This is a genomic window from Chryseobacterium sp. FH1, from assembly GCF_000735135.1.
GTDB lineage: Bacteria > Bacteroidota > Bacteroidia > Flavobacteriales > Weeksellaceae > Epilithonimonas.
Genome location: NZ_JPLZ01000006.1, coordinates 922,745 through 980,415 on the forward strand (window position 1 = coordinate 922,745; position 57,671 = coordinate 980,415).

Annotated in this window: 47 protein-coding genes (2 of these 47 running past the window's edge); 23 read left to right on the forward strand and 24 right to left on the reverse strand. The window is 37.0% G+C overall.

What is annotated here, in order from left to right:
- A protein-coding gene (gene nusG, locus IO90_RS11155; RefSeq protein WP_034966470.1) for a transcription termination/antitermination protein NusG crosses the window boundary here: on the forward strand, positions 1–318 show its 3' portion. 228 nt of this gene lie to the left of the window's left edge; the window shows 318 of its 546 coding nt (coding positions 229–546); the start codon falls outside the window, past its left edge; its stop codon occupies positions 316–318.
- Positions 319–591: 273 nt separating this feature from the next.
- On the opposite strand, the gene IO90_RS11160 is transcribed toward nusG, so the two are convergent.
- The 3 genes from IO90_RS11160 to IO90_RS11170 all read right to left on the reverse strand — a co-directional run bounded on the left by IO90_RS11160 (position 592) and on the right by IO90_RS11170 (position 4,075).
- Positions 592–1,752 carry a hypothetical protein gene (locus IO90_RS11160; protein WP_034966471.1) on the reverse strand — a complete coding sequence of 387 codons (1,161 nt, stop codon included), beginning with the start codon at positions 1,750–1,752 and terminating at the stop codon, positions 592–594.
- A 178-nt stretch (positions 1,753–1,930) separates the two neighbouring features.
- Entirely contained in the window at positions 1,931–2,737 is an 807-nt protein-coding gene (locus tag IO90_RS11165) for a DUF7003 family protein (protein WP_131450868.1), read from the reverse strand.
- Positions 2,738–2,803: 66 nt separating this feature from the next.
- Positions 2,804–4,075, reverse strand: a complete 1,272-nt coding sequence (locus IO90_RS11170; protein WP_228374677.1) for a serine hydrolase — start codon at positions 4,073–4,075, stop codon at positions 2,804–2,806.
- A 1,318-nt stretch (positions 4,076–5,393) separates the two neighbouring features.
- Here IO90_RS11170 and rplK point away from each other — a divergent pair.
- From rplK to IO90_RS11210, 8 genes are all read left to right on the forward strand, one after another.
- Positions 5,394–5,837 (forward strand): 50S ribosomal protein L11, encoded by a 444-nt coding sequence (rplK, locus tag IO90_RS11175; RefSeq protein ID WP_034966475.1) that lies wholly within the window; start codon positions 5,394–5,396, stop codon positions 5,835–5,837.
- An 11-nt stretch (positions 5,838–5,848) separates the two neighbouring features.
- Complete coding sequence (gene rplA / locus IO90_RS11180; RefSeq protein ID WP_034966476.1) at positions 5,849–6,541, forward strand: 50S ribosomal protein L1; 693 nt, start codon at positions 5,849–5,851, stop codon at positions 6,539–6,541.
- A 17-nt stretch (positions 6,542–6,558) separates the two neighbouring features.
- Positions 6,559–7,152, forward strand: coding sequence for a 50S ribosomal protein L10 (rplJ, locus tag IO90_RS11185; RefSeq protein WP_034966478.1), 594 nt, complete (start codon positions 6,559–6,561; stop codon positions 7,150–7,152).
- 48 nt (positions 7,153–7,200) lie between these two features.
- Entirely contained in the window at positions 7,201–7,566 is a 366-nt protein-coding gene (gene rplL, locus IO90_RS11190; protein WP_034966480.1) for a 50S ribosomal protein L7/L12, read from the forward strand.
- A gap of 412 nt (positions 7,567–7,978) precedes the next feature.
- Complete coding sequence (gene rpoB / locus IO90_RS11195) at positions 7,979–11,806, forward strand: DNA-directed RNA polymerase subunit beta (RefSeq protein ID WP_034966484.1); 3,828 nt, start codon at positions 7,979–7,981, stop codon at positions 11,804–11,806.
- Between the two features lie 123 nt (positions 11,807–11,929).
- The gene (rpoC, locus tag IO90_RS11200) at positions 11,930–16,195 is read left to right on the forward strand and encodes a DNA-directed RNA polymerase subunit beta' (protein ID WP_034966486.1); all 4,266 of its coding nucleotides are present in this window, start codon (positions 11,930–11,932) and stop codon (positions 16,193–16,195) included.
- A gap of 86 nt (positions 16,196–16,281) precedes the next feature.
- Positions 16,282–16,587: a DUF3467 domain-containing protein gene (locus tag IO90_RS11205; protein ID WP_034966489.1), complete on the forward strand. Its 306-nt coding sequence runs from the start codon at positions 16,282–16,284 to the stop codon at positions 16,585–16,587.
- A gap of 265 nt (positions 16,588–16,852) precedes the next feature.
- Positions 16,853–18,136 carry an ectonucleotide pyrophosphatase/phosphodiesterase gene (locus tag IO90_RS11210; RefSeq protein ID WP_034966492.1) on the forward strand — a complete coding sequence of 428 codons (1,284 nt, stop codon included), beginning with the start codon at positions 16,853–16,855 and terminating at the stop codon, positions 18,134–18,136.
- Between the two features lie 209 nt (positions 18,137–18,345).
- On the opposite strand, the gene IO90_RS11215 is transcribed toward IO90_RS11210, so the two are convergent.
- The 4 genes from IO90_RS11215 to IO90_RS11230 all read right to left on the reverse strand — a co-directional run bounded on the left by IO90_RS11215 (position 18,346) and on the right by IO90_RS11230 (position 24,660).
- A complete protein-coding gene (locus IO90_RS11215) occupies positions 18,346–21,537 on the reverse strand; it encodes an efflux RND transporter permease subunit (protein WP_034966496.1) in 3,192 nt (1,063 codons plus the stop codon).
- A gap of 6 nt (positions 21,538–21,543) precedes the next feature.
- Positions 21,544–22,608 (reverse strand): efflux RND transporter periplasmic adaptor subunit, encoded by a 1,065-nt coding sequence (locus tag IO90_RS11220; RefSeq protein ID WP_034966498.1) that lies wholly within the window; start codon positions 22,606–22,608, stop codon positions 21,544–21,546.
- A 7-nt stretch (positions 22,609–22,615) separates the two neighbouring features.
- A complete protein-coding gene (locus IO90_RS11225) occupies positions 22,616–23,968 on the reverse strand; it encodes a TolC family protein (protein ID WP_034966501.1) in 1,353 nt (450 codons plus the stop codon).
- Between the two features lie 98 nt (positions 23,969–24,066).
- Complete coding sequence (locus IO90_RS11230) at positions 24,067–24,660, reverse strand: TetR/AcrR family transcriptional regulator (protein ID WP_034966502.1); 594 nt, start codon at positions 24,658–24,660, stop codon at positions 24,067–24,069.
- Between the two features lie 276 nt (positions 24,661–24,936).
- Between IO90_RS11230 and IO90_RS11235 the strand changes: the two genes are divergently transcribed.
- Positions 24,937–26,142: an RsmB/NOP family class I SAM-dependent RNA methyltransferase gene (locus IO90_RS11235; RefSeq protein WP_034966504.1), complete on the forward strand. Its 1,206-nt coding sequence runs from the start codon at positions 24,937–24,939 to the stop codon at positions 26,140–26,142.
- 226 nt (positions 26,143–26,368) lie between these two features.
- On the opposite strand, the gene IO90_RS11240 is transcribed toward IO90_RS11235, so the two are convergent.
- Entirely contained in the window at positions 26,369–27,433 is a 1,065-nt protein-coding gene (locus IO90_RS11240) for an NAD(P)-dependent alcohol dehydrogenase (RefSeq protein ID WP_034966505.1), read from the reverse strand.
- Between the two features lie 37 nt (positions 27,434–27,470).
- Here IO90_RS11240 and IO90_RS18405 point away from each other — a divergent pair, with 37 nt between their 5' ends.
- Positions 27,471–27,902, forward strand: a complete 432-nt coding sequence (locus tag IO90_RS18405; RefSeq protein ID WP_051878566.1) for a VanZ family protein — start codon at positions 27,471–27,473, stop codon at positions 27,900–27,902.
- Here the strand turns inward: IO90_RS18405 and IO90_RS11250 are convergent.
- Both IO90_RS11250 and IO90_RS11255 read right to left on the reverse strand, forming a co-directional pair.
- Positions 27,889–29,571, reverse strand: a complete 1,683-nt coding sequence (locus IO90_RS11250) for an OmpA family protein (RefSeq protein WP_034966506.1) — start codon at positions 29,569–29,571, stop codon at positions 27,889–27,891. The genes IO90_RS18405 and IO90_RS11250 overlap by 14 nt on opposite strands.
- A 92-nt stretch (positions 29,572–29,663) precedes the next feature.
- Positions 29,664–30,011 carry a T9SS type A sorting domain-containing protein gene (locus IO90_RS11255; RefSeq protein WP_034966508.1) on the reverse strand — a complete coding sequence of 116 codons (348 nt, stop codon included), beginning with the start codon at positions 30,009–30,011 and terminating at the stop codon, positions 29,664–29,666.
- A 106-nt stretch (positions 30,012–30,117) separates the two neighbouring features.
- Here IO90_RS11255 and hemB point away from each other — a divergent pair, with 106 nt between their 5' ends.
- Positions 30,118–31,110 (forward strand): porphobilinogen synthase, encoded by a 993-nt coding sequence (hemB, locus tag IO90_RS11260; protein ID WP_185094387.1) that lies wholly within the window; start codon positions 30,118–30,120, stop codon positions 31,108–31,110.
- Between the two features lie 277 nt (positions 31,111–31,387).
- Here hemB and rmuC read toward each other — a convergent pair whose 3' ends face one another.
- The 3 genes from rmuC to IO90_RS11275 form a co-directional block, all read right to left on the reverse strand.
- Complete coding sequence (gene rmuC / locus IO90_RS11265) at positions 31,388–32,731, reverse strand: DNA recombination protein RmuC (RefSeq protein ID WP_034966513.1); 1,344 nt, start codon at positions 32,729–32,731, stop codon at positions 31,388–31,390.
- An 80-nt stretch (positions 32,732–32,811) separates the two neighbouring features.
- Positions 32,812–33,690 carry a PPK2 family polyphosphate kinase gene (locus IO90_RS11270; RefSeq protein WP_034966516.1) on the reverse strand — a complete coding sequence of 293 codons (879 nt, stop codon included), beginning with the start codon at positions 33,688–33,690 and terminating at the stop codon, positions 32,812–32,814.
- An 80-nt stretch (positions 33,691–33,770) separates the two neighbouring features.
- A complete protein-coding gene (locus IO90_RS11275; RefSeq protein WP_081871810.1) occupies positions 33,771–34,283 on the reverse strand; it encodes a DUF1573 domain-containing protein in 513 nt (170 codons plus the stop codon).
- A 119-nt stretch (positions 34,284–34,402) separates the two neighbouring features.
- On the opposite strand from IO90_RS11275, the gene IO90_RS11280 reads away from it, so the two are divergent.
- From IO90_RS11280 to IO90_RS11310, 7 genes are all read left to right on the forward strand, one after another.
- Positions 34,403–37,021 carry a valine--tRNA ligase gene (locus IO90_RS11280; RefSeq protein WP_034966519.1) on the forward strand — a complete coding sequence of 873 codons (2,619 nt, stop codon included), beginning with the start codon at positions 34,403–34,405 and terminating at the stop codon, positions 37,019–37,021.
- A 72-nt stretch (positions 37,022–37,093) separates the two neighbouring features.
- Positions 37,094–37,738 (forward strand): DUF4241 domain-containing protein, encoded by a 645-nt coding sequence (locus IO90_RS11285; protein ID WP_034966521.1) that lies wholly within the window; start codon positions 37,094–37,096, stop codon positions 37,736–37,738.
- Between the two features lie 72 nt (positions 37,739–37,810).
- Positions 37,811–38,719, forward strand: a complete 909-nt coding sequence (locus IO90_RS11290; RefSeq protein ID WP_034966524.1) for a ribokinase — start codon at positions 37,811–37,813, stop codon at positions 38,717–38,719.
- 54 nt (positions 38,720–38,773) lie between these two features.
- Positions 38,774–39,613, forward strand: coding sequence for an alpha/beta fold hydrolase (locus IO90_RS11295; RefSeq protein WP_034966526.1), 840 nt, complete (start codon positions 38,774–38,776; stop codon positions 39,611–39,613).
- Positions 39,613–40,257, forward strand: a complete 645-nt coding sequence (locus tag IO90_RS11300; RefSeq protein ID WP_034968961.1) for an HD domain-containing protein — start codon at positions 39,613–39,615, stop codon at positions 40,255–40,257. Before IO90_RS11295 ends, IO90_RS11300 begins: the two co-directional genes overlap by 1 nt.
- Before the next feature lie 28 nt (positions 40,258–40,285).
- Entirely contained in the window at positions 40,286–40,876 is a 591-nt protein-coding gene (locus tag IO90_RS11305; protein WP_228374678.1) for a hypothetical protein, read from the forward strand.
- Between the two features lie 452 nt (positions 40,877–41,328).
- Entirely contained in the window at positions 41,329–42,618 is a 1,290-nt protein-coding gene (locus IO90_RS11310; RefSeq protein WP_034968965.1) for an aldehyde dehydrogenase family protein, read from the forward strand.
- 235 nt (positions 42,619–42,853) lie between these two features.
- On the opposite strand, the gene IO90_RS11315 is transcribed toward IO90_RS11310, so the two are convergent.
- Together IO90_RS11315 and IO90_RS11320 are read right to left on the reverse strand one after the other, a co-directional pair.
- The gene (locus IO90_RS11315) at positions 42,854–43,879 is read right to left on the reverse strand and encodes a L,D-transpeptidase (RefSeq protein WP_034966528.1); all 1,026 of its coding nucleotides are present in this window, start codon (positions 43,877–43,879) and stop codon (positions 42,854–42,856) included.
- Between the two features lie 117 nt (positions 43,880–43,996).
- Positions 43,997–44,959, reverse strand: a complete 963-nt coding sequence (locus IO90_RS11320) for a YpdA family putative bacillithiol disulfide reductase (RefSeq protein WP_034966531.1) — start codon at positions 44,957–44,959, stop codon at positions 43,997–43,999.
- A gap of 66 nt (positions 44,960–45,025) precedes the next feature.
- Between IO90_RS11320 and IO90_RS11325 the strand changes: the two genes are divergently transcribed.
- On the forward strand, positions 45,026–45,637 hold the full coding sequence (locus IO90_RS11325; RefSeq protein ID WP_034966533.1) for a hypothetical protein: 612 nt from the start codon (positions 45,026–45,028) through the stop codon (positions 45,635–45,637).
- 7 nt (positions 45,638–45,644) lie between these two features.
- Here IO90_RS11325 and IO90_RS11330 read toward each other — a convergent pair whose 3' ends face one another.
- Positions 45,645–46,184 (reverse strand): lipocalin family protein, encoded by a 540-nt coding sequence (locus IO90_RS11330; RefSeq protein ID WP_034966536.1) that lies wholly within the window; start codon positions 46,182–46,184, stop codon positions 45,645–45,647.
- Positions 46,185–46,322: 138 nt separating this feature from the next.
- On the opposite strand from IO90_RS11330, the gene IO90_RS11335 reads away from it, so the two are divergent.
- Positions 46,323–47,753 carry a M20/M25/M40 family metallo-hydrolase gene (locus tag IO90_RS11335; protein WP_051878569.1) on the forward strand — a complete coding sequence of 477 codons (1,431 nt, stop codon included), beginning with the start codon at positions 46,323–46,325 and terminating at the stop codon, positions 47,751–47,753.
- A 107-nt stretch (positions 47,754–47,860) separates the two neighbouring features.
- On the opposite strand, the gene IO90_RS11340 is transcribed toward IO90_RS11335, so the two are convergent.
- Together IO90_RS11340 and IO90_RS11345 are read right to left on the reverse strand one after the other, a co-directional pair.
- A complete protein-coding gene (locus IO90_RS11340) occupies positions 47,861–48,193 on the reverse strand; it encodes a 2Fe-2S iron-sulfur cluster-binding protein (RefSeq protein WP_034966538.1) in 333 nt (110 codons plus the stop codon).
- Between the two features lie 93 nt (positions 48,194–48,286).
- Positions 48,287–49,339, reverse strand: coding sequence for an NAD(P)/FAD-dependent oxidoreductase (locus IO90_RS11345; protein ID WP_034966540.1), 1,053 nt, complete (start codon positions 49,337–49,339; stop codon positions 48,287–48,289).
- 117 nt (positions 49,340–49,456) lie between these two features.
- On the opposite strand from IO90_RS11345, the gene IO90_RS11350 reads away from it, so the two are divergent.
- A complete protein-coding gene (locus IO90_RS11350; protein WP_034966541.1) occupies positions 49,457–52,825 on the forward strand; it encodes a T9SS type A sorting domain-containing protein in 3,369 nt (1,122 codons plus the stop codon).
- A 128-nt stretch (positions 52,826–52,953) separates the two neighbouring features.
- On the opposite strand, the gene IO90_RS11355 is transcribed toward IO90_RS11350, so the two are convergent.
- Positions 52,954–53,400: a KTSC domain-containing protein gene (locus tag IO90_RS11355; RefSeq protein ID WP_034966543.1), complete on the reverse strand. Its 447-nt coding sequence runs from the start codon at positions 53,398–53,400 to the stop codon at positions 52,954–52,956.
- Positions 53,401–53,643: 243 nt separating this feature from the next.
- Between IO90_RS11355 and IO90_RS11360 the strand changes: the two genes are divergently transcribed.
- Positions 53,644–54,048 (forward strand): META domain-containing protein, encoded by a 405-nt coding sequence (locus tag IO90_RS11360; RefSeq protein WP_034966545.1) that lies wholly within the window; start codon positions 53,644–53,646, stop codon positions 54,046–54,048.
- Positions 54,049–54,101: 53 nt separating this feature from the next.
- On the opposite strand, the gene IO90_RS11365 is transcribed toward IO90_RS11360, so the two are convergent.
- From IO90_RS11365 to IO90_RS11385, 5 genes are all read right to left on the reverse strand, one after another.
- On the reverse strand, positions 54,102–54,347 hold the full coding sequence (locus tag IO90_RS11365; RefSeq protein WP_028121310.1) for a hypothetical protein: 246 nt from the start codon (positions 54,345–54,347) through the stop codon (positions 54,102–54,104).
- Between the two features lie 132 nt (positions 54,348–54,479).
- The gene (locus IO90_RS11370) at positions 54,480–55,814 is read right to left on the reverse strand and encodes a hypothetical protein (protein ID WP_034966546.1); all 1,335 of its coding nucleotides are present in this window, start codon (positions 55,812–55,814) and stop codon (positions 54,480–54,482) included.
- 77 nt (positions 55,815–55,891) lie between these two features.
- Complete coding sequence (locus IO90_RS11375) at positions 55,892–56,473, reverse strand: hypothetical protein (protein WP_034966548.1); 582 nt, start codon at positions 56,471–56,473, stop codon at positions 55,892–55,894.
- A gap of 5 nt (positions 56,474–56,478) precedes the next feature.
- Complete coding sequence (locus IO90_RS11380; RefSeq protein WP_034968971.1) at positions 56,479–57,369, reverse strand: 3-hydroxyacyl-CoA dehydrogenase family protein; 891 nt, start codon at positions 57,367–57,369, stop codon at positions 56,479–56,481.
- 16 nt (positions 57,370–57,385) lie between these two features.
- Positions 57,386–57,671, reverse strand: partial view of a hypothetical protein gene (locus IO90_RS11385; protein WP_034966550.1) — the end only. Its footprint extends 470 nt past the window's final position; only the last 286 of its 756 coding nucleotides appear in the window; the start codon falls outside the window, past its right edge; the stop codon is at positions 57,386–57,388.

Sequence of the window (57,671 nt, forward strand, 5' to 3'; positions counted from 1 at the left end):
CCTCACGTGATCAAAAATATTCCAGGCGTAATTTCTTTCTTAAGTTTGACTAAAGGAGGTGAGCCAGTTCCAATGAGAAAATCTGAAGTAAACAGAATGCTCGGAAGAATGGATGAACTTTCTGAATTTGCTACAGATGTAGAAATTCCTTTCGTTGTTGGAGAAAACGTGAAAGTGGTCGATGGTCCTTTCAACGGATTCAACGGAACGATTGAAAAAATATTGGAAGACAAGAAAAAAGTGGAAGTTTCTGTTTTGATCTTTGGAAGAAAAACACCGATGGAACTAAGCTTCATGCAAGTAGAAAAAGTAGTATAAAAAATCTACATTTAAAATATGGAAAGCTATCAAATTTTTGATAGCTTTTTTTGTCGTATACAATTACTTCAAAATCAAAAAGCAATTCATTATTGTAGAAAGTCATTTGAATTTATTTACTAACAAAAACTATCGCAGAAAATAAAAATGCGATACCAATCACATTAAAAATCCAATATATGGGTACATTAGTTTCTTTTGAATATCCAAAACTAGGATGATAATTTCTGTAAATCAAATCTTTCACCTTCTCATCTTCTGAAACATGTAATTCTAATCGGATACTAAAGTTATTTCTAAATAACCACCACCACTCCCTTTAGCAGGCAAAATATTTTGGATAGAAAAAGATTCTATTTGTTCTTTGTCATAAACTTGCGAAAATTGATTACTTGAGAATCCAATCATATTGTTTCTATCATCACGCCATATCACAGTCTTTTCTTGAAATTGTCCTGTGATTTTTGGTTGTCTTCTTTTCACTTTATTATTTCTCTTATAGTCCTCTGAAATTCCAATTTTCCCCTCTAGTATCAAGTATTCACTTACTTGTAAATTTTCCTCGTAACTAAGGTCAATTAATAAATTTGGATAGTTCCTTTTGTTTTCGATGGTCAATGATGTATAACCAGCATTAAATTGCCAATCACTATCATAGGTATAGCAGATAGATAAGTTCATCCCGTTGAAATGAAAATTGCAATTTTTTTGGTCTGATCTTTCGTAACTGAGTCTATTTTCTTCCATTTTGATGTCATTCATCAAGACTCTTTTCAAATCAAAGTAACTTTGGTCTGTCCCATTTTTATCGAAGCATTGAGAATAGAAATGTAAGATAGGGGAGTCTGTTCTAGAATTATCAAAATACGATCTAAAATCTTTTAGGATAATATTCCCAATTCGAACCGGGAATTTTATTTTTGCTATTTTTTGACCATATGGTGATTTTTCAAAACTAATATTTTCATTTTTTTCCAAATCTCTATATGTCGCATCCCATGTTATAAACTGTTTTTTAGGTGATTGTATTTCAAACCCTTTTTCGTAATCGTTGAAGTTTCCATTCAACAATTCATAAGTTGTTTCGTGGTGCCTACGCCAAATCTCTTTTTTAAGTTCAACTTTTCTATTCACATTGTGAAAAAAAATGGAATCATTGAATTTAAATCTTTTGGATAATTCTTCGTAGACTTTTTTGAATCCTTTATAAATTGTAGGTATTGAATTTTGATGATAATCGAACAAGAATAGAAACGATTGCTTATTTACATTAACAGTAATATAAGCGTATTGAATGTCGTTAATATTAACTTCGCAACTTTGTATTCCATAATTGCCCTCGCAAATTATTTTATTCCCAACTATCTTTACAGTTCCATCATTACACTCATTAGGAAAGTTGTTTTTTTTGAAAAGTCTATCTGTTATGCTCATTACATTGTTGTTTTTGAATGATGGCTGATGTTTTGAGACTCAGCTATCGGGCGGGAAATAGAAGCACAAAAGCCGAATTTTTACTAAGTTCAATATCAATCCAAAACGTGTAGGATTGAATTATGCACTTCAGCCAGCCTGTCGCAAAACCCTTGTTAGCGGTAGCTGTTTTTTAATGTTATAAATGTCCGGATTCCCAATTTTTCCAGCAATTATTTGGTTTTTGTGTGGGTTTCCAATTTGTTATATTTTTAGTTGTTAAGATCTTTGCAATCAGTTGGTAAGTCTCTTGTTGGCTGGGTGGATTTGTTTTGTCGTAAGCACTTACAAAATGGAAGTCGTTGATGGTAATAAGTTTTGGAATATCTTTCGGAATATGTTTTCGGATTTCCTCCTCAGTCGCACTAATTGATGTTGGATTTGTTTCGTGTAAGTATCGTATAAAGTCTCCAAAGCCGATCAGATTTTTGGGATTGTTATAATCTCGTATATCAATTCCTACTTTTTCATAATTTTTATAGTTATTGTCAAATTCAACATGAGTATCCCGGATTTTAATTTCTTTGATATTTTGTCCAATTAATTCAAATGTTTCCATTTCCTCCCCATCTTTGTTTTCAATCCTTTCAAATTCTGTTGGGTCAATTAGAATTATATTATTCGCATTTGTGATATAGTTTCGCTCAGGATATTTGTCAATTGGATAGTCAATACAGTTTCCAACATAGTCTAATTCTATTTCTGCAGAATTTTCTCGATTTTGATAGCCACTTTTTTCAAAAACTATCACCCATCTTGTTGAATCTGCGTATAAATGAATTCTGTTTCCTGCGGTCTCACAGTAACCATGTTCGAGGTCAAGAAAAAAGTTGTATTTGATATCTTCTGGTCGTCCAATTGGATAATACTTACTTGGATTTCCGTTAAATGCTAAGTCTAATTGTTCTAAAATTTCAGTCTCTTGAAATGTCATTGTTTTTGTCATTAAGGTCATTTTTTATTGTTCCCGCACAAGAGCCCGCCATTTTGCTAAACGGTTGTTAGCTGTTTGTTATTTTTCATACATCAATTTTAAGCATAAATCATCTATATTGTCACTGATCTCGGAAACATTTGATAAGATAATGACTGCTGTTTTTTGTTCGATATTGATAGCCATAGAAGAAGAATATCCGCCTGTTCCTCCATTGTGCCAATACAAATCTTTGTTATTTTCGGATTTTAAAATGTGCCAGCTCAAACCTACTTTCATATCATTGTTAATGTCAAATGTTGGTTTCCTTGTCAATGTAAGTTCCGTGTTTTTAAGATTGAATTGTGCTGTTGCAAATATCGCCAAATCTTCTGTCGTTGATAATATTCCTCCTCCACCAAACAGAACGTCAAAATCCCAATTAGATACGATTTTGCCATTTTTGTCTAATCCTTTTATAAGTTTTTCTCCTAAGTCTTGGGAACTTGTAAATGAGTTTTTCATTTTGTATTTGTCGAAGATTTTCTTTTGTAATAATTTTTGAAAACTCGTCTTTTGCGACAAACCAAGTGTATAGCCTAAAAGTCCTGCACCTAGATTTGAGTAAGAATAAGTTTTTGAGGGTTCTTTTTCAAGTTTCAGCAGGTTTTTAAGATACTCGTCAATTTCATTTTTACCATAATTCTTGTAGGGATTGCTTTCATTCGATCGGTCCAAATTTTCGGGCAATCGGGGCAAACCTGAAGTGTGATTAGCCAAGCTTTGAAAACTTATTTCGATATTATCTTTGAAAGTGAAAGGATAAAATGAATTGATTTCATCTGTCAGTTTAAGTTTTTTGTCTGTAACAAGCGAAGCCAAAACGGATGATGTAAATACTTTTGTAATTGAGCCAATTTCAAAGATTTTATTTTGATTTTCAATCGGCTTTATAGTGTCGTTTACTTTTATAATTCCATAATACTTTTTTTTTCGATTTTGAATTATTGCAATCGAAAGTTGTGTGTTATTTGGAAAATCTTTAGATTTTGAGAAAATAATTTCAGCAATTTCTGGCGGATAGTCGCCAAGTGCATTTATGGTTTTATTTTCTGTTTTTTTGGCTTCTTCGTATGGTTTAATAAAAAGTCCGTTGATTTTATTTTGCTTGTCGAGCGAAATATTTACTGCTAAAACAGCTTTTTCAAAATTTGTTTTATACGTTGCATAAGTTCCTTGTCGATAGTTGATAAATTCTTTATTTTCAATTTGTCCGACTTGAATTTTTAAACCATTTAAAAACTGTCTTGTATTTTCAAAGAGGTAAAGCCTGTACCATTTCTTGCGAAAAACTGTTGAAAATTTCATCATATTTTTCAGCATTATAGTTCTTTTGGAAATTCTCAATCGCAATTTTATAATTGTCAGTTTGAGCAAATAATAAATTTGTCAATAATGTTGAGATTAAGAAATAGAATAGTCTTTTCATTCTGATTGTTGTTTTGTAATGAGATATGGAGTTTTGGGATAGATGGTATAGCAATCAAAGCAAAAATCTTCAATTTTGTACAAAATTTGAACCGTAAAATCCCGTAATTATGAGATTGAACTTTACAGTTAGCCTTATTATTGCAACGTTTGTTAGCTTTTTTTTTAAAATTCGTTAACTATTTTTTTATAAGTTTTATTTAATTCAATTGCATCTTCTCTATATCTTGGATACTTTTTTATGTTTTCTCACGCTATGATTTGACTATTTGAAAAACAAAAAGTTCATCCCAACTAAAAACCAAGCTTCAAAATGTCCGCCAAAGTTCTAATATCTATCGTTCAGAAAAAACACAATTTCAGTAGTTCGAAATTCAATTGAAAAAGTTCTATTTTCCTTTAATTTCCCTCCACTAAATCGTACAAATTCTTCGTCTTTATTTGTGGGAAAAATTGTTTTTACCATTCAGCTAATTTTTCTCTGTCAGTTCCAATAACTTCTAGTGCTTCGTCAATATGATTTCGTTTATGTCATCGTAACCTCTAAACCAACTTATGTAAGCGTGCCAAAAAAATGTATTGCCTTTTAAGTCATCTTGTTAAATCTGCTTGTCCATATTTTGTCTTGTTGTTAGCTTGCAGATTGGGTTGAAATTACCACTAACTCCCAAATATGCGAAGAATTTTCCAAACTCCCAAATCTTAAAACATTGTTGTGTAATGCTTTATAGCTTTGTAGGTTGAATTATGTAAAATGCGAAGTTGAATTATTATGAATCACTTCTGGTCACAATAACTATGTCAATGCTGAGGACAAAAATATCCGAAATGTGAAATCACCTTTGAACATGCAATGATAAATAGTTTTGAAGAATTGATTTTTTATGATTTAAATTAAAATACAATGATTGAGGTGGCATGGTTCTTATTTGAACGCTGAAAATTGTTTATAATCAGTGGTTTTGTTTTAGTGTAGAAAATCCAAAATACAAGTATGTTGTAATGAATGATAAACTGAAAATTGGTTTTCTAAGATTTTTAATAAAAAATAACTAAAAATCAATGCATTCCGTTTGCTGTTTCAAAAATATTTTATACTTTTGCAATCCGAAATATAGGTCTTCTTTTATGCGAAGTGACTTATGTTGAATAATTAATGCTTCCACATTCAATTATTTATTAATCAAATCAAAACATTAAAATGGCTAAAAAAGTCTTTAAAATGGTAAAACTTCAGGTGAAAGGTGGCGCTGCCAACCCTTCTCCACCAGTAGGTCCAGCATTGGGTTCTGCAGGTGTGAACATCATGGAGTTTTGTAAACAATTCAACGGTAGAACTCAGGATAAACCTGGTCAAGTTCTTCCGGTAGTGATCACGGTGTATGAAGACAAGTCTTTTGAATTCATCATCAAAACACCTCCAGTTGCAATCCAATTATTGGAAGCTGCAAAATTGAAAGGTGGTTCTGGAGAACCTAACAGAAACAAAGTAGGTGCTGTATCTTGGGCTCAAGTTCAGAAGATTGCAGAGGACAAAATGGGGGATCTTAACTGTTTCTCTGTAGATCCTGCAATTTCTATGGTAGCTGGTACTGCTAGATCTATGGGATTGAGAGTAACAGGAACTAAACCAACTAACGCTTAAAACTTAAAGAAATGGCAAAATTGACAAAAAAGCAAAAAGAAGCTTTAAGCAAAGTGGAGAAAAATAAAATTTACAATCTTGACGAAGCATCTGCTTTGGTAAAAGAAGTAAATTTTGCAAAATTTGACGCATCTGTAGATATCGCTGTTAGATTGGGTGTAGATCCAAGAAAAGCAAACCAAATGGTAAGAGGTGTTGTATCTCTTCCTCACGGTACTGGTAAAGATATCAAAGTTTTGGCTTTGGTAACTCCAGACAAAGAAGCAGAAGCGAAAGAAGCTGGTGCAGACTATGTAGGTCTTGACGAGTATTTGACTAAGATCAAAAACGGTTGGACAGATGTTGATGTTATCGTGACTATGCCTGCAGTTATGGGTAAACTAGGACCTTTGGGTAGAGTTTTAGGACCAAGAGGTCTTATGCCAAACCCTAAGTCTGGTACTGTAACTATGGACATCGGAAAAGCTGTAGCCGAGGTGAAAGCTGGTAAGATCGACTTCAAAGTAGATAAATATGGTATTATCCACGCAGGTATTGGTAAAGTATCTTTCGATGCTGCTAAACTTAAAGAAAATGCTGCTGAGTTGATCTCAACATTGATTAAGTTAAAACCAACTGCTGCAAAAGGAACTTATGTAAAAAGCATCTATTTGTCTTCTACAATGAGTCCTGGAATTGCAATTGATACTAAATCTGTTAACTAATTATAATCCTTAAGACAATGACAAAAGACCAAAAAGTTGTAGCAATACAAGAGATCAAAGACTTGCTTCAGGATGCAAAAGTAGTTTATGTAGCAGATCTTGAAGGATTGAACGCTTCTAAATCATCTGATTTCAGAAGACAAGCTTTCAAACAAAATATCAAAGTAAAAGTTGTGAAGAACACATTGCTTCAAAAAGCAATGGAACAGATCGAAGGTGTAGATTATGCTGAGATGTTCGAAACTTTTAAAGGAAACTCTGCATTGATGATTGCTGAAACGGCTAACGCGCCAGCAAAATTGATCAAAGATTTCAGAAAGAAAGAAGAGAAACCAGCTCTTAAATCTGCTTTCGTTCAAGAAACTTTCTATGTTGGTGACGAAAATCTAGACGCTCTAGTAAGCATCAAGTCTAGAGAAGAAATGATCGGTGAAATCATCGGATTGCTTCAGTCCCCAATCCAAAGAGTTGTTTCTGCTCTTCAAAACAAATCTGAAGCTGGAGAAGCAAGCGCTGAAGAAGCGGCTCCTGCAGTAGAAGAAACGCCTGCTGAGGCAGCTCCAGAAGCTCCGACTGCAGAAAGCACTGAGGAAACTCCAGCTGCTGAATAATTAGAACTCAAAAAAATCAATCAATAATCAACAAAAAACATTACAACAATGTCAGATTTAAAAAATTTAGCTGAAACGCTAGTAAACTTAACAGTAAAAGACGTAAACGAATTAGCTACTATCCTTAAGGATGAGTACGGAATTGAGCCAGCTGCTGCTGCGGTAGTAGTTGCTGCGGGTGGTGGAGAAGCTGCTGAAGAGAAAACAGAATTCGACGTAATTCTTAAAGCTGCTGGTGCTTCTAAATTAGCAGTTGTTAAATTGGTAAAAGATTTAACTGGTGCAGGTCTTAAAGAAGCTAAAGATATGGTAGATGGTGCTCCTGCTGCAATCAAGCAAGGTGTATCTAAAGACGAAGCTGAAGCTCTTAAGAAACAACTTGAAGAAGCTGGTGCTGAAGTAGAATTGAAATAATTCTGGTTTACATCCAAATATAAACTCCCAAGCTTAGGTTTGGGAGTTTTTTTTGTGCTATGATTCTGATTTGCAAACTGTAAAATAAATTTGTATATTTGCAAAATCATTTGGCGCGACTTATTATATCATTTTAAATAAAAAGAACTCTTTCATAGTAATGGAAGAGCATTTTCTATTTAATGATAGCATTAATTCAAACCGAATAAAAAAATAAAATATTTTGCACTACACCGTGAAAAGATATACCGGTGTTGCTCTTAGGAAGAATCAGATTAATAAGTTAAAAGCCAAGGTCTCACGTGCGCGCCAAAACACTTTTTCCTTTTGCCTTTCATCTTGTTTCTTAAGTTTTTCCTGATATTTTTTGTGAATCAAAATATTTTTTAACCCATTTTTTTCTTATAATTTTATGAGTAAAACACAGGCCACACAAAAAGTGAAAGGAACGGAAAGAATCAACTTTTCCACTGCGAAAGGTAGAATCGACACCCCTGACTTTTTGGACATCCAAATCCAGTCTTTCAAGGAGTTTTTCCAGTTAGACACGCTTCCTGAGCAACGTTTGAACGAATCACTTTACAAAACGTTCCAGGAAAATTTCCCAATTACAGATTCTAGAAACCAATTCGTTTTAGAATTCCTAGATTATCTGGTAGATTCTCCTCGTTACTCTATAGATGAGTGCGTTGAGAGAGGTTTGACGTACAACGTGCCTCTAAAAGCTAGACTTAAACTATACTGTACAGATCCGGAACACGAAGATTTCCAGACTGTTGTACAAGATGTGTACTTAGGTCCAGTTCCTTATATGACACCTTCTGGTTCATTCATCATCAATGGTGCAGAGCGTGTTATCGTAACTCAGTTACACAGGTCTCCGGGTGTATTCTTCGGACAGACTTACCACGCAAATGGTACCAAACTTTATTATTCAAGAATTATCCCTTTCAAAGGATCTTGGATGGAGTTTACTACGGATATCAATAACGTAATGTATGCGTATATCGACCGTAAGAAAAAATTACCTTTAACAACATTGCTAAGAGCGATCGGTTTCGAATCTGATAAAGAGATTCTTCAGATCTTCGACCTTGCAGAGGAAGTGAAAGTTTCCAAAGCAGCGCTTAAAAAAGTAGAAGGAAGAACATTGGCTGCGAGAGTTTTGAACACTTGGTTTGAAGATTTCGTAGACGAGGATACAGGTGAGGTAGTTTCTATCGAAAGAAACGAGATCATCCTAGACAGAGAGACGATTCTTGAAAAAGAACACCTTGATGTTATTTTGGATTCTGGCGTTAAGTCGATCTTGATCCACAAAGAAAATAGCAGCGAGTTCTCTATCATCCAGAACACGTTACAAAAAGATCCAACCAACTCCGAAAAAGAAGCGGTTGAATATATCTACCGTCAGTTGAGAAATGCTGATGCACCAGATGAGGAAACTGCAAGAGGAATTATCGAAAAATTATTCTTCTCCGAGCAGAGATATTCATTAGGTGAAGTAGGTCGTTACAGACTAAATAAAAAATTGGGTCTTAACATCTCTCAAGAAAATCAAGTATTGACGAGAGAAGACATCATCTCTATCGTAAAACACTTGATCGAACTTGTTAACTCAAAAGCTGAGGTAGATGATATCGATCACTTGTCAAACAGAAGAATTAAGACTGTTGGAGAGCAATTGTCTGGACAATTCGGCGTAGGTCTTTCTAGAATTGCTAGAACAATCAAAGAAAGAATGAACGTTAGAGATAACGAGATCTTTACACCGGTTGACTTGGTAAATGCTAAGACTTTGACGTCTGTTATTAATTCATTCTTTGGTACCAACCAGCTTTCTCAGTTTATGGACCAGACCAATCCTCTATCAGAGATCACGCACAAGCGTAGACTTTCTGCCCTAGGACCTGGTGGTTTATCAAGAGAAAGAGCAGGTTTCGAGGTTCGTGACGTTCACCATACGCACTATGGCCGTATCTGTCCGATCGAAACGCCTGAGGGACCAAACATTGGTTTGATCTCTTCTTTAGGAATGTATGCGAAGATCAACACACTTGGTTTCATCGAGACCCCTTATAGAAAAGTGGAAAACGGTAAAGTTGACCTTAGCACTCAACCGATCTATCTTAACGCAGAAGATGAGGAATACAAGGTGATTGCTCAGGCAAATGTTGAGTTGGATGATAACGGAGAATTTCTAACAAATAGAATTACCGCAAGACTTGACGGAGATTATCCGGTAGTAGAGCCTCAACAAGTTGACCTGATCGATGTTGCACCAAACCAGATCTCCGGTATTTCTGCTTCATTGATTCCGTTCTTGGAGCACGATGATGCGAACAGAGCTTTGATGGGATCGAATATGATGCGTCAGGCCGTTCCATTGTTGAATCCTCAAGCACCAGTTGTAGGTACAGGTTTGGAAAAACAAGTAGCTAGAGATTCCAGAATTTTGATCAATGCAGAAGGAACTGGAACTGTAGAATACGTAGATGCTGAGAAAATTATTATTAAGTACGAAAGAAGTGAAGAAGCCGACTTGGTAAACTTTGATTCTGCTACTAAAACTTATAAACTGACCAAGTTCAGAAAAACCAACCAGGGTTCAACTATTACACTAAGACCAAACGTAAGAGTAGGTGATGTAGTGGAGAAAGGACAAGTACTTTGTGATGGTTACGCCACTGAAAACGGAGAGTTGGCATTGGGTAGAAACCTAGTGGTAGCCTTCATGCCTTGGAAAGGTTACAACTTTGAGGATGCGATCGTAATCAATGAAAAAGTAGTTCGTGAGGACTGGTTTACATCGATTCACGTAGACGAATATTCTCTTGAAGTTAGAGATACCAAATTAGGTATGGAAGAACTGACAGCAGATATTCCTAACGTTTCTGAAGAAGCTACCAAAGATCTTGATGAGAATGGTATGATCAGAATCGGAGCAGAAGTGAAGCCTGGTGATATCCTTATCGGGAAGATCACTCCAAAAGGTGAATCTGACCCAACACCAGAGGAAAAACTTCTTAGAGCGATCTTCGGAGACAAAGCTGGTGATGTGAAAGATGCTTCATTGAAAGCAGATTCTTCATTGAGAGGAGTTGTGATCAACAAAAAATTGTTCTCTAGAAATATCAAGGACAAAAAGAAAAGAAGCGAAGAGAAGATCAAATTGGAAGAGATCGAAAATACTTACAAAGCTAAGTTCGACGGTCTAAGAAATACTTTGATCGACAAATTGAATACATTGGTTTCTGGGAAAACTTCTCAAGGTGTACAAAACGATCTTGAAGAAGAAGTGATCAGCAAAGGAACTAAATTCACATTGAGATTACTTCAAAATGTTGAAGATTATAACAATATCAGTGGTGCAGATTGGACCGTTGATTCTGACAAGAATGAATTGATCAAACAATTGGTTCACAACTACAAGATCAAATACAACGATCTTGCAGGGGTTAAAAACCGTGAGAAATTTGCATTGTCTATCGGAGATGAGTTGCCTGCAGGTATTATCAAACTAGCTAAAGTTTACATCGCTAAGAAACGTAAATTGAATGTTGGAGATAAGATGGCTGGTCGTCACGGTAACAAAGGTATCGTTTCAAGAATCGTTCGTGAAGAGGATATGCCGTTCCTAGAAGACGGAACACCAGTAGATATCGTATTGAATCCACTTGGGGTACCTTCTCGTATGAACATTGGTCAGATCTACGAAACTGTTCTTGGATGGGCTGGTACCAAACTAGGACTTAAGTTCGCAACACCGATCTTTGATGGTGCAACGCTAGAACAGATCACAGAATACACAGAACAAGCTGGCGTTCCAAAATTCGGAAGTACACACTTGTACGATGGTGGAACTGGGGAGAGATTTACTCAGCCTGCAACTGTAGGTGTGATCTATATGTTGAAACTAGGACACATGGTAGATGACAAGATGCACGCACGTTCTATCGGACCATACTCATTGATCACGCAACAGCCATTAGGAGGTAAAGCGCAATTTGGAGGTCAGAGATTTGGAGAGATGGAGGTTTGGGCTCTAGAAGCATTTGGAGCATCCAATATCTTGAGAGAGATCTTGACTGTGAAGTCAGATGACGTGATTGGTAGAGCGAAAACTTACGAAGCAATCGCGAAAGGAGAAGCAATGCCTGAACCAGGTATTCCGGAATCTTTCAACGTATTACTTCACGAGTTACAGGGTCTTGGACTTGATGTAAGATTGGAAGAGTAATTTAAATTAAATTATCAAAAAATTTAAAATTAAATTATTAACCAATGGTTGAAAAGAATGATTTCTAAAAGTAATTTTTTAATCATTTAATGTTTCAATCTTTTAATCAAATACATAAAACAAATGTCAAATAAAAATAAAACAAGTAGATTTACTAAAATCACTATTGGTTTAGCTTCACCAGAATCCATTCTTCAGGAATCGAGAGGAGAGGTTTTAAAACCAGAAACGATTAACTATCGTACACACAAGCCGGAAAGAGATGGATTGTTCTGCGAGAAGATCTTTGGTCCTGTAAAGGATTACGAGTGTGCTTGTGGAAAATACAAACGTATCCGTTACAAAGGGATCGTTTGTGATAGATGTGGGGTAGAAGTAACAGAGAAAAAAGTACGTAGAGAAAGAATCGGACACATTGGCCTGGTTGTTCCTGTAGCGCACATCTGGTATTTCCGTTCTTTGCCAAACAAAATCGGTTATTTATTAGGTATTCCTTCCAAGAAATTGGATATGATCATCTATTACGAAAGATACGTCGTGATCCAGCAAGGTATTGCTAAGAAAGCAGACGGTTCTGACTTTGATGACAAAGAATTCCTTACAGAAGAAGAATATCTGGACGTTCTAGAGACGCTTCCTGTAGAAAATCAATATCTTGATGATTCTGATCCGAACAAATTCCTAGCAAAAATGGGAGCAGAAGCGGTTGAAGAATTGTTGAAAAGAATCGATCTTGATTCTTTATCATTCGATCTAAGACACAAAGCACACAACGAATCTTCTAAACAAAGAAGAACTGAGGCTCTTAAAAGATTAAATGTTGTAGAAGCATTGAGAGGTGCCAATACAAGAATGATCAACAAGCCTGAGTGGATGATCATGCGTGTACTTCCTGTAATACCACCAGAATTGAGACCATTGGTTCCATTGGATGGGGGACGTTTCGCAACTTCTGATTTGAATGACCTTTACAGAAGGGTGATCATCAGAAACAACCGTTTGAAGAGATTATTGGAGATCAAAGCTCCTGAAGTAATCTTGAGAAATGAGAAGCGTATGCTTCAGGAATCAGTAGATTCATTATTCGATAATACAAGAAAATCTTCTGCTGTAAAATCTGAATCAAACAGACCATTGAAATCCCTTTCTGATTCATTGAAAGGTAAGCAAGGTCGTTTCCGTCAGAACTTACTAGGGAAAAGGGTAGATTACTCCGCTCGTTCGGTAATTGTTGTAGGACCTAGTCTTCAACTTCACGAGTGTGGTATCCCGAAAGATATGGCTGCAGAACTTTACAAACCGTTCATCATCAGAAAACTGATCGAGAGAGGAATTGTAAAAACTGTAAAATCAGCTAAAAGGATCATCGACAGAAAAGAGCCTGTAGTTTATGATATCCTGGAAGGCGTAATGAAAGGTCACCCTGTACTATTGAACAGAGCACCTACTTTGCACAGACTTGGTATCCAGGCATTCCAGCCGAAGATGATCGAAGGTAAAGCGATCCAACTTCACCCATTGGTAACGACGGCTTTCAACGCCGATTTCGATGGGGATCAGATGGCGGTGCATTTACCTCTAGGTCCGGAAGCTATTTTGGAAGCACAACTATTGATGTTGGGTTCTCAGAATATCCTTAACCCTGCAAATGGTTCTCCTATCACGGTACCATCTCAGGATATGGTTTTGGGTCTATATTTTATGACCAAACAACTGGATTCTACAGATGATATGAAAGTAAAAGGCGAAGGTCTTGCTTTTTATTCTCCGGAAGAAGTAGAGATCGCGTATGCTGAGGGACAAGTTTCTCTTAATGCAAAAGTAAGATGTCGTCTTCCTATCAAAGAGAATGGTGTCATTACAACGAAGTTATTCCCTACGACAGTTGGGAGAATTTTATTCAACCAGATCGTACCGAAAGAATCTGGCTATATCGATGAGTTATTGACTAAGAAATCTCTTAGAAACGTCATTGGTCAGGTATTGGCAGACACAGATTTTCCAACTACGGTGAAGTTCTTGGATGATATGAAAGATCTTGGATATGCAAACGCATTCAAAGGTGGACTTTCATTTAGTCTTGGAGATATCGTGATCCCGGTTGAGAAAAAGAAAATGATCGCTACTTCTATCGAAACTGTAGATGAGATCAAGGCTAACTATAATATGGGTCTTATCACAGATACAGAGCGTTATAATCAGGTAATTGACGTTTGGACTAATACCAATGCCAGCCTTACTGAAATGATTATGAGCAGAATGAAGGTAGATCAAGGTGGATTCAACTCTGTATATATGATGCTTGATTCTGGTGCGAGGGGTTCTAAGGAACAGATCCGTCAGTTATCTGGTATGAGGGGATTGATGGCAAAACCACAAAAAGCAGGTTCTGTTGGCGCTGAGATTATCGAAAACCCGATTCTTGCAAACTTTAAAGAAGGTTTGTCAATTTTGGAATACTTTATCTCTACCCACGGTGCTCGTAAGGGTCTTGCGGATACCGCTCTTAAAACTGCCGATGCTGGTTACTTGACCAGAAGATTGGTGGATGTTGCACAGGATGTTATTATTACAGAACAAGACTGTGGAACACTTAGAGGTACAGAAATCACTGCACTTAAGAAAAACGATGATATCGTAGAAAAAATAGCTGAGAGAATTCTTGGTAGAGTTTCTCTTCACAATATCTATCACCCGGAAACAGATGAGATCTTGGCAAATGCTGACGAGTTGATCGTAGAAGCAGTGGCTAAGCAGATCGAGGAAGCTGGAATCGAAGCTGTTGAGGTTCGTTCTCCACTAACTTGTGAGGCCAAAAAAGGTATCTGTGCGAAATGTTACGGTCGTAACCTTGCAACAGGTAAAGGCATCCACATGGGAGAAGCTGTTGGTGTAATCGCTGCACAGTCTATTGGTGAGCCGGGAACTCAGTTGACATTGAGAACGTTCCACCAAGGTGGGGTTTCAAATAACATCTCAGAAAATCCAAGCATCGTTGCAAAACGTGATGGTATTGTTGAGATGGATGAGGTTAGAACTATTAAATCGGAAGGTGAAAATGGAGAATCAGCAGATATCGTTGTTTCCCGTTCAACTGAATTCCGTTTGGTAGCTGATAACGAAGCTAGAACACCGATTATGATCGCTAACGTTCCTTATGGATCCGAGTTGTTTGTACAGCCAGGTGACAAAGTGAAAAAAGGAGATATGATCGCGAAGTGGGATGCTTACAACGCGGTAATCATTGCAGAGAACTCTGGTAAAGTAGAGTACGAGGATATTATCCAAGGTGTCTCTTTCGTATTGGAGATCGATGAGCAGACTGGTTTCGAAGAGAAAGTAATCTCTGAATCTAGAAATAAAAAAGCCGTTCCTACCCTTAGAGTTGTTGACTCCAAAGGTGTGGAGCAAAAAGGTTACAACTTACCGGTTGGAGCCCACATTATGGTAAACGATGGTGAGAAAATCAAGGCTGGTAAGGTCTTAATCAAAATCCCAAGAAAATCTGCAAAAGCAGGGGATATCACCGGAGGTCTTCCGAGAGTTACCGAGTTATTCGAAGCTAGAAATCCTTCCAACCCAGCGGTTGTTACAGAGATTGACGGTGTAGTATCCTACGGTAAAATCAAAAGAGGTAACCGTGAGCTTATTGTGGAAGCTAAAACCGGAGAGATCAAGAAATATTTGGTTAAATTATCCAACCAGATCCTTGTTCAGGAAAATGACTTCGTGTACGCAGGAGGCGCACTTTCCGACGGTTCTGTAACGCCAGACGATATCTTGAAGATCAAAGGTCCAACTGCGGTTCAGGAATATTTGGTTAATGAGATTCAGGAGGTTTACCGTCTTCAAGGGGTGAAGATCGATGACAAACACTTCGAGATCATTGTTCGTCAGATGATGACAAAAGTATCGATTGTGGATGGAGGAGATACCCAATTCCTGGAAGGTGCTTTGGAACACAAATACGACTTCTTGCAAGAGAACAACAGAGTATTTGGTCTGAAAGTAGTAATGGAAGCGGGAGATTCTAAAGTTTTCAAACCAGGACAGATGATCACAGCTAGAGAGCTTAGAGATGAGAACTCGAAACTACGACGTGAAGATCAGGCATTGGTAGAAGTAAGAGAAGCACTTCCTGCAACTGCAACTTCTGTATTACAAGGTATTACAAGAGCGGCACTTCAAACCAAATCATTTATGTCTGCAGCATCGTTCCAGGAAACGACCAAGGTTCTAAACGAAGCAGCAGTGTCTGGTAAGATCGACTTCTTGACAGGTCTTAAAGAAAATGTAATTGTAGGACACAGAATTCCTGCAGGTACAGGTCTTAAGGATTACCAAAACGTGATCGTAGGTTCTAGAAAAGAGTTCGAAGACATCAACTAAAAATTAATCAAAATGAAATTTGAGGTTTGGAATTATTTTTTATACTTTCACAACCTCAAATTTTAATAAAAAAATAACAAAACAAAATGGACAATAATCAAAACCAAGATCCAAACAACATCAACATCCAACTTAACGAGGTTATCGCTTCTGGCGTTTACTGTAACCTTGCTTTGGTAAACCATTCTCCATCTGAATTCGTAGTGGATTTCATCCAATTGATGCCAGGTGTACAGCAAGCGAACGTGCGTTCAAGAGTAATTCTTGCGCCACTTCACGCGAAGAGAGTATTGGCTGCACTTCAGCAAAACATCACTAACTATGAGCAGCAATTCGGAGAGATCAAAGAATTGGAGCCTTTCGTAGTTGGAGGTAACAACGTACAAGCTTAAGCTTTTTTCTTAATATAAATCATCCCGTTTCGTTTTATTACGAGACGGGATTTTTTGTTTTGAATTCAAATTTTGTTGTACATATTTTTTTTCTAGCTGATCGTGCTGATTTACTAGATCACAACTGTAAATTTATATCTGCCTCATCAGCAAAATCTGCGAGATTATATTTATTTAATTTAAAATTTAGGATTAATATTTTATTAATGCGCCTTTCTTTCCATTAAAGTACACAGACTTTATCTTTGCAAAAATATTTTTCGTAATGAAGAGCTTCTTCGCCATTCTTTTTCTCACTTTATCAATCATCATTAATGCTCAAAAAGGAATAGTTGATACCGCTCAAATTGTCGTTCCAGATCGTCTGAATGATGCAACAGCGATGATGAAACCCTACGTTATAATGATTTCAACAGACGGTTTCAGATACGATTATGCCAAGAAATATAACGCTCAAAATCTTTTGAAGTTTTCAAATTCTGGCGTTCAGGCCAAGGCAATGATTCCAAGTTATCCTAGTATCACTTTTCCCAATCACTGGAGTTTGATAACGGGTTTGTATCCTTCTCATCACGGTTTGATTGACAACTTTTTCTATGATTATCAGAGAAAAGAAAAGTATGCAATGAGCAATCGTACAAATGCTGAAGACGGAACTTGGTACGGTGGAACTCCGCTTTGGAGTTTGGCTGAGAAGCAGGGAATGCTTTCAGCGACTTTGCAATGGGTCGGTTCTGGAAGTGACGCAGGAGGCATTAGACCAACTTATTATTATCCTTATCACGAGAAATTCAAGCCTTCGGAGAAAGTTGATAAAGTGATCAATTGGCTGAAGTTGCCGGAAGAAAAACGCCCACATTTCATCGCATTATATTTTCCTGAAGTGGATGGCGCTGGACATCATTTCGGACCAGAGGCGAAAGAAACTGAAACCGCAGTTCAGTTGATTGATGAGGCGATCGGAAGTTTGGTTCAAAAAGTGAAAGATTTAGGTTTGAAGAATGTCAACTTTGTCTTCGTTTCGGATCACGGAATGATTCAGGTGGATGGTGGAAATCCACTGGAAATCCCGCAAATCCTTACGGATAAAAATAGAGTTGATTACTACAATTCTCAAACCTTGTTGAGAGTCTATGTCAAAAATCCGAAGGAAGTCAGATCCGTTTTCAGAGAATTAAAAGCAAATAAAGCAGATGATTACAATGTTTATCTTGACAAGAAACTTCCAAAATATCTTCACTTTGCAATTAGAGATGACAGATACAATAGGATAGGGCAGATCCTCCTTATTCCAAAAGCGCCTAAAGTCTTCCTTGAAAAAGGTCAAAAAACATCCGCTGGAAAACATGGCTACGATCCAAAACAAGTTCCCGAGATGAAAGCCACGTTCTTTGCTTGGGGGCAAGCTTTCAAAAGTAATCAGGTCATCAATGAATTTGAAAACGTGAATGTTTATCCTTTGATGGCAGAGATTTTAGATTTGAAGATCAATGAGAAGATTGATGGGAAATTGAAAACTTTGAAGCCGATTTTGAAGGTGAAGAAATAGCAAGATAATTCATTCTTTAATTGAAAATTGTAGATGAAGAAAATGACCATCTTCAAAGCGTAAAAGAAAATGTAATTGACATTTTTATCTAAAATTATTTACTGCTTAATTGGTTTGCAATATCATTTAGAATTTAGTGTTATCATGAAAAAAGGAAAGCGCCTTGTAACAAAACAAGACACTTTCCCAGTTAAATAATTGATATATGATTAATCTATGTGTTTAGGCGTATAACCGTCTTCACTTAGTTCTTTTTCTTCATATTCAGCTTTCATTTCAGCATCATAATCAACAGTTTCATGTTTGCCCATTCTTCTCAACAAAGAGTCGAATAGTGAATAAACCGTAGGAACAATAATCAAGGTCAGGAATAATGACGATGTCAAACCACCGATGATTACCCAAGCCAAACCGTTGTTCATTTCCGCTCCTGCTCCTTTTGCAATTGCAATTGGGATCATACCGAAGATCATCGCAATTGTTGTCATCAAGATTGGACGAAGACGCGCGTGGTTGGCCTGAATCAAAGCGTCGTGCGTATTGGCTCCGGCCGCTTTTCTCATATTGGCAAAATCGACAATCATAATCGCATTTTTTGCCACCAAACCAATCAACATAATCATACCCAACATCGTAAAGATATTAATGGTATTTCCTGTAATTGCCAAGATTACCATTACTCCAATCAATGCCAATGGAATTGAGAACAATACCACAAACGGATAAACAAATGAGTCATAAAGTGAAACCATCACAAGATAAACCAATACGATAGCCGCTAATAAAGCAATCCCCAACGTACCCATACCTTCTGTTTGGTTTTCCATATCACCACTCCAGATGTAATTTACTCCAGCTGGTCTTGTTTTTTCGTTTTCCTTAAACTGATCTGCCCATTCGTTGGCAACATCAGCCATCGCACGACCTACAACTTTAGATTTCACTTTTACAGAAGCTGTTTTATCTCTACGCTCCAGCAAGCTTGGTCCTGAACCCATTCTTACATCAGCAAACTGGCTCAATCTGATTTGTTCGCCTGATGGATTGGTGAACATCAAGTTTCTTACATCATCAATCGATTGTCTGTTGGCATCACCAAAACGGATATTGATGTCGTATTCATATTCGCCAGCTCTGAATTTTCCATCTGTATTTCCATTGAATGCAGTTTGCATTGTTTGTCCTACACTTGAAAGATTTAAACCTAGAGAAGACATTTTATCTCTGTCGATGTTCACCTGAACTTCAGGATTTCCTGAGTCTGAGGATAATTCTGCATCTACAGCTCCTGGAACTTTCTTAAGCAAAGCAAGAATTCTGTTGGCTTCTTTGTTTGCGGTTGCGTTGTCTGGAGCGGTAACTACCATTTCAATTGGGGCGGCGTCTGCTCCCATCAATCCGATTGGTGCTGTTTTAAACTCCACGCCGGTGAATTTCTCTTCTAAAGCTCTCTTGATTTTGGCTGATTTGATATCCGTACTTTCGTTACGTTCAGCTTTATCAACCAAAATTACCTGAATTTCTGATTGGTACAAAGTTGCCTGCGCACCACCAAAACCTGATGACTGCTGACCAACCGTTGTAATCATATCTACAACATCTTTATCGTCTCTCAAATATTTTTCAACCTGTAAAGTCAATTGGTTGGTTTTTTCAACGGAAGCATCTTTTGGTAATTCCATCTGAACGAGGAACTGGCCTCTGTCCATTTTCGGGAAGAATTCTCCACCGATGAATCCGCCACCCATTAATCCCATTGTCACGACAATTAGAAGTACAAATGTAAGAACAACGGTCATAATTCTTCTTAAACCAGATTTTAAGACCCACTCAAGAATTCCTGTAATCCAATGTGTGAATTTATCTAATTGCTTTTCAAACCAAAGGATGAATTTCTCGAAAGGATTTTTCCCCGTTAAATGAACTAACTTCCCGAATCTTGAAGATAACCAAGGAATAATTGTAAATGATGCCAGTAATGAGAACAATGTTGCAATAACTACCGTGACACAAAATTGTGCTAAGATGTCTGAAACCAAACCTGAGCTCATCGCAATTGGTAAGAATACCACGACGATTACCATCGTAATCGCTGTTACGGTAAATCCAATTTCTGAAGCGCCATCGTACGCGGCACGGATTCTGCTTTTACCCATTTCCATGTGGCGATAAACGTTCTCCAATACAACAATCGCATCATCCACAAGAATACCTACAACAAGTGAAAGTCCTAGTAAACTCATTAAGTTTAGCGTGTATCCCATCAAGTACATTCCGATTACTGTTGCAATCAACGATACTGGAATCGAAACCATTACGATAAATGCGTTTCTGATGTTGTGAAGGAACAATAACATTACAACTGCCACAAGGATAATTGCTAAGAACAAATCGAAAATTACGTGGTCTGCCGCTTCCAATGTAAATTCTGTATTGTCATCTACAATTGTTACTTTGACTGCCTGGACTTTATAATTGTCTTGAACCTGCGCGATTGTCTTTTGTACTGCTTCGGAAACCGATACTGCATTGGCATCAGATTGTTTTTTTACTTGAAGTAAAATGGTGGGATTTTGGTTAAATCTCGCCACTTTCTCAACATCTTTTTGTGTGTCGAAAACGGTTGCAACATCCGACAAACGAACTTGCGCTCCGTTTTTGTTGGAAACCACAAGGCTGTTCATCTCTGCTACATCTCTGTATTTCCCAGAAAGTCTGATAGTAGATCTAGAAGTTCTTGTTTTCAAAGCTCCTGTTGGGAAGTCCAAGTTTGATGAAAGAATGGCTTGTTGTACATCACCAATCGAAAGGCCATAACCCTGCAATTTTCTTTCGTCCAAACTTACCTGAATCTCTCTTTCTTGTCCACCAACAAGATCTACCTGAGCAACACCATTTACACGGGAAAAGATTGGTTCTATTTTTTTATCTAAAAGGTTATAGAGATCCTTGTTGTTCATTTTGTCACTGGTGATACTCAATGTCATAATTGGTAAATCATCCAAAGAGAATTTCTGAAGTGACGGTGGGTCTGCATCTTCCGGAAGGTCTGCCAAAATTGCGTTTACTTTTCTCTGCGCATCATTCAATGCATAGTTCACATCGGCACCTGTGTTCAGCTGAACCATAATCACCGATAAACTTTCATAAGAAGAAGACTCAACTTTCTTTACGTTTTCCAAAGAGCCAACGGCATCTTCAATCTTTCTGGTCACCGAAGTTTCCACCTCACTTGGCGAAGCTCCCGGATAAACCGTAGAAATCGTTACCATATTGGTTTCAAACTTCGGAATCAATTCGTACCCCATCATGGAGTAGCTTAACAAACCTCCCAACGTCAGAATCGTAAACAATACGATAACGAGGGACGGTCTTTTAATAGATATTTCTGCTAACTTCATCTTCTACTACTTTACGATATTGATTTTCGAACCGTTATCTAGGTTGATCTGTCCACTGGTAATCACTTGCTCGCCACCATTTAGTCCGCTAATGATCTGAACTTTGTCGCCATAAACTTTACCAGTTTTAACAGTGATCATTTTTGCAGTACCGTTTTTTTCAACGATGAAAATCTGACCAGAGCTTACGCCATTTGCAAAAGCTTCGGCAGGAACGGTCAACATATTTTGAGTCTCAGCACCGTGGTTGGTTTTGAATGTTGCTGTTGCATACATTCCGGCTTTTAAATTTCCTCTGTTTTGAACTTCAATCTCAACTGGGAAATTAAGAGAAGCGTCACTTTTTGGAGCAATGAACGTAATTCTACCCGTGAAAGAATCTTCTGGCAAAACATTGACGTTGATTGCCACTTCTTGTCCCAATTGGATTCTGCCAACTTGACTTTCATCAACCAAAACAGAAAGCTTAAGAGAATTGATATTCACGATTTCGAATAATGCTGTCCCTGGAGCAACAACCGCTCCTGGCTCTACCATTTTTTTATTAATAGTTCCGCTGATTCCAGCTCTTACACTTGTATCATTTATTTTGACACCTTGAGCTCTCACTGCCGCTTTCATATTTTGAAGTTGCAGTCTGGAGTTGTCCAATTGTTGTTTCGTCACACCTCCAGTTTTGAAAGCATTTTCGTAGCGCTGATTATCGATGATGGCATTTTGCAAATTGTTTTGAGCTTGAGCCACGTCAACTTCGATCGCATCTCTCTTGATGGTAGCCAAAACTTGTCCTGCACCAACTCTAGATCCTTCTTTTACAAAAACACTTACCACGCGGCCAGAAATATCAGCCGACTGATTAGTTTCTTGTTTCGGGATAAAAGTTCCGTTTGCAGAATAATCTGTATTGATGTCCTCTCTTCCAACAGTGATAACGTTCACATTGATTTTATCTACCTGTCTTGCCACTTCCTTCACTTCAGTGTCTTGCTTCTTCTTGTTGTCGGAAATTTTCCAAGCGGCCAAGCCTATAAGTACTGCGGCTACGATGATATATATTAAAGTCTTTTTCATAGTTTTATTATGGATTTTGTAAAGTATTAAGTTCTCCTTTTGCTTTTATTAGTTTGATCTCGGCTTGTTTATAGTCTAATAATGAAGTTGTGTAATTCTGTTTTGCATCTGTAAGTGCATTTTCAGAATCAAGAACCTCTGTCAAAGTTGCCAATCCGTATTGATAATTGGACTGTGTGTCTTTTTGTACTTTTTCAGCCAATTCCACATTGCCTTTCATATTATCAATGTTAATAATGGAATTTTCCATATTCTCGATGGCATTTTTGTATTCCAAACTCAAGCTCAACTGTGTATTTTCAATATCAAGATCCAAATCCTGAATATCAATCTCAGCCTGTTGGATTTTTGATTTTGTAGCACCACCTGTAAAAATTGGAATATTGATATTCAGACCAATCGCAGAATAGTCACTCCAAAGAACACCGTTGTTCAAGCCATTTGAAAGTGGGAATCTTTTACCCATTCCTGCCCATCCGTAATTCGCGGTCAAGCCAACAGTTGGATAGAGATAGGCTTCGGTAGCTTTCAAATTATATTGAAGAAGTTCTCTATTTTTGTTCAAAACTCTCACCTCTGTTCTCTCGTCAAGATTTACAGTTCCGGCAATCAATTCTGGTCTTGGCTCGATGGATTTTTCTTCCAATTCAATTTGCTTATCGATTGGAACACCCATATAAAACTTCAAAGAGTTTTTGGAAAGTTCCACGGCATTTACCAATTGTTGTCTGCTTGCGCTGATGTTTGTCAGTTGCACGTTGGTTCTATCCAAATCGATTCCTTTAGCCAAACCATTGTCCACCAAACTTTTGATGACGTTTCTTACTTTTTCCGTATTGGTGTAACTTACGTTGAGCGTTTTAAGATTCTCTTCCTGTACAAAAACTTGATAATAAGCCGTTGCAACATTCTCGATGATTTGCTCATTTGAGAGTTGGGCATTCAAAACGTAAAACTCTCTGGTAGATTTTGCCGCTTTCAGACCTGTGAAAACCCTTTGATCAAAAATAGCTTGGTTCAAAGTTACCACAGCTTGGGAAGACCACGGTTGCCCAAGTTGTGCTCGGATTCTCTCTCCTCCAAACTCCAAAAGTGACTCTTGGATGATTGGATTGTAAGTCAAACCTGCAGTAGCACTGATCTGTGGCAATGCGCCTGCTCTGGCTTCAGCAATTTTGTACTCTGCTTTTTTCACCTGCAAAGCCGCTTTTTTAGCTTCTGCCTTATTTTGCAACGCCTGTTTTATGGCTTCCTGCAAAGACACCTGTTGCTGTGCAAAAGCAGATGTAGAGCCGAAAATCATAAATGCTGCCGCTATTCCTAATTTTAGCTTTTGCGCAGGCACTAATTTTCTATTCATAATTTATTAATCTATATTTTTAATTTTTTTTAACTTTCCTTTATTTCCTACGGACGTTCCATCTTTATTAATACCTTAATATTTGTTAAATATTTTTATTAATTTTTAAAAAGCATTTTCAGGATGATGTCTCTACGGTCCGAAATCAATCTGTCAAATTCCTTAGAATCGATTTCCATATTTTCCATAAAAAGCGGTCTTACAGCACTTGGGAAAATTAGCAGTGAAATCATATTGAAGATGAATTGAATCGGTTCCATAGGTTCTATATTTCCCAAATCCATTTCTTTCTGTATATCCTTCAGCATCTTTTCTTTATGCTCTTGCTCTATGTCTCTTTTGTGGCAATTCCCTTTATTGATTTGAGAAACGATGTAAGTTTCCAAATATGGATACTGAAGACTTGTTTGCAGACTCCCTTCTATAAAAAGTGTTATTTTTTCCTTAAAAGCCAAATCGGAATCTTGAATAATGTCCGATTTTTCCCTTTCTACTTTCTGAGCTTCATCAAAAACAATCTGAATCAAATTGTCTCTTGAGCGAAAATAATAGTTGATGAGCGTTCTGTTAACTCCAGCCTCATCTGCAATCTCTTGTGTAGTTGCATCAAATCTTCCCTGAACAAAGAATAGATTCTTCGCAGTTTCTTTGATCAACTCCTGTGTTTGGTCTTTTTTTTCTTGTTTTGACATTTTTGTTAAACAATTTTGTGCAAATTTAAATCAATCAAATGTTTTGACAAAATTGTTAAACAATAAAATTAAACAAAAATGATAAAATTCATATAAATTTAATATTATAAATCACCAGCAACTCTTTTCATAAGACAAGATTTCTTTCAAGATTTTAAATATAAAAGCTGTAACTTTGCAGACTGTATCACAGTGAGTTAATAAAATTAAACCAGCTCAAACCAACTGTAAAACTCACATTCTCAAATAGTAAATCATAACATTTTATCATAATTAATGGAACTTATACATCGCAATCTTTTAATCGGAATTCACGATTGTCTACAGGAAACGTTTTTCGAAGACAGAAAATACGCCGACAAAGTCATAGAACGACTCCTCAAAGCCCATAGAAAATGGGGAAGCGAAGACCGACGCGTAGTTTCCGAGATTTTTTACAACATCATCCGTTGGAAAAAACGCTTGGAATACTATATGGGAGAAAGCGCAAAACCTACGAATGTTTACAAAATGATCATCGCGTACTTGCTCTGGAGCAAAACGCATTACAAAAAATTTGAGGAATTCGACGGCATCAAAGTCGCAGATATCCTTACAAAACTGAAAAAAGGAACCGTTCCTACAAAAGCCATCGAACATTCGATTCCAGATTGGTTGGCAGAAACCCTTGAAAAAGAATTGGGAAAAAACTGGGAGAAAGAAATGGTCGCGCTCAACGAGCAAGCACCAACAGTTTTGCGCGCCAACACTCTGAAAACGACACCGAGAGAATTGATAGCCGATTTAAATGATGAAAATGTTGAGGCATTCACCATCAAGAATTATCCAGACGCAATCCAATTAGCAGAAAAGAAGAACGTTTTCTTGACATCAGCTTTCAAAGACGGATTTTTCGAAGTTCAGGATGCGAGTTCCCAAAAAATCGGAGAATTGCTAGATGTGCAGGAAGGAATGCGTGTTGTAGATGCTTGCGCTGGTGCTGGTGGAAAAACTTTGCACTTGGCGGCATTAATGAAAAACAAAGGACAAATCATTGCACTGGATATCTATGGATGGAAACTAACTGAACTAAAAAGACGTGCAAAAAGAGCAGGAGCTCACAACATAGAAGCGAGATTGATAGAGGACAACAAAGTGATCAAAAGACTTCACGAGAAAGCAGACAGGTTGTTGATTGATTCGCCTTGTTCAGGACTTGGTGTTTTGAAAAGAAATCCAGATTCCAAATGGAAAATAGATCAGGCCTTCATCGACAGGATCAAAGGAGAGCAGCAGCAGATTCTGCAAGATTATTCTAAAATCCTTAAAAAGGGTGGACAGATGATCTACGCAACTTGTTCGATTTTACCTTCTGAAAATAATGAGCAAGTAGAAAAATTCCTTCAGAACAATCCAGACTTTACGCTTTTGAAGGATCAAAAGATAATGCCAAGCGAAGGCTATGATGGTTTCTACATGGCGCTTATCAAGCGTAACGCATAAAAAAATCCTGGTCAATTACAAGAATTGATCAGGATTTAAAAAACACAAATGATGAAAGGACAAAACTAGGACAAAACATAAAATAAAATCTTATCAAATGATAAGATTTATTTGAAAATGAGTTTTAAAAATAAAAAAATCGAGTTCACATTATGAACTCGATTTTTATTTTAAGCTGAATTGATTAAGTGTAAGATTTAGCAATTCAACTTTTCAATAGGGTTTATTAATCCTTCAAACTCTTCATGTCAATCACGAATCTATATTTTACATCACTTTTTAGCATTCTTTCGTAAGCTTCGTTGATGTCCTGCATCTTGATGATTTCGATATCAGAGACAATATTCTTTTCTCCACAGAAATCTAGCATCTCTTGAGTTTCTTTGATGCCACCAATTAAAGATCCTGCAACTGAACGTCTTTTGTAAATCATTGGCTTGGTACTTACAGAATCATTATCAAAATCTCCGATGTAACCTACCAGAACCAAAGTCCCGTTTACAGCCAAAGTGTTCATATAAACATTGATGTCGTGCTCGTAAGGAACAGTGTCTATGATCAGATCAAATTTGTTCAGAACAGATTTCATTTCCTCTTCGTCCGTTGAGATGATGACGTGATCTGCCCCTAGCTTCTTTGCATCATCACTTTTTCCTGCACTTCTTGAGAACAAAGAAACGTCTGCACCAAGTCCTTTTGCTAATTTAATGGCCATATGACCAAGGCCACCAAGCCCTACAACTGCAACTTTGGAATTCTCATTCACATTCCAATGTTTCAAAGGTGACCAAGTCGTAATCCCAGCACAAAGTAGGGGTGCAACTGCGGCCAGATCCAAATTTTCAGGAACGCTCAAAACAAAATGCTCATCCACAACTACAGACTCGGAATATCCGCCGTAAGTTCTTTGATTTTCAAAATATTTATCTTTCCCATTGTAAGTTCCAGTGAATCCATTTTCGCAGAATTGCTCAAGATCTTGCGCACAACTGCTACAAGTTCTGCACGAATCTACCATACAGCCAACTGCTGCCAGATCTCCAACTTTGAATTTTGAAACTTCACTTCCAACACCTGTAATTCTTCCCACAATTTCATGACCAGGAACGGCAGGATAAACAGATCCGCCCCAGTCATTTCTTGCTGTGTGAAGATCTGAATGGCAAACACCACAATACAAGATGTCAATTTCTACATCTTTTGGTTGGATTTCTCTTCTTTCAATCGTCAATAATTCCAAGTCATTTTCTGGAGCGTTTGTCCCGAAAGCCTTTACTTTGCTTGTATTCATTTTATTTTAAATATTTTTACGTTTTAAATTATTTTTAATGAAGTTTGTTGTCAATAGATATTTTCCGGTTCTCATCAATATTTACACAGTTTGGATTTTATACCTTTTATTTTTTGCTTCGTTTCGATATTCAGAAACGATTCTATTTGAATTAAGAACAATTCCGTTCCAAACGATTGAAGATTATTCTACAAATGTTATTAAATATGATAAATTAGAATTTATTAAGAATATATTTGGCAATATCATACTTTTCATTCCTTATGGATTTTTAGGAATCCTTTATCCTAGACTCAATCAATTCAAATGGATATTTTTTGTTTTTTTTACAATTATTAATATCATTGAGTTTTCCCAATATTATTTTAAAAGAGGTTTTGCTGATGTTGATGATGTGATTCTCAATACACTTGGAATGACAATAGGCTACATCATTTATAAAAATTGGTTTTTCATTAAGGACAAATAACCTTCATCTCTGTCCTTCTGTTGGTTTGGTGTTGGTCTTCATTGCAATCTACACCATTACTACATTTATTCAGAATTTGGGTTTCGCCGTATCCAATTGGTTGTAATCTCAATTTGGAAATTCCTTTTGATACTAAATATTCCACCGCAGAGTTCGCTCGGTTCTGAGACAATGTTTTATTATAATCATCCGAAGCTCGTGAATCTGTATGGGATGCTAATTCCACTTTTACATTCGGGTTGTCTTTCATAAACTGTACCAATTTATTAAGCTCAGCCATTGCATCTTCTCTTATGAAAAATTTGTCCAGGTCATAATGGATGTTCTTCAGATTGATTGGTTTTCCGCAAGTGGTTTCTTCCATACACACTTGTAGATTTAGGAAAAACGTATTGCTTCTATCCACATTTTTCGAACTTACAGTCTCAGTCTGAGAAAAGTAATTTCCTTTTTTTCCATAAATATTGTAAGTGGTATTCTTTTCAGCTTTGAAATAGAATTTACCCTCAACACTGGTTTTTATCTCTTGAACGATTTCTGTTTGATTATTCTTGATGACAACAGTAACATCTCTCAGGGGATTTTTAGAATTACAAATACTCACTTGTCCTTTTACGAAAAATGTTTCTTTGTCTGTCGAGATTTCTTTCTTCAGAGTTGAGTTTTTGACGAACTCACTTTTATTGGCTTTTGTTGAAATCAAATCTATATGATGAAGGCTTCCCCTGATCTCATAATTCTCAGGCTTGATATTTTTGAAAAATGCAACACCTTGCGCATTGGTTCTAGCGAAGTAAGCGCGTTTTCCATTCTTGTAAAGTTCCACAAAGGCATCAGGCAAGATCTCACCCGTTTCTTTGTCTTTCGCGATCACCGTCATTCCATAATTGGGACTAGACTCCTTGAATGGCAATCTAAATGTAAGCCCAGCAAAAAATCCAACCGAATGTGCCTCGTGATCCAAAGCCGAAGTTCTAATCTCCGCGTTTGCTGGAGAGATCGTATTCCGATTATCCATTGTCGAAAAAGGAATATAACCAGACGAATTTCCATTCGCCATCAAATCCTTCGTTTTGAAATGTTGCAAGTAATATCCGCCGACATTCAGACCAATATTTTCTGAAAAGAACCAATTAAATTCCAATTCGCCTTTTCCAGAAAAAACATTTTGCTCATCATAACCTCTATGAAAATTAAGATTGTAATCTGTTGCGCCATTATTTGAGATTACTGAAGTTTCGCCACCTTTGATATTCGAGATTCCACCTTTCAGTTTAAAGGTCAATCCCAGATCATCAGTGATCACCCATCGGAAATTTGGACCCAATCCGAAGAAGTAACGCTGGATTTTGTTTTCGCTTAAACTTGGATCAGAAAGTTTCGTATTTCCCAAATATAAATTCTCCGTTGGATAAGAGCTTTTCGGTGTATTTGAAAGATAATCTGCATCGATTCCAAAACCAAACCAGTTAAAATAATAATCCGCCGAAATCCCAAGATTCAAATTGGGTTGGTAATCAATATATTTGGTTTGATTGCTGTAAGATGGAAAATCCAATCCGCCTCTCAAAGATATATTTAGTTGGTTGTTATCGTAAAGAGAATTCCTTAATTGAGAACTGAAATTTTGATAAAAGAGAATGAAAAATAAGTAGAAATAATTTCTCATAATTAAGTTTTCTTGGTTGCCACAAATTTACAGAATTTAATCAATAAAAAATGCCAGTCGAAACTGGCATTGTATGTTGTAAACAAAAATTATTACTGTTTGATGATCTGAGTGATCTTCTGCGTATTGTCATCCAACGTATATCGCATTAGATATTTTCCAGGACGCAATTTATCAAGTCTTAATTCAGTATTGTTACTATTAATGTTGTACTCAGCAACTTGAGCTCCCAAAATCGAGAAGAAGGTTACCGTTTTTATCTTTACAGAATTGTCTTTAGATTTTAGCACCAAAACGTCCTTGGTAGGATTAGGATAGGCCATCAAAACACCATCATCGGTCCTTTGAGAAGAAATTGTACGTGCAGTCTGTGCTTTCATTTCTCCCGAAAATCCCACTGATACTACCGTAAATATGATAAAGAATAAAAGTTTTTTCATTCGCTTAAGTCTGTATTATTACAATTACAACAAATATATTTTAAATAAATTACCTACGCAATAGTCTAACAATAAAAGTATAATTAAATTTGCATAAATATTTTCAATCAAGATGATCTCAAGAAATAGAAGACTCAGAACCAACGATTCTATCAGAAGTCTAGTGCGCGAAACCAGCCTTACAACAAACGATTTGGTCTTGCCAATGTTCGTTACAGAAGGTGATAACAAAAAAGAAGCCATCTCATCTATGCCAGGCGTTTTTAGGCAAAGTTTAGATCTTACGGTCAAAACTGTTAAAGAAAATTATGACCTTGGGATCAAAGCCATCAATCTCTACATGAAGGTTTCCGATAACCTGAAAGATAACACCGGAAAAGAATCCTGGAATCCAAACGGATTGATGCAAACGGCCATCAAAGCTATCAAAGACGCCGTCCCGGGAATCATCATTATGCCAGATGTGGCGTTGGATCCGTACTCGATTTACGGTCACGACGGCATCATCAAGAATGGAAAGATTGACAATGATTCGACTGTAGAAGCACTCGTGAAAATGGGAGTTTCCCTTGCAGAAGCCGGCGCAGACATTTTGGCACCTAGCGATATGATGGACGGTCGTGTTCTAGCAATGCGCGAAGGTCTGGAGGAAAACGGATTCACAGATGTTGGGATTTTGTCCTACGCCGCCAAGTATGCAAGTGCGTTCTACGGCCCGTTCAGAAGTGCTTTGGATAGCGCACCAGTTGACAATCAGGATATTCCAGCGGACAAGAAAACCTACCAAATGGATTTCCACAATTCCCGCGAAGCCATCGATGAAGCTTTGAAAGACGTGGACGAAGGTGCCGACATCATTATGATAAAACCCGGAATGCCTTATCTGGACATCGTTTCCAAGATCCGCGAACTCATCACGCAACCAATCGCCGTTTACCAAGTCAGTGGAGAATATGCAATGTTGAAAGCCGCTGCCCAAAACGGTTGGCTGGACAATGACAAAGTGCTCATAGAAAGCCTCACCTCCATCAAACGTGCCGGCGCCGATATGATCTTCACCTACGCCGCTCCCGAAGTTGCAAAATTATTGAATAGATAATATTTTAGGAGCTTAATCCCGCTTTCCACTATATCTTTTTTGCTTTCATCACATTTGGTTTTCGAAACACGATTTGTAAAAAAGCAAAAAAGGATGCCGTTGCAATCGGGGCTATGGGTTTTGTCATCCAAACATTGCTTTGTAAAAAAGTTTTTCCATCTCTTTAAAGAAAGCCAAAGAGTGGCGACCTATTAGTAGAAAATGTAGTTAGGATGAGCAAAGCTCCATAGGAGCGACCTGTAAAAACAGGCACTAAAAAGTTAATATGCGAAAAAAATCAATCTTCCTCGCCCAAACCCTGAGGAAGATTTTTTTTGTTCTTAATTCCCAGACCTTTCAACTTCTGAGTCTGGATGATCAAATTATCATTCCCAGAGCTCAACTGCTTGAAAGCGTCATTGTAAGAATTCTTAGCCTGATCGATATTTTTTCCAATGCGTTCCAGATTGTCAACAAAGCCAACAAATTTATCGTACAATTTCGCACCTCTGTCCGCAATTTCCATCGCATTTCGATTTTGATGTTCGCGTTTCCAAAGATCTTGGATCAATTTTAAAGAAGTTATTAGGTTGGTTGGGCTCAATAATAAAATCCTCTTGTCGTAAGCAAAATTCCAAAGATTTGGGTCAGTTTGCAAAGCTGTCATATAAGCAGCTTCACTTGGAACAAACATCATTACAAAGTCCAAGGATTTATCAAAATCATCGTATGCTTTCTGACTCAGTTGCAAAATGTGATTTTTGACCGATTGCAAATGTTGGTTCTGTTTGATGGTGAAAATTTCAGCATCTGTTTCGTCCGTCATTTCCACAAAAGCGGTGAGAGAAACTTTGCTGTCGATGATCACATTTCTATTGTCTGGATATTTTACAACCGCGTCAGGACGCATTTTTTTACCGGAAAATTCGGAGAAAATGGCTTTGTTGTTTTCATCTCGGAGTTCGTGCTCCATGAAGTATTCCTGATTTTTCCTCAATCCAGATTTTTCCAGAATACTTTCCAGGATCATTTCGCCCCAATTTCCCTGAGTTTTGCTTTCACCTTTCAAAGCGCGCGTCAGCTTTTTGGCATCTTCGGAAATTTGTTGGTTCAGGTCTTTCAATTCACGTACTTTTTCGCCGAGGGAGAAGCGTTCCTTGGATTCCTTGTCATAAGTTTCGTTCACTGTATTTTTCAGTTCATTGATCTTTTCCTGAAAAGGTTCAAGAATCAACTTTAACTGATTTTGATTGAGCTGTGTGAACTTTTCAGATTTTTGTTCCAGAATTTGATTTGCCGTTTTCTCAAACTGAAGACGATTTGTTTCCTGAATTTTTACAAAATCCTCCTTTTGATGTTCTAGATTTTCCTGCAGGTTTTTGTAATGTGCGTTGAGTTCCGCATTTGTGAAAAGAAGTTCTTCCTTACTTTTTTGGATCAATGAATTTTCTCTCGTCAATTCAAGATTGAAAAGTTTTAGTTCCTCTAGTTTTTGTTGATAATTGATTTCGTTTTCCTGTGCGCGAATCAGTTTCTCATTGGCATCATCAAAGTTTTTTTTGCTGACAGAATTTGATTTCGTTATGAGGAAAACCAAAATCCCACCGATAACTGTTCCAAGAATTAAGTAAATAATCTCCATTTTTATTTTTCGTTATTTTCTACAATATTAAAATAACATTTACTTATCAAATTATGGTTTTCCGTAAAAAATAAAAATTATCACTTCTCGCTTTCCAATTTAGCTTTTGAATCTGCCAAACCTTTTTTCTCCTTATCAGAAAGCTCAGGAAATTTCAAATTCATCTCTTCCAGTTGGTCAATAATAATCTGAATCGCTGCCACTCTTGTAAACCATTTTTTATCAGCTGGAATCACAAACCACGGTGCAGATTCTGTAGAAGTTTCGTTGATAGCGTTTTCATAAACCTTTTGATAATCATCCCAAAATCCCCTTTCGGTAATATCTGCGGAAGAAAATTTCCAGTTCTTATCTTCTTCATTGATTCTATCGAGGAATCTTTCCTTTTGTTCTTCTTTTGAAACGTTTAAGAAGATCTTTATAATCTTTGTTCCATTTTTTGCCAGATGTTTTTCAAAGTTTCGGATGCTTTCAAATCTGTTTTCCCAGAATTTCTCATCAAATTGCTTTACATCTGTCCAAGTTTTCTCGTTGAGGTTATATTCTGGATGCACCTTGCAAACCAAAACACTTTCGTAATGCGAGCGGTTGAAAATCCCGATTTTTCCTTTTTCTGGCAACGCATTGTATTGTCTCCAAAGAAAATCATGTTGATACTCCTTCGAGCTTGGACTTTTGAAACTTGTGACTTCGCAACCTTGTGGATTCACACCACCCAAAACGTGTGCTATCAAACTGTCTTTTCCCGCCGCATCCATCGCCTGGAGAATGATTAACAAAGATTGACTTCCATCCGCGTACAGTTTTTCTTGAAGGAGATGTAGCTTTTCTTTCTCAGTTTCTAAAAGTAGTTTAGCTTCGTCTTTATTAAGCTTTCCTTTATAAGTTGTATTATGCTTTTTGATTTTGAATTTTGAATTTTCTTTAATCAGAAAATCATCAGAAAAATTATATTTCATAAAAGTTGATTTGAAGTAAAGGTAAAAAAAACCGCCTCGTTAACAAAACGAGACGGTTTTTAAAAAATATTTTAAAAATTTTATTTGACTGTTTGTACTTGATCAAATGCCTTTTTTTTAGTAGATCTTTTACCTGCCTCAGGTTTTGCACTTTCTACCACTGTAGCTTGTATAGGGCTTACCACTGCTTTAGAATCTGTAACAGCAACAGCTTTTGTAGCTCCAGCAACATCTTCCACATTACCCTTGATGTAAATTACAGATCTATTGTTTGCTGGGTCATTAGAGTAAACTTCAATCAATTTGTTGAAGGCTCCTTTGATGCCTGTGTTGTATCCAACTTTAATCTTAGCTTCCTTTCCTGGTAAGATTGGATCTTTGCTCCATTCTGGTGTTGTACATCCGCAAGAAGGTTTTACTTCGCTGATGATAAGAGGTTTGTCTCCTGTATTTTTAACTGTAAAAAATCTGTGACCGTCTGATCCAGCTTTTACATTTCCGTAGTCAAAAGTTGTTTTGTCAAATGAGATTGTTTGTGCAGATGCAAAAGCCAAAGCTCCTGTCATAAATAATCCTGCAAGAATCTTTTTCATATTTTTTTCGTTTTAATTAAATTTTAAAGAACAAAGTTATAAATAATTTGATTATGTGATGTTAATTTTTTCACATTATCTTATTTTTGCAACTTATAAAGCAAAAAAATACTTACGACATGCAGATCGCTGACAAATATAGTCCACAAGAAACCGAGCAAAAATGGTATGACTTCTGGTTGGAGAACAAATATTTCCACTCCACACCAGATGACAGACCGCCTTATACGATTGTAATTCCACCACCAAACGTGACGGGAATTCTTCACATGGGACACATGTTGAACAACACTATTCAGGATGTTTTGGTCAGAAGAGCGAGAATGCAAGGTTTCAATGCTTGCTGGGTTCCAGGAACGGATCACGCATCAATCGCCACAGAAGCGAAAGTTGTAGCGAAATTGAAGTCTGAAGGCATCAGCAAAAAAGATATCACGAGAGAAGAATTCCTAAAGCACGCTTGGGAATGGAAAGAAAAATACGGTGGAACAATCTTGGAACAATTAAAAAAATTAGGTTGTTCTTGCGATTGGGACAGGACGAGATTCACGATGGAGGAGAATCTTTCCAAATCTGTGATCAAGGTTTTTGTTGATCTTTATAACAAAGGTTTGATCTACAGAGGTTATAAGGTTGTAAACTGGGATCCGGAAGCTCAAACCAATATTTCTGATGAAGAAGTGATCTTCAAAGAGCAAAACGGAAAATTATTCTATTTAAAGTATAAAATCGAAGGAACAGAGGATTTCCTAACTGTTGCGACAACACGTCCTGAAACCATTTTTGGTGATGTTGCAGTTTGTGTAAATCCGAATGACGAAAGATACCAACATTTGAAAGGCAAAAACGTGATTGTTCCAATTGTAAACAGAGTTGTTCCAATTATTGAAGATGATTATGTTGATATCGAATTCGGAACAGGAGCGTTGAAAATCACGCCTGCTCACGATATCAATGACTACGAAATCGGACAAAGACACGGTCTGCCAATTATTGATTCTATGGATAATGATGCGGTTTTGAACGAACACGGAATGCATTACCAAGGTCAAGGCAGATTTACCGTTAGAAAAGAAATTGCTAAAGAATTAGAGAAAAACGACCTTCTTCTAAAAGCGGAAGATTACGTGAATAAAGTTGGAACTTCTGAAAGAACTGGCGCCGTGATCGAGCCGAAAATTTCTGTTCAATGGTTCCTGAAAATGTCCGAAATGGCAAAACCAGCTTTGGATGTTGTGATGGATGATAAGATTAAATTCCATCCTGAGAAATTCAAAAATACTTATCGCCATTGGATGGAGAATGTTCACGATTGGAATATTTCTAGACAACTTTGGTGGGGACAGCAGATTCCGGCGTTCTATTATGGAACGGGCGAAAATGAATTTGTTGTAGCAGAAAATATCGAAGATGCTGTAAAATTAGCTCAAGAAAAAACGTCCAACTCCCAACTTCAAGCTTCTGATTTAAGACAAGACGAAGATGCGCTAGATACTTGGTTCTCCTCTTGGTTGTGGCCAATGTCGGTTTTCGAAGGGATTTTGGATCCGGAAAATAAAGACATCAATTATTATTATCCAACGGCAGATCTAGTTACTGGTCCGGATATTATCTTCTTCTGGGTTGCCAGAATGATCATGGCAGGATTGGAATTCAGACAAGAAGTACCGTTCAAAAATGTTTATTTTACAGGAATTGTACGTGATAAACAGAGACGAAAAATGTCCAAGCAATTAGGAAACTCGCCAGATCCAATTGACTTGATCGAGAAATATGGTGCAGATGGCGTTCGTGTAGGAAGTTTGTTGAGTTCTGCAGCAGGAAATGATCTTTTGTTTGATGAAGATTTGATGTTGCAGGGAAGAAATTTCGCAACTAAGATTTGGAATGCGTACAAATTGATCCAAGGTTGGAAAAGAGACGAATCTATCAAAGCTCAAAACCACGACCTTCAAACCATCGAATGGTTCGGTGAACAACTGAATAAAACAATCGGTGAAATCGAAGATCAATTCTCAAAATTCAGGATTTCTGATGGATTGCATTTGGTTTACAAACTGATCTGGGACGATTTCTGTTCTTGGTATTTGGAAGCTGTGAAACCGAATTTCGGCGAAGCAATCAGCGAAGATGTTTATCAAAAAACAATTGCTTATTTTGAGGAATTGATGAAATTGTTGCATCCATTTATGCCTTTCTTGTCAGAGGAACTTTGGCAATCGATTTCTGATAGAAAGATTGATGAAGCTTTGATCATCACACAACAAAAGAAATCTGAAATTTATAACGAACAAAACATCAAAGATTTCGATTTTGCTAAAGAAGTGATTTCCGGTGTTAGAAATTACCGACAATCAAAAGGGATTTCGCCAAGAGAATCTGTGGAAGTTTTCACAAATGCAACAGAGCTTAAAGATGCTGAAGTCATACAGAAATTATCAAATATTTCAGAAATCAATTTTGCTCAAAAAACTGATAAACCAAGTTTCACATTCTTAGTTGGTTCTAATGAGTTCTCAATTCCATTAAGCGAAAATCTTGACCTTGGTGAAGAAAAAATCAAAACTGAAGAAGAAATTAAATATCTGAAAGGCTTCTTAATTTCGGTTGACAAAAAGCTTTCAAATGAAAAATTTGTTGCAAACGCAAAACCTGAAGTTGTAGAAATCGAACGTAAAAAGCAAAAGGATGCTCAAGATAAAATTGTCCTTTTAGAAGAAAAATTAAAGAGTTTGTAGGACACTGGAAGTTGGATCAATGTTTTCAATAAAGTAAACTTCCATCTTCCAGCACCAAACATCCATCAGATTATGACACACATCGAAAACATAAAAAAATTATTCTCCAAAAATTTTGTAGAAAACCCACTTCTGGAAACGTATGAAGCTGGAGAAATTCACATTTCTTCAGGTTTCATCGTGGCTAGCGATCCTTTGATTTCGCCAGATCATTCGGCTTTCACGCAGGAATTCCCAAAAGGTAATTTCCCAGTTCATATTTACAAAGAAACAGAATCCAATTGTGTCGCTTACGCGGAGATTGTTTTTGATAAAAATAAAATTGCAGAGAACTGGAAATTGGCTTTGTCCGACGGTCAGAATTTGAAAGATTTGAAAGACGAAGAAATCTACGGTTATCTTGTGGAATCTGGGATGGGAAGCTTTATGGACAAAGAGGCTCAGAACGCATTGAACCAATTGGAAAAAGATTTATTTAATCAAAAAGGAGATCTATTTATGGGAATCTACGAAGAGTTTTTCCATTCGCATTTCTTTAATGAAAATGGCGCAATCGACCAGTTTTCAATATTGAAACCATACGGAGATAAAAAGGAAAACATTGCCGCTTTTGAGACAGGTTATGGCGAAGGATTCTATGCAACGTATATTGGTTATTCCAAAGATAATCAGGTAGTTAAATTAATTTCTGAATTTATAGAAATTGGTATGGATTAATTGATTACTTTAGCTTCAATTGAAATCGCAATTAGAGATTCCATTTGACTCTTAATATTATCAAGATTACCAATGAAACTGAGTAATGCAAAACCGCAAATCGTAGTTGTAGGAAGTTCTTCTATAGATTTGATTATGAAGACTTCCAAAATTCCAACCGCAAACAACACTGTTCTCGCAGAAAATCTGTCGAGTTATTTGGGTGGAAAAGGAGCTAATCAAGCCATTGCAACTTCCCGTTTGGGCGCGCATACGTCACTCGTGAGTTGTGTAGGAATGGATCCTTACGGGCAACAGGTTTTGAGGAATCTGGATGATGAAGAAGTGAATGTGACCTACGTTTTCGAAGATGAGGACGAAGCAACTGGAACGGCTTATGTGACGGCTTCCGATGAAGGAAATGCCATCACAGTAGTTCCTGCAGCCAATTACAATCTATCACCAAAAAATATAGACGAAGCCGAGAAATATTTGGCCACTGCAGAATTGATTCTGACCCAAATGGAAATCCCTGCAAAAACTGTCGAATATCTTTTCAGAAAGGCAAAAAAACTGAATAAGAAAATCGGAATTTACGCCGCTCCGGCAAGCAGACTTTCTGATGAGGTGGTAGAATATGCAACTTTCATCGTTGCTAAAAGCACAGATTTGGAAATCATCTTTGGCGAGGGCAATCACGAAGATATTATGAAACATCTTCCTAATAAATTGTTTGTAAGAGATGGCGCAAACAGTACCAGTTATTTTGACGGTTCTGAAATGAAATATTTCCGAAAAAATCCAAGTACAGAAGCGCACAATATGGGATTGGGAGATGCTTTTACGTCCGGATTTTCTATAGCGCTGCTCCATAAAAATTCTATTGAAGATTGTGTAAAATTTGGAAATGAAGTTGCTTTGAAAGCCGCCGACTACCGAGGTTCTCAAAAAGGTTTGCCTTATCTGAAAGAAATGAAAGAATTAATATCCCACGCATATTAATAGCCAAGAAAACTCAAACAAATTTTCTACTTTTACTGAAGTCTAATCACTTTTATGAAAAGTATTGATCTAATGACAGACGATAATTATACATTGTCTGCTCATCTTTTCGAGCCAGAAAATTCCAATAATAAATTGTTGCTCATCAACTCGGCCACGGGTGTGAAACAGCAGATTTATTTTTCATTTGCCCAATATTTTTCCAATGCAGGTTTTACAGTGATCACCTATGATTATCGTGGAATTGGACTTTCGAAACCGAAAAAGATGAAAGGTTTTGAAGCCTCGATGAGAATTTGGGGAACTGAGGATTACAAAGCTGTAACAAATTATATCAGATCCAATTTTCCAAATTATCAGAAGTTTTGCCTTGGACATTCGCTGGGCGCACTGATTTTGGGGATGAATGAAGAATCGAAGATGTTTGAGGAATTTATTTTCGTGGGAACTCAAAATGCTTTCGTTGGTAATTTGAAACTTAAAACAAAAATTGAGGCCTACCTTGGCTTTGGAATTGCACAACCTTTGTCAACAAAAATCCTTGGTTATTTTCCTGGCAATTGGTTTGGTTTAGGGGAAAGTTTACCGTCGGGAAGTGCTTTCGATTGGCGAACTTTGGTTTTAAATAAAAAGTCAACAAATAAACTGTTGGAGAAAGTAAAAGACTTTTCAAAAGATTTGAATCAAAAAGTGTTTGTCATAAGAGCAGAAGACGATGTTTGGCTGACAGATAAAGGTGTAAAATCTCTCCTCGCAAATACTTACCCAAATCTGAAACCAACTTACAGATTAATCAAAACCTCAGAATCTGAAAAGAAGGAAATAGGACATATCAACTTTTTCCGAAGTTATAACAGGAAGCTTTGGAGTATTATTTTAAAAGAATTGAATTAATGGAATTGATAAACAAAACAATAGAATTAGTAAAACAAAAATTAGAAGGCACAGAATCCGGTCACGACTGGTTTCATATAGAACGTGTCTGGAAGCTAAGTTTACACATCCACGAGAAAGAAGGTGGCGACAAATTGGTCATCGAGTTGGCCGCACTTCTACACGATATAGCTGACCCAAAATTCCACAATGGCGACGAAACTTTAGCAACAAAAATCGTAACGGAATTTCTAACCGACCAGAAAGTCGATTCAAAAATCATCGCCAAAGTTATTTTTATTATAGAAAATATGTCTTTCAAAAACAGGAATGACGCACCAAAAGATTTGCCTTTGGAACTCAAAATTGTGCAAGATGCGGACAGATTGGACGCAATTGGCGCCATCGGAATTGCCAGAACTTTCAACTTCGGTGGTTACAAAAACAATCTGATGTACCATCCGGACATCGAGCCAAAACTCAATCAATCCAAAGAAGATTACAAAAAATCAAACGGAACCACCATCAACCATTTCTACGAAAAATTGTTGTTGCTAAAAGACCTTTTGAACACCAAAACCGCAAAAGAAATCGGAGAAGAAAGGCATCAATTTATGCTTCAGTTTTTGGATCAGTTTTACCGCGAGTGGAATGTCACTTTTTAATTGGCGAGAAACCGTTATCTTTGCTTAGATGATTATATTTCTATTTTTCCTTTTACTTATTTTTGCGCTTTTTCTCTCGGCGATTCGAGGTGAAAAATGGAATTTCTGGAATAAGGTTTCCCGAAGCATTATTACCATTTCTGCAGCCACGTATTTTACATTTTGGTTTGTGGAGAAAAGTGTTTCCCAGTTTTTGGAAAATTCTTTGGCAATTCAGGTGATCAATTACTTGCCACAACCGATTGATTTTTATGTTATTAGGATTCAGGATCGTGTTCCTGAAAATCAAAAATTCAGTTCCAAACACGTTGGGCAAGTTCGTCCGGAGCATTTCCGCATAGAATATCTCAATATGCAAAAGTCCAACGAGTTTTGGGTCGTAGGTTACATCGGTAAGGGAAATCTCGTCTATTTTTCGCAAGTCGCTGTTCCGAATATCAACGAGGACAAGATCATCGAGGTTCGAAATTACATCAACCACAGCCAGAAACTTTCCGCAATCGCCTCACAAAAAGTCGAAGATCTGAAATACGAAAACATCAAGCTCAGCATTTGGGTGACGTTGGATTTGCTATTGATTTTCCTCAATTCTGTTTTGCTTTTTAGGCGCCGGAGTTAATTTTGGACAGCTTTTCCCGCCTTCCGTTCCCTCCCGATTTTACATCGGCATCCACTCAAGTCGGGTTGCATTTCGCAAAGTTTAACCAATCATTATCAAACGAAATTTTGTCATTCGTAGAACTGTAGGAACTATTATGAAAAAACATCACTTAATATTGACATCCTGCAAGATTATAGGTCACTCCCCTGGAGCTTTGCTTTTCTCTTGTCTTGTTTCTACCAGCAGGTCGCCACTCCGTGGATTCAAAAAAACCCTGACTGAGCAAAACACCTGTTATCGCAATCATTTATTGTTTTAATGAAATCGATGAATCTTCGATTTGTGAAACTTAAAACATATTTTCAACCAACTAAAAAAAACTTTTACTCTTTGTGTTGAAAAAAAATCAAAGTACTCAACCACCCGACTTGGTACAATTACTGCAACCAAAAAACAAAAAATCATTCAAAATGAATCTATCAAAAAATATAAATGCTGCTCACGAAACTTTCCTAGATTGGAAAAAAGTTCCTTTCACAGACCGACAAACATTACTCCTAAAATTAGCTGATGTTCTGGAGAAAAATAAAGAGAAATTTGCAAAACTCATCACCACAGAAATGCACAAACCAATCACGCAGTCTATTGCAGAAATTGAGAAAAGTGCAGGAATGATCAAGTTTTATGCAAAGGCAGAAAATGTCCTGAAACCCGAAAAAATCAAAACAGAATTCAGTATTTCGGAAGTTCACAATGATGCGTTGGGAATCATCCTTGGCGTGATGCCTTGGAATTTTCCGTTTTGGCAAGTTTTGAGATTTGCAGTTCCTGCGATTTTGGCAGGAAATGTCATCGTGCTAAAACATGCTTCCATTTGTTTTGAAAGTGGCGACGCGATCGAAAAAGCTTTTCAGGATGCAGGATTTCCAAAGCATATTTTTCAAAATCTGAGAATTGGTCATGATGAGATCAAAGAGATTTTGGAGAATCCATTGGTTCGTGGCGTAAGTCTTACTGGAAGCGAAAAAGCTGGAGCTGAAGTTGCTTCTCTGGCAGGAAAAAATATCAAGAAATCTATTTTGGAATTGGGCGGAAGTGACGCTTATATTGTATTGGACGACGCTGATTTTGAAGAAGCCGCAAAAGAAGCTCCGATGGCAAAACTTCAAAATACGGGGCAGATTTGCAACGCGGCAAAGCGTTTCATCGTTCATCAAAAAGTAGAGAAAGATTTTGTTCCGAAGTTCATCGAAGAATACAATGCTTTTCAACCTGCTGATCCTTTCAATGAGGAAACAAAGCTGAGTAAAATGGCGAGACCAGATTTGGCAGATGAGTTGGAAAATCAATATAAAAAAGCTTTGAAAAATGGTGCTGAGGTTGTTCTAAATTTAGAGCGGATTTCTGAAAGCGAGTTTCGTCCCGGAATCATCTTGGTGAAAGAAGGGAACCCTATTTTGCAAGAAGAATTGTTTGGCCCTTTGGCGATTTTGATGATTGGTAAAGATGACGAAGAAATCCTGAGATTAGCAAATGATATTCCGTTCGGCTTGGGAAATTCTGTCTGGACTAAAGATAAAAAGAGAGCTGACTTCTTTATACAAAATCTGGAATCTGGAACAGTTTCTATCAACAAAGTGACGAGCTCTGATGTGCGATTGCCTTTCGGTGGCGCAAAATCTTCTGGCTATGGTGTAGAGTTGTCTTTGCACGCGATTAAGGAGTTTACGCAAATCAAGACGGTGGTTGGTAATATTTAGAACTAAGAACTTGCGCTTCTTTTGAATATAAATTGAAAACCCCTTCAGAGTTTTAAACTCTGAAGGGGTTTTTTTGTTGTATCGATTATTGACCAATGTTGAAATTGTTTGGGAATCCCATAGCCCCGATAGTAGCGGCATCCTTTTTTGTTTTTTCGGTCGGTTTCTTTTGGATGACAAAACGTGGAAAAACAAAAAAGATATAGCGGATAGCGGGATTTAGCTCCTAAAATTTTTAATTCATACTGGTGGAAGCATCTGTTTTGTTGGCGAGCAAAGAATCTGCCTTCGCTTTTTTCTCCTGTTCCACTTGGAGGATGACGGCTTCTCGGTTTTCCTGCTCCTGCATTATCTTGGCGATGTGCGGTTCTATGATTTTGTTCATCTCTTCCTCCGGGATGTTGTTGGCTTCGGGGGAATCGAGAAGTTTTTTCCAAGGTCGTCTTTTGCCCCACGGGTAATCGCCGTACACAATAACTGGCGTTCCCTTTGCTCTTTCTGTCGCTCCGCCTTTGTTCAGAACCCAGTTTTCGACCCAGGTGTACATCCATTTGGCGTCTTCTTCCAGCATTCTCAAACAGGCGTGAGAAGCGGGATAACCGGGCATTGCGTACTGGTGCCAGCCGATGCCGTCGAAATTGGCGATGTTGACATTCCATCTCAATTTCCACTCGTCGCTGACGGTGGAGATGGCGACTTCTTTTTTCCAGTTGGCGAACATCAAACCGGTTTTGGTTTTGGTGGCTTTTTTACCCATACTTGTTGGTCCCCATTTTACGAGATTTCCATATTCGTAAACTCCAAAGGCCTGAATTGGATAGGAGAAAAACACGAATTTTTTCACGTTTTCCAAACTTGTCAAGTGACCTGGAAATGGTGAGTAGATTAGGAAATTATCTTCGATTTTTGCTGGAACTACAAGCGTATCAGCGGCGCCGATGTTGGCTTTGTCCAATCTGTTGAGTGCCAAAATGGTGTAGAGCGCTTTGCCTGTAAATTCTTTTTTGTTTTGCTGAGAAACGGAATCTGTGCTTTTGTAAACCCAAGGGAAAAATCCGAAATCCTTTCTCGGAATCACAACATCTGGAACATCAGGTCTTTCCTCTTCTTTCTTCTCTTCTTCCTTTTTTTCGTCTGGAGTCAGAATATCTGTTATGGGATTGTCTTTTTTATCGGATGAAGAGACATTTTCATCTTTTTTACATTGAATTAAAAATAAACTTGAGATAAGGAATAAAGATAGTAAGCTTTTAATTTTCATAGTTTTTCGTAGTGTTTTTTGTCAAGCCTAAGATAACAAAAAGAATACCATTTGATTGAAAAAAAGCGTGTGGGAAAAGTATTTGGGGAAATTTCACTTATTAATATTCATAATCATTTATGGTTTGCTAACAATATGATTAATGATTTGCTTAGCGTGGATTCTGGAATTTTCTATGAACCAAAGATGCGTGTCTTTTCCGCCACAAACTACGCCTGCGAGATAGATTCCCTCGATATTGCTTTCCATAGTTTCGGGATTGTAGTTTGGATTGAGACATTCGCCTTTCAAATCGAGGCCGGTGTTTTTTAGGAATTCGAAGTCTGGCAGATAACCTGTCATTGCGAGCACGAAGTCGTTTTCGATTTCTTGGGTTTCGCCGTTTTCAGTTTTGAAGATAACGGAATTTGGTTTGATTTCCAGAAGTTCGGCTCCGAAATGCGCTTTGATGCTTCCTTCTTTGATTCGGTTTTCCACGTCTGGCTTTACCCAATATTTGACGCTTTTTGAAATTTCTCGGTTGCGGACAATCATCGTCACGTTTCCACCTTTTCTGTAGATTTCCAAAGCACAATCCACGGCAGAATTGCTCGAGCCTACAACTACCACGTTTTGAAAAGCGTAAGGATAAGGTTCTGTGTAATAATGTTTTACTTTTGGCAAATCCTCGCCTGGAATATTCATCAAGTTTGGAATATCGTAAAATCCTGTGGCGATGATGACATTTTTTGCAAAGTAAATTTGTTTGCTGGTTTCAACTTGGAAAAATGTAGATTTCTCAATATTGAGAACTTTCTCGTATGGTCTGATGTTGATTTCTTTTTGGCGCGCGATGCCTTGGTAATATTCCAAAGCGTCTTGTCTGCCAGGTTTAGCTTTGGTGGTGATGAATGGGATCTCGTCAATTTCCAGACGGTCTGCCGTAGAGAAAAAAGTCATATACAAAGGGTAATTGTAGAGGCTGTTTGCCACCGTTCCTTTCTCAATAATAATATATTTGAGCTGATTTTTTTTAGCTTCCAAGGCGCAGGCCAATCCGATGGGACCGCCACCAACAATGAGAATATCGTATAATTCCATAACCCAAATTTACAAAGATTAAATTTTGATTGTTATCTTTACAACAATTATTTTGACAAATTAATTATGAAAATCAATCTATTAATGGTCCTCGCACTACTAACTGCTTGCAATAAAGTGGACCCAAATCAAGCGATTCTTCCAAAAACTACGACAGAACTTCCAGCAAAAAAGGTGGATTCTGAAGAAAAAACTGCCATCAATCTTAATAGAGATATAGTAAACTTGCTGAAAAATAAGCAGTACGATAAACTCTCAGCCCACATCCATCCGGAAAGAGAAATCAAATTTTCTATGTACAGTTTTGTTTCTGATAAGGACAAAAGTTTTTCGAAATCAGACTTTGAAAAGTACATTGGTACTGATGAGAAATTCACTTTCGGTCACAAGGATGGGTCTGGCGCTATCTACATCGTTACTTTAAAAGATTATTTGAAGGATTGGGTTTTCAAAAAAGACTTTAGTAGTGCGAAAGTCAATTATGATAATTTCGAGGGAAAAGGGAACAGTCTCAATAATATCAAAGAAAAATATCCCAATTCAGAAACTGTTGAAAATTATCTGGCTGGGACTGTGGAATATTCTTATATGGATTGGAATAGTCTAATTTTGGTTTTCGAAAAGATTGATAATCAGTATTATCTGGTTGCGATTGTGAATGATCAATGGACGGTTTAGATGCAAATTATTGCTCAACCCAAATTAATTTCGAAGTGTCGTAACCTACGGATTTTGCTTTTTCCAAAAATCTGGTCTTGAAGTTTTCTGGGATGGTTTTTTCGCGTGAAAGAATCCAAAGGTAATCCAAGTTTTTCCCTGCTACCAAAGCATATTTGTAATCTTCGTCCAAATCGATGACGTTATAGCCTGACCAAAATGGCTTGAAAAATGAAACTTTCAATCGGGCTTCATTTTCAGCATTTACGAATTTTGCTTCGCCAGTACTTTGCTTCCATTCTTTTTCCACATAGTCGTAACCTCGGTTTTCAACTTTGATTGTTCCATCTGGATTGGTGGAATAAGTGGCAGTGACTTGGTTCATATTTTTTTCGAAACGGTAATCGAATCTAGCGATTTCATACCATTTTCCAAGATATTTTTCGGATTCGAAGTTTTGGACAGCGTTGGCTCCTTCGGGTATTCCAGCTGAACAGGAATTTAAAATCATCAATCCTAAAATTCCCAATGACACCGGAATAGCAATTTTTATGAATGTGTTTCTCATTGTAGCATATTTTCTGCAATCCATTCAAAAACAATTCCAATTGAGATTAAATATCAGATGCGTATTTAATATTTGTTATTATTAATGATAATTAAATAATTTGGTTAATTTTACACATTATTAATGATAATAAAAACAATGAAATTAAAATTACTTCCTGTACTTTCTCTTGCGCTTTTCAATCAAGCATTTGCACAATCAGAAAAATTCTATGCGACCACAGATGCAAAAAATGCAACAGAGCTAAAAGCACTAATGCCAGACGAAGTTGATATCCTAAACTCTAACGACAAAGAATCCGTTATCTTTGTGTCGCCAAAAGCGGCAGAATTTCTACATCACAACGTCATCACGCACGGGCCGGGATATATCTATAAATCGTCGGAGCAGGAAGCATTAAACTCATTAAGCAAATCAAAAAAATCTAATAAAGTTCTTGACTTTACAATCAATCAAGATGCTGCGGTGAACAATGCTATTTCTAAAGTGAATGCGGATAATATCAAAAGTCACATCCAAGTTCTGGAAGCTTATGGCACAAGACGTCACAACACGACTCAGGCGCAAACTTCTGTACAGGATTTGAAAACAAAATGGGAAAGCCTAATTGCCGCAACAGGAAGAACAGATTTGTCTGTGAGAATAGTAAACCACGTTAGAACGCCGATGCCTTCTTTGGTTTTTACAATTAATGGCAATGCAACCCCGGCAGAATATATCATTGTTGGAGGTCACATGGATTCTATTTCGGGCGGTGCTGTGGCACCAGGCGCAGACGATGATGCATCTGGAATTGCGACGGTGACAGAGATGATTCGAGTGTTGTTGGATCTTAATTATAAACCGGCCAGGACAGTTGAGTTTATGGCGTTTGCAGCGGAAGAGATTGGTTTGGTCGGTTCTTCCGAGATTGCGGAAAATTATGCTGATACAGGAAAGAATGTGATTTCTTACGTTCAGTTTGATATGACCAATTACAAAGGATCTTCCAGAGATGTTTATATTTCAACGGATTCTTACAACAGCAATGATCTTAATTTATTCTTGATAGAGTTGATGGAGCATTACAATAAAACTGGCGCTCATGCTTTTACCTACGGAAATACGATTTGCAACTATGGCTGTTCGGATCATTTCAGTTGGGCACAAAATGGTTTTGATGCCGCTTTCCCTTTTGAAGCTTCTTTTTCACAGTCCAATCCTTACATTCATTCAAGTACAGATACGTTATCGAGAAGCAACAATACAGCGACGCACGCGGCAAAGTTTGCAAAATTAGGTCTAGAATTTATCATAGAAACAGCAAAAGGTTCGGTTCTTGCAACTTCTGAAACTTCCGCTAATTCGGTTGAAATTTATGTTAAAGATAAAGCGCTGAATTACAGATTAGGAAAAGAATCTTTGGAGCATTTGACTATTATCGATACCAGCGGACGACAATTGTTGGAATCTAAAAATGTTCTATCCATAGGGAAAGTTGATTTAAATAAATTGACAAAAGGTTTTTATTTGGCAGTTTTCAAAACAAAATCCGGAAAGGTAATCACTAAGAAATTTATTTTGGATTAATAGATAAAATTTAAAGTCACAAATAAAAAGAGCAAATAGAAAAGAAATCTATTTGCTCTTTTGTTTTTAAAGAAATGAACTACGTTCCTATTTGGTTAAATATATATTTAAGCTTCTGGTGCAAGTTCTACGATTAGTCCTTCCAATTCTGGAGTTACAGGAATTTGGCAACCCAATCTGCTGTTTGGTTTTACGTTGTAGGCTTCATCCAGCATTGCTTCTTCATCTGGCAACATTTCCGGAAGTGGCACATTTTCACTCAAAATATAACATTGGCAAGAGGCGCACATCGCCATTCCGCCACAGATCCCGATGGTTCCTTCTTCCGCCAATTCGTAGGCGCGAACAATTTCCATCAGGCTCATCGCCATATCGGTTGGAGCAGGGATTGTGTGAGAAACGCCTTCTCTGTCTATGATTGTAATATTAACGTCTGACATTTTGCAAATATAAGAGAGTAGATTTTTAGATGATGGATAATAAACGAATTCTATGTAAAAAGTCTATTATCTATCCGTCTATTTTCTTTTGGTCTAATCGATTGATTTCACAACCGCTTTTTCAGCTTCTTTTCTGGTGCCGTCGAAACCGTCAACGCCACTTACGGTTGTATATTTAAGGACGAATTTCTTGCCTGGATTCATTCTGTTGTAAACACTTTGAACCATCAATGTCGCCTCGTGGAAACCACAAAGGATCAACTTCAATTTCCCTGGATAAGTATTGATATCGCCGATCGCGTAGATGCCTTCGATGTTGGTTTGATAATCCAAAGCGTTGTTCACTTTGATCGCATTTTTTTCAATCTCCAATCCCCAATATGCTAGAGGTCCCAACTTAGGCGTCAATCCAAAAAGCGGAATCAGATAATCTGTTTCGATGATGGATTTTTCGCCGTCTTTTTCAATTTCGATGGCTGTGATTTTATCTTCGCCAATCAAACCAGTTACTTCTGCAGGAGTAATCAAATTGATTTTTCCCTGATGTTTCAATTCTGATACTTTCTCTACAGAATCCAAAGCACCACGGAACTCATTACGTCTGTGGATCAAAGTGACATCGGAAGCAACATCGGCCAAGAAAACAGACCAGTCCAAAGCAGAATCTCCACCACCAGCAATCACGATTTTCTTGTCACGGAACATCTCGGGATCTCTCACGAAATATTCAACGCCTTTTTCCTCGAATTTTGCGATGTTTTCCAACTCTGGTTTTCTCGGGTCAAAACTTCCCAATCCGCCAGCAATTGCGATGGCTTTTCCTTTAACTTGTACGCCTCTGCTGGTCGTAACTATGAATTGTCCGTCTTCGGTTTTTTCATAGCTCACCGCTTTTTGAGCCAATGAAAATTGAGGTTCGAATTGCTTGATCTGCTCCATCAAATTATCTACCAGCACGCCAGCGTCCACACTTGGAAATCCAGGAATGTCGAAGATTGGTTTTTTAGGATAAAGTTCGGTCAACTGTCCGCCAGGCTGAGGAAGCGCATCAATCAAATGACATCTCAATTTCAACAATCCAGCTTCGAAAACGGTGAAAAGTCCAGTTGGACCAGCACCTATTATAATGATATCTGTTTCTAACATTGATATAAATTTTGGAAAGGCAAATTTAATCATTATATATTATCTTAATAAACTGTGAACTATGATATTAATTTGCTCTCGCTATTTATTTTAAAATATCTTTGCGAAAAATAATTTATGCCCCCAAAAATCTATTCTTTGCAAATCTCGAAATTTGCGTTATTTATTTTCCTCCTCTTTTGCTTTCAAGAAAACTTTGCGCAGACTGCTCCAGACAACAGCAGATTTATACAGCTCAATACCATAAAAGGGAGTAGATTGACTTTGGTAGAAAGTTCTGATAATTATGTTTATCATGTCGGGACAATCAATAACTCTGAAGTTGGTTTTGAGGGCTTTTCTGCCAAAAATATAGGTGTTGATGATTTATTCATTTTAAAATCCTCTGCCAACAACGGAACAAATTCTTGGTTTGAAACTTTTGATGCTGGAAATGGCGGGAAAATAAATCCTAAAAGTATCTTTGTTGATGCCAATGAGAATGTGTATGTTTTTGCACAGTTTCAGGGAAGTGTAAAGGTTGGAAACAGTACAATCACATCTTCGAATCTAACCGATGCATTTCTGATGAAACTAGATTCAAATGGTGTTTCACAATGGATTTCCTATTTGCCACTGGGAACTGCTTCGTATAATAACACGGTTGCTAAAACAAAACTTGTTACAGATGGAACTCATGTTTTTTTTGTTTACGGCGGTAATCATCTTTTAAAAATTAATAATAATGACGGCAATGTTATTTACAATAATACTTATGACAATGTCGAGCTCAAGTCCCTAGCACTTAGCAATCAAAATTTATATTTAGCTGGAGCTACGATGAATGCGGGTGTTAATTTTGGATCAGAATTTATCAATGAAAGTTATGTTGGCTTTGTTTTGAAAGGCGATAAAGATGCGAACTTTGCATCTTCACTTAAAACCTCTCCAGACGGTTTTTATCAGGTTTTTTCTGATGTAAGTGATATTGCTACTTCTAGCGATGGTTCATTACTCCTTACAGGGTTTTATACAAGATCCGAAATAAAATTGATTACCGAAACAGGAACAACTTCTTTTACATACAACCCAAATGCAAATTATGATAACCTGACAAGATTGTACAATTTTGTAGCAAAAGTTGATCTAGATCTTGGGGCAGTTTCGTTTTTTCGTACATCTACATCCATTAACAGAGAAGGCGTTTTCAATATTAGAACGGACTATAATTCTTCGAAACTTATTCCTTACGGTACTTCGGGAGATTTCAAACAAGTGAATTACATCATCAATAGACTTGGTTCTACACTTGTAACATCTTTTACAAATCCAAATGGAACTTCTACAACTTTACCTGCATCATTAGAAGCTCAAAGTTACACTTCATTGTTGGCCTATAATAAACAAGGAGTTTACGAATCGGGAATTCAGTTGGCTCAAGTCGGTTTTAGAATGAGTGCTTCCGGCAAAGGATATACTGTTACGGATAACAATAATGTTAGGGTGTTTTCTACCTCTGGTTTTAGTGCTGATAACTCCAATCTATTATGGACAAAACAGAAAAGCAATTCTATTGGCGGTAGCTTTTCTAAACAATTCCAAAAGCATTTGAAATCTGAAAAGTCTGATGTTTTCTTTACAGCATTGGCAGAAGGGAAAGGGAATTTCTTTGGTAAAGAATTTGAAAACGGACAAAATATATTCACTAGATATGTCACAAGATTGACTGCTGATGGAACTTCAAAATGGACCGCAAGTTTTCAAAATGCATCCAATGCAGATGAATTAAATATTGCCCAAGATTTTGCAACTACGGATAAAGATGATAATTTTTATTTCGTTGCGGGAGTAAAAGGTAATTCTTCTTTATTTGCAGATTCGGAAGGTAACTCTACAAATTTTGTTACAACATCTGGAAATGCAAAAGCTTTTGTGAAATTGGATCAAAATGGCAAATTACTATGGAGCAAACAGATCAATCAATCTGGTGTTTCTAAGACAGCAGTAGCAACTGACAAGTCTGGAAATGTTTATTTGGTGGGACAAACAGAAGGTTCTTTGGATTTGGATAATTTCAATATTCCTTCAGAAGGCGGTGTTTCTATGTTTGTTGTTAAATTATCTAGCGCTGGAAATATCATCTATTCCAAGTATTATAAGAATGTCGCTAATGGATTCTATGTTCTTAACCCGGTGTTTGACAATCAGGACAATCTTTATGTTTTTAGTGAGCCAATGAGTCCAAGTGATGCTCCGGATTATGTCTTTGGTTCTGTTGTGGTACCTTCTGGTGTAAATGGTATTGCGCATCTTATGTTGAAGTTTGATAATACCGGAAATGTAATATTTGGAAAGAATTTTTATGCCAATGCACCGGAGGGTAATCTGTCTTATGCTTGGCCAAACGATGTACATTTTGATGGAGCAGATTTCATTGTTTCAGGAAATTATTATGGAGATTCAGATGCATCAAGATATTTAGGTTTGGATATGGCTCAAATTCCGAAAGTTTATTCTGGCACAAACTTGTATGTTCCCTTCGTTGCAAAAGTGAGTACTTCAGGAAATGTTGTTTGGCAGAAATCTCTGGAGTCTAACAATAGCAATACAGGAAATTATACCAACATCGATCTAGATGAAAGTAAAAATATTTACATGTACTATTCTGTTAGAGACAAAGTAAGATTCAATGGGACAGAATATTCTTTCAATGCGACAGATGGGAACAAGATTTTGTTGAAACTTGATACAAATGGTAATTTGGTTTATTACAAAATTGCAGACAAAGGAATGTATTATTTTCCTTTGGTCGATGTTATAGAAAATGATAAAGTCAACGTTTCTGGCTATTCGGTAGAGCAGAACTTCTTGAATTATAAAATCAATAATCAAAATGCTACGAATCTCTATCTCGCTACTTTTGGGACATTGGATCAAAAATATTTGACACCTTTAAATAATTATTTGACGTTAACCAACGTTGCGATGCCAAATAATCCGCAGAATGCAAACTCATTTGAGTTCGATTTGGTTAATAACGTTGATTGGACAGCGACTAGCGACCAAAACTGGCTGGGTCTATCTGCCATCAAACTTTCAAAAAGTAAAAGTGCTTTGAACACAATCTCTGGAAGCGGAGACTCAAAATTGACATTGATTGCGGAAACTAATAATTCCGGAAATAGTAGATTTGCAAGTGTTATAATTAATGGCGACGGCGGTGTAGATTCTAAAACGATAGTTGTGACACAAACAGGAGTTTTGGCAAATCAAGAAGCTAAAACATTTGTAACGGTCATCTATCCAAATCCAACTTCTGAAATCCTAAATATCCAAACCGAACAGAAAATCTCAAAAATCGAGATCTATGATCTAAGCGGAAAACTTCTGAAATCAACCGTTGGAAGTGGGAAAACAATCAAGGTTGCGGATCTTGCGAAAGGATTGTATGTGATTAAAATCTATTCGGATAAAAATATTATTGATTCAAAGTTCATCAAGAACTAAAAGATCAATTACAATTAAAAGTAAAAATCGAGTTCATAATTTGAGCTCGATTTTTTTATGTTCCAGATTGTTCTAAAGAAAAACTCCCAGAAAAATCTGAGAGTCATATATTTTTAAAATGTCGAAAATTAATCCGCCATCACCTCACCGGATTTTCTGTAAATAAAATTCCCGTAGATATGTCTTCTTGCGAAACGACTTGGAGAATCTGAATTCACCATTTTGATATAAATGTTTCTTGGAACACCGATGTATTCGAACATCTTTCCGTTCAAGTGCTGAACTTTTAAGATTGATTTTTCAAGATAAAAATCTGTGATGATAGATGTCGTGATCGTATCTGTGTATTCTTCTTTGTACTTTTCCTGAGTTTCCTCGTGGATGCTAACCAAAAAGTGATAAGCCTCGATCACAGATTTGCTTTTGTCTTCAGCTTCCAGTTTTCCAGCTTCGTCATTTACAAATTTGTCAGGATGCGTGTCCTTCATTGTGTTTCTGTAAATGGTTTTAAGGTCTTTCAGAGTTGCGGTTTTATCAACACCGAGTAGCTTTCTGTGTTCGCCTATTCTTTTCATAAGTAGATTTTAATGATTTGTCAAGGCGTTATCAGATGCCTATTTTCGGGGTGCAAAATTAAGCTTTTAAAATTTAAAAATCATAACTTATTCATTATTAATTTATTTAGTCGACCTTGCGTTTGTATTTTTGCATTAAATAAGCGATTATTTGTAATTATTTCATAAGTCGACATTCCAAACTTTGAAAAAAATAATTATGTTAAAAAGAAAATCCTATCTTTGAAATGTAATTTTATAAAAATGAAAAAACTCCTTTTAACATCTATATTATCTTTGACGATAGTTTCTTGTTCCACCAGATTAGGAAACGCTTCAAAAGTTGGGAAGGCTCAGGCGCCGGTTACAGGTACGCAATGGGTTTTGGCGGATGACATTACAAACAAGCCAACGCTAATAATAGAACAAAACAGAATCTCTGGAAATGCCGGTTGCAACAACTATTTTTCCGATGCCGTAATCGATACTTCAGCTGGAAATTTCTCTGCGAAAAACATTGGTTCCACCAGAAAAATGTGCAACAATATGACTTCCGAGACCAGCTATATCAGCGTTCTTCAAGAAGTTAATAAATATGTGGCTACAGAAACCACTTTGGAACTTTACAAAGACAATTTGTTACTTTTGAAATTCAATAAGCAACAATAATCCTAAAATTAAAGAATAATAAAAAAGGAACTCAAAACTGAGTTCCTTTTTTATTATTCTTCGTCTTCTTCCTCGTCGTCGTATTTTGCAAGTTCTTCATCACACCATTTGAAGGCTTCTTCTACAACTTTCGTAGCTTCGTTTGCTACGGTTTCTTCGTCGTCTCCTTCCAAGTCATCCAACCATTCTACATCCTCCTCTTCTACGTTTAGGATGAAACGTGGATACTCTGTGTGTACTACAAAAAGGTCTTCTGGAAATTCAGAATTGTCGGCTAATAAAAACTTAGGTAATTTCATATGGATAAATTTATTGTTGTTAAGGTCATATGTTATCGCTTTTGCGATTTCATAATATAAAATTTTAAATAAATCAGAGCATTTTGTGACTGTCACTCTATGGTTCAAAGATAGAAAAATTCCCGAAAACTATTATTGATAATTATTTTTTTTGATACGGGTTTTATTTTCCACTTTATGCTTCGTGAGAACCTTCTTTTGCAACGTGTCTTTTGGCTGGAAAGTGACGTAGATTTTCGGGTTCACGGTGCTGATTAATTCTGCGGTCTGGATGTCGTCGCCAGATTCTTCGCTTTTCAAATAGAATTTGATGGTTTCATCTTTAATATTTTCATTCTCGAGAAACTCAGTGATCATTTTTCGATTCTCCAGATAATTACCTTTTGACAACCAAGTAAAAGCGAATCCCGTCATCAAAGTCAAAAATGCGATCGAGTAGGTCAAACTATCAAATACTTGAAATAATTTCCTGAAAAACACCAGCCAAATCCCAATGGAAAATGGTGCTAACAATCTGTAATCTATCGCATTTACAGAATAAACATATTGAATGAAATACGAACAGACAATACAGACAATAGATACGATTAAAATGAATTTCTCCGTCTCGGTAAGTTTTGTTTTGATGAATAAAAACACCATTGTGATGATTGTCAAAACACCGATTCCATAGATTCCATAGTTGACAATTCCGCCATTCGGGTCAGCAATGTGGATGAATGGATTGAAACTCGTTGCCAAACCTTGAAACAATTCCAAAAGTAGAGTAGGCGTGGATTTCAAACCAATTTCCAGAAACGTATCAAGATAATTTTCATTAAAATAATCGATGAACAAAAACTTGTACAAACCATAAAATCCAATGCCGATGATTCCAGAAATCACAAAACTTTTCCAGTAGAATTTCTTATAATTGATCAAACCAAAAAGCACCGTTCCAAAACACAGAAACAACGCGCTGTAACGAATATTGATCAATAAAATTAAAATGAAGCTCAGGTAGAAAATTCCACTTTTGGTAGATGTTTTATTATTTAAAATTTGATTCGCAACGTAGAAAAGCAGAATGACAAAAGGAAGCGTTAAAGCCTCAGCCATTGTAAAAGAAAAAATACTCACAAAGCTGAAAAGCGCTGACGAAATCAACAATTCTTTGAAGAAAAATCGTTTTTTGTAAGCGAAAAATAAAAGGAAAGTATACGCTAAAATCCCGATCAATTTGCTACTCCAAAAATCATCGATCCCAAAATACGTGAAAAATTTGATGAACAATGGATAACCGAGTGGCGCAGTAGTATTGTCAATGATTGGAAATATCTCCGATTGCCTCATGTACCTTATGGAGTCGGGATTTATACGACCTTTTTCGTTCAAGAGAAATCTCAGGATGATCATCACGTAGGTTGTGATTATCAGAAGAAACTGAAGCGTTTTCTCGTACTTTTCGTTTAATTTTATTGAAATCATAGTTTAATTAATAAAAAATGTCAGAACCAAATCTGATTCTGACAAAGTTATAAATCGTAATCCGAAATCACTTCTTATTATGGATTTTTATCTTTATAAAGCCTCTTTTTTTCAGCCAAATAATAACTTACATCTTTATCAATATAAGTAGAAAACTCATTTTTCAAAGTATCGAAATAAGTTTTCGGGAAAACCATTTTCTTTTTGATGCTTGGTATCCTTACCAATTCTGTTTTGTTTTCGTCAAAATAATTCCACTCTCCAATGTAATTATTCGTAAGCAAATTGACGCTGGATTCTCCGCTTCCGTCTTTGTTTGCTGGTCCGAACTCATATCGTTCCATTCCAATCAATCGCATCTTTCCGGTTTCTTTTTCGTAGCGGAATTGATAAGCATAGCCGGCTCGCATCTGATTCAGTTTTACTTTGAAACCATTTTTAGTTTTATCAAAAAATATTTCCCCAACATCTTCAATTCCATCCGAAGCCACTTTTTTGAATTTCTGAGAAGAAAGTTCATAAACCACCGCTCCTATTTTGGAATCCAAATAGAGTTTGTCAGGAATATTATCGCCGTCAAAATCCGCAGAAATTCGATTTTCTTGTGCAAAAATCAAACTTGGGAATAACAGAACAAAGAGAAATTTTTTTGTAAACATTTGGTTTATTTTAAAAACATTTTCGAAACTTTCTCCGCCTTTTTACTTTCGGAATAATCGTAGAAACCTTCTCCGGATTTCACTCCTTTTTTACCTGCCATTACCATGTTTACCAAAAGTGGATTTGGCGCATATTTCGGATTTTTGAAACCATCGTACATCACATTCAAGATGGCGAGACAAACATCAAGCCCGATGAAATCTGCCAATTGCAAAGGTCCCATTGGATGTGCCATTCCGAGTTTCATCACGGTGTCAATTTCTTCCACGCCAGCAACGCCGTTGTAAAGTGTCTCTATGGCTTCATTGATCATCGGCATCAGGATTCTGTTGGCGACGAAACCGGGATAGTCGTTCACTTCTGTGGGCACTTTTCCCAATTGTTTTGACATCTCGAAAATCGCATCAAAAGTCTCTTTCGAAGTCGAATAACCTTTGATGATTTCTACCAGTTTCATGATCGGGACCGGATTCATGAAGTGCATTCCGATGACTTTTTCTGGTCGCTTTGTCGCGGCTGCAATTTGGGTGATGGAAATAGAGGAGGTATTTGTTGCAAGAATACAATTCGCTGGCGCCAACTCGTCCATTTGGGCAAAAATTCTCAGTTTCAAATCCAGATTTTCTGTCGCCGCTTCTACGATGAGGTCTGCATTTCCCGCCACATCTTTTAGGTCTGTGAATGTTGTAATATTTCCCAGCGTGTTGGCTTTTTCTTCCTCAGTCAGATTTCCTTTAGCGATGATTCTGTCCAGATTTGTCGTGATGGTTTTCACGGCTCTGTCAAGGTTTTCAGGTTTTACATCTACCAATTTTACTTGGAATCCACTTTGAGCAAAAGTATGGGCAATGCCATTTCCCATAGTTCCTGCGCCAATTACAACGATGTTTTTCATATTTATTTTAATTTTTTTATTTAAATATTTTTTCAAAAATTCCTAAAGTACATCCGGAACAAGTTTCAATAACCAAATTTCTTTTTTTTATATGATTGAAAATTTTTAATTCCTCTGAATCTACCTCGATAAAATTATTTTTCAATAATTTATATATTTCAGAATATCCCCACATTTGTAATTCAGGATTGTAGGATTTCATCCATTCGATATATTTCTCTACATTTTCTACATTATCCCTTTCTACATCATCAATTTTTCTGGTAATTGTCATTTCGTATCCACAACCATCGCCATAGACT

What these genes read in the sequence shown, in the direction of transcription:
- IO90_RS11290 (WP_034966524.1), top strand. Translation starts at nt 37,811, where the DNA reads ATGAAACTGAGTAATGCAAAACCGCAAATCGTAGTTGTAGGAAGTTCT.
- IO90_RS11380 (WP_034968971.1), bottom strand. Translation starts at nt 57,369, where the DNA reads ATGAAAAACATCGTTGTAATTGGCGCAGGAACTATGGGAAATGGCATT.
- IO90_RS11210 (WP_034966492.1), top strand. Translation starts at nt 16,853, where the DNA reads ATGAAGAGCTTCTTCGCCATTCTTTTTCTCACTTTATCAATCATCATT.
- IO90_RS11345 (WP_034966540.1), bottom strand. Translation starts at nt 49,339, where the DNA reads ATGTTAGAAACAGATATCATTATAATAGGTGCTGGTCCAACTGGACTT.
- IO90_RS11305 (WP_228374678.1), top strand. Translation starts at nt 40,286, where the DNA reads ATGATTATATTTCTATTTTTCCTTTTACTTATTTTTGCGCTTTTTCTC.
- IO90_RS18405 (WP_051878566.1), top strand. Translation starts at nt 27,471, where the DNA reads ATGAAGTTTGTTGTCAATAGATATTTTCCGGTTCTCATCAATATTTAC.
- IO90_RS11170 (WP_228374677.1), bottom strand. Translation starts at nt 4,075, where the DNA reads ATGATGAAATTTTCAACAGTTTTTCGCAAGAAATGGTACAGGCTTTAC.
- IO90_RS11220 (WP_034966498.1), bottom strand. Translation starts at nt 22,608, where the DNA reads ATGAAAAAGACTTTAATATATATCATCGTAGCCGCAGTACTTATAGGC.
- IO90_RS11230 (WP_034966502.1), bottom strand. Translation starts at nt 24,660, where the DNA reads ATGTCAAAACAAGAAAAAAAAGACCAAACACAGGAGTTGATCAAAGAA.
- IO90_RS11270 (WP_034966516.1), bottom strand. Translation starts at nt 33,690, where the DNA reads ATGAAATATAATTTTTCTGATGATTTTCTGATTAAAGAAAATTCAAAA.
- IO90_RS11255 (WP_034966508.1), bottom strand. Translation starts at nt 30,011, where the DNA reads ATGAAAAAACTTTTATTCTTTATCATATTTACGGTAGTATCAGTGGGA.
- rpoB (WP_034966484.1), top strand. Translation starts at nt 7,979, where the DNA reads ATGAGTAAAACACAGGCCACACAAAAAGTGAAAGGAACGGAAAGAATC.
- IO90_RS11310 (WP_034968965.1), top strand. Translation starts at nt 41,329, where the DNA reads ATGAATCTATCAAAAAATATAAATGCTGCTCACGAAACTTTCCTAGAT.
- IO90_RS11350 (WP_034966541.1), top strand. Translation starts at nt 49,457, where the DNA reads ATGCCCCCAAAAATCTATTCTTTGCAAATCTCGAAATTTGCGTTATTT.
- rplA (WP_034966476.1), top strand. Translation starts at nt 5,849, where the DNA reads ATGGCAAAATTGACAAAAAAGCAAAAAGAAGCTTTAAGCAAAGTGGAG.
- IO90_RS11370 (WP_034966546.1), bottom strand. Translation starts at nt 55,814, where the DNA reads ATGATTTCAATAAAATTAAACGAAAAGTACGAGAAAACGCTTCAGTTT.
- IO90_RS11355 (WP_034966543.1), bottom strand. Translation starts at nt 53,400, where the DNA reads ATGAAAAGAATAGGCGAACACAGAAAGCTACTCGGTGTTGATAAAACC.
- IO90_RS11205 (WP_034966489.1), top strand. Translation starts at nt 16,282, where the DNA reads ATGGACAATAATCAAAACCAAGATCCAAACAACATCAACATCCAACTT.
- rplL (WP_034966480.1), top strand. Translation starts at nt 7,201, where the DNA reads ATGTCAGATTTAAAAAATTTAGCTGAAACGCTAGTAAACTTAACAGTA.
- IO90_RS11320 (WP_034966531.1), bottom strand. Translation starts at nt 44,959, where the DNA reads ATGGAATTATACGATATTCTCATTGTTGGTGGCGGTCCCATCGGATTG.
- IO90_RS11375 (WP_034966548.1), bottom strand. Translation starts at nt 56,473, where the DNA reads ATGTTTACAAAAAAATTTCTCTTTGTTCTGTTATTCCCAAGTTTGATT.
- IO90_RS11295 (WP_034966526.1), top strand. Translation starts at nt 38,774, where the DNA reads ATGAAAAGTATTGATCTAATGACAGACGATAATTATACATTGTCTGCT.
- IO90_RS11315 (WP_034966528.1), bottom strand. Translation starts at nt 43,879, where the DNA reads ATGAAAATTAAAAGCTTACTATCTTTATTCCTTATCTCAAGTTTATTT.
- IO90_RS11235 (WP_034966504.1), top strand. Translation starts at nt 24,937, where the DNA reads ATGGAACTTATACATCGCAATCTTTTAATCGGAATTCACGATTGTCTA.
- rplJ (WP_034966478.1), top strand. Translation starts at nt 6,559, where the DNA reads ATGACAAAAGACCAAAAAGTTGTAGCAATACAAGAGATCAAAGACTTG.
- IO90_RS11330 (WP_034966536.1), bottom strand. Translation starts at nt 46,184, where the DNA reads ATGAGAAACACATTCATAAAAATTGCTATTCCGGTGTCATTGGGAATT.
- IO90_RS11215 (WP_034966496.1), bottom strand. Translation starts at nt 21,537, where the DNA reads ATGAAGTTAGCAGAAATATCTATTAAAAGACCGTCCCTCGTTATCGTA.
- IO90_RS11165 (WP_131450868.1), bottom strand. Translation starts at nt 2,737, where the DNA reads ATGACAAAAACAATGACATTTCAAGAGACTGAAATTTTAGAACAATTA.
- rmuC (WP_034966513.1), bottom strand. Translation starts at nt 32,731, where the DNA reads ATGGAGATTATTTACTTAATTCTTGGAACAGTTATCGGTGGGATTTTG.
- IO90_RS11275 (WP_081871810.1), bottom strand. Translation starts at nt 34,283, where the DNA reads ATGAAAAAGATTCTTGCAGGATTATTTATGACAGGAGCTTTGGCTTTT.
- IO90_RS11225 (WP_034966501.1), bottom strand. Translation starts at nt 23,968, where the DNA reads ATGAATAGAAAATTAGTGCCTGCGCAAAAGCTAAAATTAGGAATAGCG.
- IO90_RS11285 (WP_034966521.1), top strand. Translation starts at nt 37,094, where the DNA reads ATGACACACATCGAAAACATAAAAAAATTATTCTCCAAAAATTTTGTA.
- rplK (WP_034966475.1), top strand. Translation starts at nt 5,394, where the DNA reads ATGGCTAAAAAAGTCTTTAAAATGGTAAAACTTCAGGTGAAAGGTGGC.
- IO90_RS11335 (WP_051878569.1), top strand. Translation starts at nt 46,323, where the DNA reads ATGAAATTAAAATTACTTCCTGTACTTTCTCTTGCGCTTTTCAATCAA.
- IO90_RS11300 (WP_034968961.1), top strand. Translation starts at nt 39,613, where the DNA reads ATGGAATTGATAAACAAAACAATAGAATTAGTAAAACAAAAATTAGAA.
- IO90_RS11325 (WP_034966533.1), top strand. Translation starts at nt 45,026, where the DNA reads ATGAAAATCAATCTATTAATGGTCCTCGCACTACTAACTGCTTGCAAT.
- IO90_RS11160 (WP_034966471.1), bottom strand. Translation starts at nt 1,752, where the DNA reads ATGAGCATAACAGATAGACTTTTCAAAAAAAACAACTTTCCTAATGAG.
- IO90_RS11340 (WP_034966538.1), bottom strand. Translation starts at nt 48,193, where the DNA reads ATGTCAGACGTTAATATTACAATCATAGACAGAGAAGGCGTTTCTCAC.
- IO90_RS11360 (WP_034966545.1), top strand. Translation starts at nt 53,644, where the DNA reads ATGAAAAAACTCCTTTTAACATCTATATTATCTTTGACGATAGTTTCT.
- IO90_RS11250 (WP_034966506.1), bottom strand. Translation starts at nt 29,571, where the DNA reads ATGAGAAATTATTTCTACTTATTTTTCATTCTCTTTTATCAAAATTTC.
- IO90_RS11240 (WP_034966505.1), bottom strand. Translation starts at nt 27,433, where the DNA reads ATGAATACAAGCAAAGTAAAGGCTTTCGGGACAAACGCTCCAGAAAAT.
- IO90_RS11280 (WP_034966519.1), top strand. Translation starts at nt 34,403, where the DNA reads ATGCAGATCGCTGACAAATATAGTCCACAAGAAACCGAGCAAAAATGG.
- rpoC (WP_034966486.1), top strand. Translation starts at nt 11,930, where the DNA reads ATGTCAAATAAAAATAAAACAAGTAGATTTACTAAAATCACTATTGGT.
- IO90_RS11365 (WP_028121310.1), bottom strand. Translation starts at nt 54,347, where the DNA reads ATGAAATTACCTAAGTTTTTATTAGCCGACAATTCTGAATTTCCAGAA.